Here is a 55,448-nt window from a genome sequence, read left to right as displayed (position 1 = left end):
GCTGATCAACAATGCCGCCATGTTCCAGGCCGGCTACTTCGAGGAGATCTCGGACGCCCAGCTGAAGGTCATCGCCTCGGACGAACCGCCGCTGCGGTTCGTCGCCGGGGACGACGCCATTCCCACCGCCGAGGCCAAGGGCAAGGAGATCACCGCTCAGGCGACGGCCTCCCGCGCCCTGGGCAGCGACCTCGCCCACGCCGACGCCGCCTGACACCCGCCGCATCACCGAACGAGCAAGGAAACAAGGAGCACCATGGAATTCGTCAAGCCGAAGCCCACCGGCAAGGGCCCGCAGGACTGGTTCAACGGAGATGTCTGGTTCGACGTCATCCACGCCGGCCAGGAACCCTCCCGCGTCCGCGCCAACATGGTCCGCTTCGCCCCGGGCGCCCGCACCGCCTGGCACCACCACGCCGTCGGCCAGACCCTGCACGTCGTCGCCGGTATCGCCCTGGTCGGCACGCGTGACGGCACCGTCTTCGAGGCCCACCCCGGCGAGACCGTCACCTGCCCGCCCGGCGAAGAGCACTGGCACGGCGCCACCGAGGACCGCTTCATGCAGCACCTGGCGCTGTGGGACGGCACCGCGCCCGATGACGAGCGGCCCGAGACCACCTGGCTTGAGCACGTCACCGACGAGCAGTACGCCGCCCCCCGCACCCCCGGCCACTGACCGCACAGCCTCCCCCCCCCTGAAGGCCCTAAAGGCTAAAGGTCCTGAAGGAAGACAGAGACAGAGACACATGACTTCGACCATGACCGCACTGTTCGGCGGAACCGGCCCCACCTGGGAGCTCCGGCAGGTCCCCGTACCGCGACCCGGCCCCGGACAGATCCTCGTACGCGCCCGCGCCGTGGCGTTGAACAACGCCGACGCCTCCATGGTCGCGGACGCCGACCCGACGAACGGCGGCACCGGCAAGGAGTACCAGGCGGGCTACGAGTTCGCCGGTGAGATCGCGACCGTCGGCGGCGGCGTGGACACGGTCACGGTGGGCGAGCGCGTCATGGGCACCAGCCCCGCGAGCTTCGCCCAGTACGTCATCGCCGACCACCGGCATGTCGTCGCCGTACCCGGTGAACTCCCGTACGAGGAGGCGTGCGCGCTGCCCACCGGTCTGCTCACCGAGCACGGGGCCCTCATGGCCAGTGGCTTCCGGCCGGGCCAGTCGGTACTGATCACCGGGGCCTCATCGAGCATCGGCCTGATCGGCATCCAGATCGCCAAGGCCCTGGACGCCGGGCAGGCCATCGCCACCACCCGCACGGCCGCCAAAGCGGACCTGCTCGTCCGCACCGGCGCGGACACCGTGGTGGCGACCGGCGAGGAGGACCTCACGAGTGCGGTGCTGCACGCGACCGGTGGTGAAGGCGCCGACGTGGTCCTCGACCACGTCGGCGGAGCCGTCTTCGCCGCCTCCCTGCCCGCGACCCGCGTCGACGGATCGGTCGTCAACATCGGACGTCTGGACACCGCAGCCACCACCATCGACCTCGATGCCCTGTCCTACCGGCACCTGCGTCTGCGCGGCGTCTCCTTCGGCTTCACCCGAGCTGCGGAGCTAGGTGAGGTCATCTCCGCCGCCGGCCGACAGCTCCTGCCCGCGGTCGCCGACGGCCGTGTGCGCCCCCTCATCGACAGCAGCCACACGTTCGCCACCGCCACCGAAGCCCTCGACCGCCTGCGCTCCCACCAGGCCCACGGCAAGCTCGTCCTGGCGGTCCCCTGAGGGGTTGACCGATACACCTGTTTCCTGTCGTTCTGGCGGCGTCAGAGGTTGCCCGCCGCGCGCGGCCCCGGAAAGGTGGGCGCATGCGCCGACTCCTGCTGCTCGCCCCGCTGTTGCTGTTCACCGCCGCCTGCTCGGCCGCGCAGGCCTCCGAGGATGACGCGGCGGACGCCGCACGGGATGTGGCGAAGAAGGCGGGCGAGCGGCTCTACGGTCAGCGTCAGCGCACGGCGGAGGAGGTGGGGCGCTCCGCCTCCGGCATCGACGGGGTGGAGGTACTGCGCGTGACGGGCACCTCGACGCATGACGGGGACGGCATCGACGTGGTCGTCCGCACGTCCGGCTCCGCGTACAACAGATGGCGCGACTCCGATGTCGTCGCCGTGCAGCGCTGTTTCGCGGTGCGCGTGTCACCCAAGTCGGAGTGGCGCGAGGATCCCCGTGACGTGGACTGCCCGGACGGGCCTGCACTGACCTTCTCTCCGCCACCCGAACCGCCCCGACTGCCGTCCGAGGAGCTCCGCGCGCATCTTCCCCGGGTGCCGAAGAGCGGCCGGGTGGACGAAGCCGAGGTGCGCCACAGGCTCGCCGCGCTGGATCTCCATCCGGCGATCCGTACCGAAGTGAAGGCGGACGGCGGCCGGGTCGGCGTTCTCCTGTCCGTAAAGGGAAACGGCTTTGACGCGCAGGACTGCCTTCTTGCCCGCGTGAGCCCCGGCGCCACCGAGGTGTGGGTGCCGCCCCGGATCCAGCGGATGCCCGGAGAAGGCGGCTGCACCGTCGGCAACGCCCTGGACCCGCAACCATTGCCGCACTGAACGAGGTGCCTGGCTCCCACGGGCCACAGGCCTGCGTGCCCCACCGACGGCCGGAGCGTACGCAGGCGAGTCAACTCGACCTCGACAGAAGCCGTCCGGGACTTCGCGTGAGCTCCGTTCGACGGAGCCCGCCGAACCAGGCCCGGTTCGTCGATGATCACCCCGCTGACCGTCTCCTGGAGTATCGACCGGTACCTGCCGATGATCGACAAGGCCCTCACAAAGACCGACCGCTGAGCTCGCGCACTATGACGACCACCGCACGGGCCGTACTGGGTGGGGCGGGTCCGGGTGCTTTTGCCCGCACCACCCGGCCCCGCCCCACCCGATGGGCTCTGTCCCTCTTCATCGGAATCGTCGTACTGGCCTTCGCCCTGTTCGCGAGCGTCATGTTCGGCAGCCGCGTCACCTCCTTCCGCGTGAACCGGCTGCGCGGCCCGCGGCTCGCGGTCGCTGTCGGGACCGGCGCGCCCGATACCGTTCCGGTCTCTCTCAGCGCGCTCCTCGGCGCGATACTCGCCATGACGCTGGTGTACGTCTCCACCGGCACCGGATTCCGCAATGCGGGCCGTCTCGTCGTCGCGGGCATCGGCACCGCCGCCATGGCCACCGCCGTCACCCAGTACGTCGTCTACGCCGTGGAACGTGACAAGGCCACCGCGCTGACCGCGTACGTCAACGGCAGCCTGGCTGCGCGTGATTGGGGGCACGCCACCACCATCTGGGTCGTCCTCCTCGTCGTGGTGCCCCTCACGCTGCTCATCGCGCGTCGCCTGGGCATGGCGGAGATGGGTGACGACCTCGCCGAGGGACTCGGGTCGGCGCCGAGGGCCGCGAGGGCCAGCGCGGTCCTCCTCTCGATCGTGCTCTCGGCGGGCACCGTCAGCGTGGCGGGACCGATCGCCGTCATCGCCCTGACCTCGCCACGGAACGCCAAGCGCCTCACCCGGGGAACCGGCCCGCATCTGACGCTGTCCGCACGCACCAGGGAGGAATTACCGGGGTCCGACGCGGCAACCCTTTCGGGCCCGGCGCCGACTACGGGGCGAGCCGCTCATCGGAAACTCCCCGAAGGAGACGTTCCCATGAACCTTCCTCGAGCCCGTCGCTCCCCCAAGCTTGTCCCCGTCAGATCCCGCTTACGCGACTCGACGCGTGCCAGGCGTCTGGCCTCCCTCGTCGGCGCCACGGGCATCGCCGCCGCAGCCGTGCTGGCCGTACCGGGCACGGCCGCCGCACACGGCGTGGCCATGATGCCCGGGTCGCGCACCTACCTGTGCTACAAGGACCTGCTCGCCAACTCCTCCACCCAGATGCCGACCAACCCCGCCTGCAAGGCAGCGGTGCAGGACGCGGGCACCACGCCGCTGTACAACTGGTTCGCGGTACTCGACTCCAACGCGGGCGGCCGCGGCGAGGGTTACGTCGAGGACGGCACGCTGTGCAGCGCGGGCGACCGCAGCCCCTACGATTTCTCCCCGTACAACGCCGCCCGCACCGACTGGCCCGTCACCCATCTCACCGCCGGCGCCGACATCGAGATGAACTACAGCAACTGGGCCCACCATCCGGGCACGTTCAAGGTGTACGTCACCAAGGAGGGCTTCGACCCGACGCAACCACTGGGCTGGTCGGACCTGGAGAACGTACAGACCGTCCAGAACCCGCCGCAGCAGGGCGGCCCCGGCAGCGAGGCGGGCCACTACTACTGGGATCTGCGACTGCCCGAACGTACTGGTCAGCACCTTCTGTTCGTCCAGTGGATCCGCTCCGACAGCCAGGAGAACTTCTTCTCCTGCTCGGACGTGGTCTTCGACGGAGGCAACGGCGAGGTCACCGGATTGACGGGCGGCGAACGGTCCGGTGCGGCGGTGGCCGCGCTCGGCGCGGGCGAGAAGAACGCCGAGGCGAAAGCGGTACACGAGGGGCACGGAGGTGACGCGTCGGCAGCATCCCGCTCGGCTGCGGACATCACCCCGGCCATCGAGAGCACCGCCTCAGACTCGCCCATGGGCTCCCCCGCCCTCGGCCTGGTCGGCCCCCTCGCGGGTGCCGGCGCCGTCGTCCTGGCCGGGGCGACCGTCCTGCGCCTGCGCCACCGCAGGTCGGCTCCTGATTCCGATCAGTGAGCAGGCTGCGGGAGAGGTGACGTAGCTGCGCTTCCCTCACACCCCGCCCGCCGACCGTCGCGGCGGCGGGTGGGGCGGCCGAGCACAGCGTCGTACGAGAAGAATGCGTACGGCGATACCGGCGAGGGAAGTTCGACCATTCCGCCCTCATGAATTTCCGCCGAACCACGCCTTACGGGGAATTGTCGCGCTGCGGATGAGCGGCCAAACACCGCTGGCCAGCGGGTACTTATGCCGCCCGTATCGCGAATCCCCGCTCACATACCCTCGCGAGACGTATTACAACCAACCGCAAACCCCGGCAGTCACACGTAATTGCAAGCACCACGTACGCCTCATGGAGGTTATGCAATGCCCTCTCAACTCGTCAGCCGCCGGGTATTTCGTACTGCGTCCGCGATGACACTCGCCCTCGGTACGGCGTTGGCCGCTCCGCTCTTCCTGGCGGGCACAGCCGGTGCCGCGGTGCCGGAGGCCACCGCCGCGTTCAGCCCGAGCGATCACGGGATTCTCTACACCGCCGCCTCCGGCCAGACCAACAAGGTGGCCGTCACCGCGTCGATATCCGAAGGCTCCGAAGAGATCACCTACGTGATCGACGACGCCGTTCCGGTCAGCGCGGGAGGCGGTTGCTCCTACCCCGACGGCGCGGACCGCACCAAGGTCTCCTGCAAGGTCGCCACTCTGGAGACCCAGGACCCTTACGCCACTTTGAAGTTGGCCCTCGGCGACCGCGATGACACCGTCGCCTACGACAACGCCACCGACCAGACGTACTACTTCGCCTCGGCGGACCTGGGTGAGGGCAAGGACACCTGGACCCGGACGGGCTCCGTCGACGGCAACTCCGTCAAGGGCGGGGCGGGCGACGACAACCTCACGGTGGGCGTGGCCGGGGTGGCGATCGGCGGTGACGGCAAGGACACCATCCACGCCGGCGCCGGCAGCATCGCGCAGGGCGGCAACGACAACGACACGATCTACTCTGACGGCGACGACAGTGCCGCCGACGGCGGCGCGGGCGACGACGTGATCAAGGGCGGCGCCGGTGGGCAGAACCTGTCCGGCGGCGACGGCAACGACACGATCCGCGGCGCGGCAGGCGACGACTACATCTACGGCGGCAAGGGCAACGACGTCCTGTACGGCAACAGCGGTAACGACACGATCTACGGAAACAGCGGCGACGACGAGCTGTACGGCGGCGCAGGCACGGACACCCTCTCCGGCGGTCCCGGCAGGAACGTCGTCCACCAGGACTGACGCTCCACACCGCCCGGGGCACCGCGCGATCAGCCGCGCGGTGCCCCGGGTGCCGACAGCGATCCCCGACTCATCGACCTTCGGCTCAGCGGACTCGGTCGTAGACGAGAGCCAACGTGCCGTGCTCGCCTGCGGTCTGGCTGGCGAGCTCCCACTTCCCGGCGGGCAGGCCGTCGTCGAAGAGGCGCGGACCGCCGCCGAGGAAGAGCGGAAAGATCGTCAGCGCCAGCCGGTCGACCTTGTCGGCCGCAAGCAGCGCTTTGATGACACTCGCGCTGGAGAGCACGAGAATGTCGCCGCCTTCGGTCGCCTTCAGGTCATCGACCGCCTCGGCCGTCGGCTTGTCGACGATCGTCGTCCGCTCCCACAGCGCCTTGCCGAGGGTGGACGAGAGAACCACCTTGTCGGTTTCCACGAGCCACTTCGCGAAGGCCTCGTCGCGCGGGTCCGCTCCCTCCATACCGATGACGGTGGGCCAGAAACCGAGGAACCCTTCGGCGTTGACCCGCCCGAGCAGGGCCGTCGTCGCCGGCTCCCAGAGGCTGGTGAGGAGGTCACGGGCGACATCGGTGTGGGCGTACGGCATCACCCAGCTCATGTTCTGCGGGTTGTCCGGCGCCGCGTAGTGGCCGTCCAGGGAGAGGCTCATGTTGGTGACGACTCGGCGGCCTGCGGTCTGCTTCTGCTCCGTCATGTCGCGCTCCTAGTGTCGGTGTCACTGTCGGTGTCGGTGTCGGTGCATGTGTCGCGCATGCCCGTTGTGCCCGTCGTGTCCGTGACGAGTGCCGCCGCGAGCTTGTCGAGGCTCTGGCCGAAGCCGATCTCGATGCCCGCGATGAAGTCGGCGGAGTCGACTGTGCTGTCCGCGATCAGCCAGTGGACGTCGAGGTCCGCGCCTGTGCCGGTGGGATTCAGGCCGAGATCGACGTGGGCGGTGAAGGCGAGCGAGCCATCGGGAAGGAGCGGGGAGAGCCGGTAGGAGAGGCGCTCAGCAGGGCGAACGTCGTCGACAACACCCTGCGCGCGGCCGACGACCAGGTCGGATCCGTCGGCGTCCTCGGCATCGCGGTACTCGTGGACAATCCGTCCGCCCGATCGCGCCTCGAAGACGAGCTCGGAGACGCGGAGGCCGTCGGGGGTCCACCACCGGGCGAGCAGGGTGGCCTCGGTCAAGTGGCGCCAGACCAGCTCGGGGCGGGCCGCCAGTGACCGGCGGAACCTGAACGAACGGCCGTCGGCCCACCCCGAATCCCCCGCGGCGAGCCGCTCCGCCTGGAGCCTTGCCCCGTAGCTGTCGAAGGTCGCACGCGGGCCACCGCCCTGCTCGGCGGTGTCCGCGGCGTCAGCGAACCGGTTGAGTGCGGCTGCCAGGTCCCGCAGGGAGGCGGACCGGAGCGCATAGACGCGGCGCTGGCCGGTGCGCTGGGAGGTGACGACACCGGCGCGCTCCAGGACCTGCAAGTGCTTGGTCGTCTGCGGCTGGCGTGCCTCGGCGAGCTGGGCGAGGACCCCGACCGAGCGGGGCCGCTCGGCCAGCAGGCTCACGAGCCGCCATCGCGCCGGGTCCGCCAGTGCGGAGAGGAGTGCGTCCATGAGGTAAGTATTCGCGACGGAGAATATTCGTGTCAAGGAATATGCACGGACGAGCTCACACCCGTGGGTGCGCGGCGCCCAATCTGCGCATCTGCGCACCCACAGGCTGTTCGGCGGCCGCTGCCGCTGCTACGCGGTGACGGTGGCGGTGATGCGTCTGACCGAGTTCAGTGCAGTTCGTTCGGTTCAGTGCAGTTCGTTCGCTTCGGTGCGATGGCTCAGGCGACGGGGTCGCCGACGACTCCGCCGGTCGCCGCGCGGATCGCGTGGGCGTACCGCCGGGATACGGCTGCCACGTCGTTGAAATCCGTGAGATCGGCGCCGGTGAGGACGGCGGCGCCGATGTGTTCGTCAAAGAGCCTCACGACCGCGGCTGCGGCCGCGGCGTGCACCCGCACATCCAGATCATCGGCAGGCAGCCCCAGACGCCCGCCGACGATCACACTCATCTGCTGTTCCGTCTGGTCACAGGCCATGAGCCATGCCGTACGGAGCGCCGGCTCGGTGTCGGCGAGCCGAATCATCTTCATCGCCAGCATCTCGTCGGCGAGATCGACGGGCGGCTCCTCCTCGCGGAACCTGCTCAGTGCCGTGGCCAGGTGGTCCTCGACGGAGCTCTGCCGGGGCCATGTGCGCAGCACGCTCAGCAGGGTGACGACCCCTTGCATGACGATCGGCTCGGCGCAGCTCTCCTTGCTGCGGAAGTGCCGCCAGATGGTCCGCGTGGACAGGCCGACGGCCTCCGCGATCTGATCGCCGCTCGTGGCGGCCACTCCCTGCTCCCAGAACAGGCGCGCCGCCTCCCGGGAGATCTCGAGCCGCAGCCGCACACGCCGCTGCTCGCTCATCCCTCCTCCGCCGCTGCGCTTCTCCGTCGCCATGACGCCTCGTCGCCTTTCCCTCTCAATGTCCTCAAACGACAGTATGTCACTAAGTGACTATCGATGCGAGTAGGCGGCCCTGGAGATTTCACTTCCGGGACAATCGCCTCATGACGCACTCTGCACAGGAGTCCCGGGACGACGGCGGCTACCTCCTCGACAATGCGCGGTCCGAGGCGGGCATCCGTTTTGACGCGCTCAGCGAGCTCTTCGACCCCACCACCTTCCGGCACATCGAGGCCCTGGGGATCGCCTCGGGTTGGCAGTGCTGGGAGGTCGGGGCGGGCGGCCCCTCGGTGATGACCTGGCTGGCCGACCGGGTCGGGCCGACCGGCCGGGTGCTGGCTACCGACATCGACACTTCCTGGGCCTCCCGGGCGGCGGGCGGGGTCATCGAGGTGCTGCACCACGACGTGGGCCGGGACGAACCACCGGTGAGCGGCTTCGACTTCGTTCACGCCCGGTTGGTCCTTGTGCATGTGGCCGACAGGGAGCGGGCCCTGCGCGCGATGGTCGGCGCGCTGCGCCCTGGCGGGTGGCTGCTGGTGGAAGACGCCGATCCGGCGTCGCAGCCGCTGATCTGCCTGGACGAGTACGGGCCCGAGCAGGCACTGGCCAACAAGTTGCGCGCCGGATTCCGCTCGCTCCTCGCGGCTCGCGGTGCAGACCTGGCCTACGGACGCAAAGTCCCCAGGCTGCTGCGGGAGGCAGGGCTGACCGATGTCACCGCGGACGCCTACTTCCCGATCACGTCCGCGGCCTGCGACGTCCTGGAGGCGGCGACGGTCCGGCAAGTGCGGGACAGACTGATCGCGGCAGGGCTCGCGACCGACGAGGAGATCGACCGGCATCTCGCGAGCGTCACGTCGGGCCGTCTCGACCTCACCACCTCCCCGATGATCTCCGCGTGGGGCCGCCGTCCGTGACGGCCATCGGCTCGCGCTGTGCCCGCGTTCCGGGTCCGGCCAGGCGTCACCCACGCCCGCGATCACGAACTCCGTCAGGCTGATCCCGAGCCCGCCCGCCCTGTTGGATATTCACGCAAACGTCGAACGTCGCAGCGTTCACCCCGGCGGAAAATCACGTGCTCCAAAGATCTGCTCACGCTACTGTCGGCCCCATGAACGTCCATGGCCCAGTCACCACCGCGACCGCGCGAGCGACCAGCTCGCCGGTTGCCGCCGCCTGACGTACATCCCCATTCCCACCGGCGACCGGACACGGTCCGCCGGTGGTTTCCGTGGTGTTCACATCTCGGTTCCGGTGTGCGGACCCTCTGTCCGGTGCCTCCCCGCCGCGTACGCGAAGGAGCCACCCCATGAACACCGAAAAGCCCATCGAGATGAGTACCGAAGACGTCGTCCGCACGTTCGTCGAGTACTTCGAGGAGCGCGGCCACCGAAGGATCGCCGAATCGACGCTGCTGCCACCGCCCGGTGACCGGGTCCTCTTCACCACCTCGGGCATGCACCCGCTCACCCCGTACCTGGAGGGGCAGCCTCATCCGCTCGGCAGGCGTCTCGTCAATGTCCAGCGCTGTCTGCGCACCACCGACCTGGAGGAGGTCGGCGACTCCACCCATCTGACCGTCTTCGAGATGCTCGGCACCTGGTCGCTCGGCGACTACGGGGGACGCCAGAGCCTCGACTGGGGCCATGGGCTGCTCACCGACGGGTTCGGCATCGACCCGGGTCTGCTGCACGCCACCGTCTTCGGTGGCGACGACCAGGTCGGGCCCGACACCGCTTCCCTGGAGCTGTGGCAGGAGCGCGGGGTGCCGGTGGAACTGACCGTCGAGGACAACTGGTGGCCCAACAGGACGACGACCGGACCCTGCGGACCCGACTCGGAGATCTTTCTGTGGACCGGCGACACCCCGCCCGAGTCGACGCCGACGGGTGACGACCGCTGGGTGGAGGTGTGGAACCACGTGATGATGCGTCAGCGTCGGCTCGACGACGGCTCCCTCGTGCCGCTCCCCCAGCGCAACGTCGACACCGGGCTCGGACTTGAGCGCCTTGCCTCGCTGCTCCAGGGGCGGACGTCGGTCTTCGAGTGCGACCTCTTCGATCCCTGGCGGCGCCTCGTGCCGGGCCTGTGGCAGCTGGACGAGCCGTCGCTGCGGCTTGTCTGTGACCATCTCCGCTCGGCCATGGTGGTGATCGGCGACGGGGTGCGCCCGGCCAACACCGGCCGCGGCTACGTGCTGCGCCGACTCGTACGACGGATGCTCACCGTCCTGTGGCGGGAGGACCCCTCGCGCGAACTGGTCGACCTTCCGGGCGAGTTGGCCCGGCACACCGTGGACCACTTCCGTCAGGACGTGGATCCGGACGGTGTGCGCCGAGTGCTGCTCGATGAGGAACGGCGGTTCAGGCGGCTCCTGGAGCGGGGTCGGCAGGTACTGGCCAGGCCCCGGTTCCAGGGCCCGCTGGACGAGGAGGACCTGCACTATCTCCATGACACCCACGGCCTGCCGCGCGATCTGGTCCTGGCCTTGCGTCAGGGGTGACACCGGGGGCACCACAGTCCCGTACGCCGCCGTCGCACACGTCCGCCCAATGACCCATGTCGCATGACCCCGGACCCATGGTCGGATGCCTCTTGTCCCATGTCCGACAGTTCGAAAGGCAGACTTCCCATGATCAGCCAGTGGCAGCTGCGGGCCGCCTTCGCCGCACGGCTCTCGGAGATGTACGGGCGTGAAGTCCCCGCTTACACCACGCTCGTGGACGTCTCGCACGAGGTCAACAAGGACACGCTGCGCGCGCAGGGCGCCGACGCCGAACGGCTCGGGTCCATCAGCCGGGTCACCGCCGAGCGGCACGGCGCCATCCGCGTGGGCACCCCGGCCGAACTGCGCCACGTCGCGCGGATCTTCGGCGCGCTCGGCATGCGTCCGGTCGGCTTCTACGATCTTCGAGAGGCCGCCGCGAGCGCGGTGCCGGTCGTGTCGACGGCCTTCCGGCCGGTGGACACCGAGGAGTTGGCGCGCAATCCCTTCCGTGTCTTCACCTCGCTCCTCACACCCGCGGACCCGCGCTTCTTCGACGCCGATCTGCGCTCGCGCCTGGAGACGTTCCTGGCCGGGCGCGAGCTGTTCCCGCCGGAGCTGCTCGCCCTGGCCGACCGGGCCGAGGCCGAGCGCGAACTGCCCGAGGCGTACGCCGAGCGCTTCCTCCATCTCGCCGTCCAGGCCTTCGAGTTGTCCGCCGAGCCGATCGACCAGGCCTGGTACGAGGAGCTGGAGAGGGTTTCCGCCGTCGCCGCGGACATCGGCGGCGTCCGCTCCACCCACATCAACCACCTCACCCCGCGCGTCCTGGACATCGACGAGCTGTACCGGCGGATGACCGACCGCGGCATCGAGATGATCGACACCATCCAGGGGCCGCCCGATTGGAAGGGCCCCGACCTGCTGCTGCGCCAGACATCCTTCAGCGCCCTGGCCGAGCCGCGCGCCCTGCACCGCCCGGACGGCAGCGTCACCCGCGGTGCACTGCGGGTGCGATTCGGCGAGGTCGAGGCCCGCGGCATCGCCCTCACCCCCGAGGGCCGCGCGCTCTACGACCGCCTGCTCACCCTCGTCGACGACCAGGCCGCCCCGCACCCCGCAGCCGACCGCGCAGAACTAGCCCGCGCCCTGTGGGCCGCACACGTTCCCGCCACCGAGCGCGAACTGGCCGCGCGGGAGCTGGCCTACTTCACCTACCGCGCCGCACCCGACCGTCCGCGCGACGGCACCGAACCTCCCCGCACGGTGGCCGAGTTGGAGCGCCGAGGCTGGGTACGGGCCGAACCCGTCGTCTACGAGGATTTCCTGCCGCGCTCCGCCGCCGGCATCTTCCAGTCCAACCTCAGCGGCGAGGGTTCCCGGAACGCCGAGCAGGAAGGCGCCGCGTACGACAGCGACTGGCTGTCCGGTGCCATCGAGCGCGAAGTCCTCGACCCGTACGCCCTGTACGAGCACCAGCAGAGCCTCTCGCTCACTCAGGTGGGCCGCGAACTGGGCGTAGAAATCGACGGCACACACCACTGACGCTCTTCTCTCCACTCCACCCGCTCACCTCACCCAAGGAGCACCATGACCGGCACCACCGCCCTGCCCACCACCGGCGACCTGCGCAGCCGTGCCCGCACCAGTCTGCGGCGTGTCGGCGTGAGCGTTCCGGAGGGCAGCGACTTCCAGGCGCGTACGCCCATCACCGGCGAGGATCTGTTCGGCCTGGCCGGGGCGAGGCCCGCCGACTCCGAGGACGCCGTCGCCGCCGCACACGAGGCATTCCTCACCTGGCGCACCACACCGGCCCCGCGTCGGGGTGAACTCGTGCGCCGTCTGGGCGAGTTGCTGCGGGAGCACAAGAGCGACCTGGCCGACCTGATCACCATAGAGGCGGGCAAGATCCGCTCGGAGGCGCTCGGCGAGGTCCAGGAGATGATCGACATCTGTGACTTCGCGGTCGGCCTGTCGCGCCAGCTCTACGGCCGCACCATCGCCTCCGAACGTCCCGGGCACCGTCTCGCCGAGACCTGGCACCCGTTGGGCGTGGTCGGGGTCATCTCCGCGTTCAACTTCCCCGCCGCGGTGTGGTCGTGGAACACCGCGGTGGCGCTGGTCTGCGGCGACACCGTGGTCTGGAAGCCGTCCGAGCTGACCCCGCTGATCTCGCTGGCCTGCGACCGGCTCCTTGCCCGGGCCGCGGCGGAGGTCGGCGCCCCCGACGACGTGCACCGTCTCCTGCTCGGCGACCGCTCGGTGGGCGAGCGGCTTGTGGACGACCCGCGCGTCGCGCTCCTCAGCGCCACCGGATCGACCCGCATGGGTCGCGAGGTCGGCCCGCGCGTGGCGGCCCGGTTCGGGCGCAGCCTGCTCGAACTCGGCGGCAACAACGCCGCGATCGTGACGCCCTCCGCCGACCTGGACCTCGCGGTACAGGGCATCGTCTTCGCCGCCGCGGGTACGGCGGGCCAGCGCTGCACCACGCTGCGCCGCCTGATCGTCCACCGCGACGTCGCCGACACCCTTGTGGCGCGCCTGACGGCCGCGTACACCAAGCTCCCCATAGGGGACCCGTTCGACGAGAACACCCTCGTCGGACCGCTCATCTCCCCCGCCGCCCTCGACGGCATGCGGGACGCACTGGCCCGCGTACAGGCACAGGGCGGCAAGATCCTCGCCGGCGGCAACCGACGCCTGGCGGACACGGCGCCGCGGGCCGCGTACGCCGAACCGGTCGTCGTCCGTGTCGAGGAGCAGACCGACGTCGTACGCCAGGAGACCTTCGCCCCCATCCTGTACGTCCTCACGTACGAGACCCTGGAGGAGGCCATCGCGCTGCACAACGGCGTCCCGCAAGGTCTTTCCTCCAGCATCTTCACCCGCGACCAGCAGGAGGCCGAGCTCTTCCTGTCGTCCGAGGGCTCCGACTGCGGCATCGCCAACGTCAACATCGGCACGTCCGGCGCGGAGATCGGGGGCGCGTTCGGGGGCGAGAAGGAGACCGGCGGCGGCCGGGAGTCCGGCTCCGACGCCTGGCGCGCGTACATGCGCCCGGCCACCAACACCATCAACTACTCGGGCCGCCTGGCACTGGCCCAGAACGTGAGCTTCCTCTAGGGCTGCCCCGGGACGGCCCCCTCAGGCGTCCCGGTACCGGTCCAAGGTGGCCTGAGCCTTCGCGCGGGCTTCGGCCGTGAAGCAATCGGGGTTCTGCTTGATGAGGTAGGAGTGCGCGCGCAGGCTGAGAAGCCAGTCCTCCTCATCCTCGACGGTTTCGAGACGTTGGGTCTCCCCGCGCATCTTCTCGGCGGCCTTCTGAACCTTGGAACAGCCCTCTCCGCCCTTTTCCTCGACGTCAGTTGCGGCGGCCCGACCCGTGACGAACCCCCCGAGGGCGAGAACCACTGAGGCCAGTACGAGGCAGAGGATCATCCAAGGGACGGGACCTCGTCGTTTCGCGGACGAGTCGGGCGTCTGCGCTGTGCTGTTTTCCATGATCCCCCCACCGTGATGTGGCGGGGATCCTACAGCGGAACCCGCAGGCCTCCGACCGGAGTTCGATCACGGTCGGGTGCTCCGCAGTACTCAGCAGTACTCCGCAGTACTCAGCAGCGACTTTTGTCAGATGCGTTGACGAACCAACTACCGGCTCCTAGCTTCGTGTTCGCCGCGCTTCGTATGTCATATACGAGACGCGGTATGTCATACGCGGTGTACGCACGCCTCGCGTCGGCGTGTCGAGCCATAGTTCAGAGGAGAGAGAACCCATGAGTTCCCGCATCCGCAGGGGTCCCCGTCGAGCGGCCCCAGCAGCCATAGCCCTGTCCCTCCTCCTCGGCATCACCGCCACGGCGTGCGGGGACGACGGATCCGGTATCGCGGGCGACGCGGGCAGCGAGGGCTCCGGTAAGGGGACCATCACCTTCTGGGACAACAACACGGCCGTCCGTCGCGACATCTGGATGGAGATCATCAAGGACTTCGAGAAGAAGTACCCCGACATCAAGGTCGATTACGTCGGAGTCCCCGCCGAGAATGCCCAGTCGAAGTACGACAACTCGATCCAGGGCGGCGGTCTGCCGGATGTCGGCGGCGTGGGTGCCGCCATGCTCGCCGCGATCGCGGCCCAGGGCGCGCTCGAGCCGCTGCAGGACCGGCTGGCCGACAGTCCGCTGGACGGCGAGCTCAGCAAGAACCTGCTCGATTCGACGACTTCGGCGGGCGGGACGTCGCAGTTGCTCATGGTCCCGACGTCCGCGAACAACGGTGTCCTGTACTACCGCACCGACCTCTTCAAGGCCGCCGGTCTGGGCGCCCCGACCACGTGGAGCAAGTTCTACGAGGCGGCGGACCAGCTCACCGCCAAGGACAGCAACCAGTTCGGCTACACCATCCGCGGCGGTGTCGGGTCGATCGCCCAGGCCCTGGACGCGGTGTACGGGCAGAGTGGCATCAAGTCCTTCTGGAACGCCGACGAGACGAAGACCACGGTCAACGATCCCAAGAACGTCGCCGCCCTGGAGAGGTACACGGCCCTCTACAAGAAGACGACCCCGGCCGCCGACCTCAACAACAACTTCACACAGATGGTCGCCCAATGGGACGGCGGCCGGATCGGCATGCTGAACCACAACCTGGGCTCCTACCAGGACCATGTGAAGGCCCTCGGCCCCGGAAAGTTCCGCGGTCTGCCGAACCCGAAGACGACCGGCGGCAAGCGCGTCCAGGTGTCCAATCCGATCGACGGGCTCTCGATCTTCAAGACCAGCGCCAAGAAGAAGGCCGCCTGGAAGTTCATCGAGTTTGCCTCGTCCCACGAGGCCAGCTCCAAGTTCAATGAGTCCGCCGGTCTGATCCCGGCCAACAAGAAGGCGGTCAAGGACGCCTGGGTCGAGAAGTCGGAGCCGACACGCCTTGCCGCCGAAGCACTCAACTCCCCTGCCACCACGATCGTTCAGCTGCCGTACTACCTGCCCGACTGGAACACGATCTCGAAGGCCGACAACGAACCCGCCTTCCAGAAGGTCATGCTCGGCAAGACCAGCGCCAAGGATTTCCTCGACGACCTCGCCGACCAGCTGAACACCGCTCAGGCCGACTGGAAGCAGCTCAACTCCTGATCAGCGGAGATCAGGGGTCCAGCATGATGCCGGCGGCGACCGGTAGGTGGTCGCTGCCGGTGGCACCGTGCTGTTGAGATCGCCGAGCAGGATCACCCGGTCCAGTTTCCCGGCGGCGAGCGCCGCGCCCAGGAGACCCGCGCTCTCGTCCCGCCGCCCGGAACTGAAGTCGTGCCCCTGCACGCGGCCCGAGGGCAAGTGGTCTACGTACACAGCGATATCGCCCCATGGAGTACGGGCCTTCGCCCGCATCCCGCGGTTCCGGCCCTCCCTGACCCCCTCCGGTCTGACGTCCACGGCCCGGACGTCCGTCGGAGACAGTCTTTGGACCTGCGTGTGTCGGGTCGGATAGTGTCCCGGCATGCCAACTGAGGGCCCCCGCGATCTCACCGCTGTCTGCGCCGCGGCGCAGAGCGGCTACGTGCTGCAGGTCATACGTGACGGCGATTCCCAGCCGCTCGCCGAGAAGGAACTGCTCGACTGGCCGGACTGGCCGGAGTTCCCGCCTGCCGCTGCCCATGCGGCGGGGTGTGAGCTTGTCATGCTCGGCTACATGATCTGGCCTGACACGGTCACGCCCGACTCACTGATCGGGTGGCGCCGTGTCCCGGACGAGCAGGCATGGTCGGCGACGATCGGAAGCTTCCAAGACCTCCAGACCCTCGGATACTGAGGTTCAGGGACGGCTTCTCAGCGCAGGCTGGGGTGGAGTTCAGGGGGGCCGCCCAGGGTGTAGCGCAGGGAGAGCGGGGCGCTCCCGTCGATGTCGGTGATACCGAGGTGTGCTCCCAGCTCAGCGCCGATCAACGCCCTGCCGGAGAGCTGCATGAGATCGTCGGCCGCGTAGAGAGCCGAGATCACCCGGCCGGTGAACTGCGGGGATTCGCGCCTGGTGGTCGGCCGGGCTTCAACGGGCAGTGTTGCGAAGTGCGCGCGTGCGCGCTCGGTGTCCAGCCCGCCCATCCAGATCGAGACGGCGGCAACGTTGTGGGGGCGCAGTTCCTTGGCCATGTCGGCCGCCATCTTGTCGGCGCCTGCCTTCTGGGCCCCGTAGGCGGGGCCCAGGTGGTAGGACACAGCACCGTAGTAGCCCGTATTTACGATCAGTCCTCCGCCATTGGCGATCAGCAGGGGTGCGGCGTGGAAGCTTGCGACGTAGTGCGAGCGCAGGTCGACCGTGATGAGATCGGCTGTTTCCAGCGGCTGTTCCCAGAACCTCCCGGGGGGCGGAGCGTTGAGTGCCTGGGCCGCATTGTTGACCAGGATGTCGAGTCGGCCGTGATCGCGTTCTACCCGGGCGAACAGTTCCGCCACGGCCTCATCGTCGGCGTGGTCGACTGCCACCGCGACGCCTTTGCCGCCGGCTTCGTCGATGAGCGCCGCGGTCTCCGCGACTGTGCCGCCGTAGGGCGAGTCGGACGGTTGCCGACTGCGTCCGGTCACGTAGACGGTCGCGCCCGTCTGTCCGAGGGCGAGGGCAATTCCCTTGCCGGCTCCTCGGCTGGCTCCGGTGACCACCGCCACCTGCGGCCTGCTGTTGATCGACGCTGACATGGCACGCCTCAATGAGTTAGATGCGGATCGAACACTTTCGACTGTACGATGAGGATCGAACATGTCAAGTCGAGGGAGGATCCGCCATGGCCGAGCCGGTCGCGCGCCGCGTCAGGAACCTGGTCCACGCCGACCCGGAAGAGGTGAGCCTGCAGGCCGCACTCGATGCCCTCTCTGACCCGGTACGGCGTTCGATCCTGCGCGAATGCGCCGGTGAACCGGACTTCAGCCGGGCATGCGGCACATTTGACCTGCCGGTCTCCAAGGCGACGGCAAGCCACCACTTCGCGGTACTGCGTGCCGCCGGACTCCTGGAGCAGGTGGACAAGGGATCACGCAGGCTCAACCGGCTTCGCCAGCCCGAGTTCGACGCACGGTTTCCTGGACTGCTGGCACTCGTTCTCACAGAAGGTGCGCAGCCCCGACCACCCCAGGCTTGAGAGGCTGCCGACAGCGGGCGCGGACCAGACCGTCTCAACGAACCCAGTCCGCGTGTCTCGCCCAGTCCAGCCCATGCAGGTCTGCGACACAGGGGCGACCAACTTCGTTGAGACAGGACGCCGGAGCAAGAAGACCTGGCCTCTTCCGGTGGACCCGCACCGGCCGCCCGCGCTCCGGTCCGGGCCTTCGCCCTCTGCCACCGCGCGATACGGCCCCCTCCCGGCAGCGGCAATCCCGCGCGGCAGAAGGCTCACCCGGCGCTACGAGGTTCACGGCGCCGGTACGGCACCGATCTGCTGCATCACCCCGAGGAGATCAGGCTGGCCCCGTTCGCCGACGATCCGGCCGTCGGCCAGGTAGTAGAAGTTCATGGCCTGCACCGAGATCTTGTTGCCGCTCGCCGGGATCCCGAAGAATTCACCGTCGTGGGTTCCCCGCATGGTGAACCGCGCGGCCACGGTGTCGCCTTCGGTGACCGCCTCCTCCAGCGTCCACTGGACGTCGGGGAAGGCGCTGCGCATCATCCCGATGACTTCCAAGTACCCATCAGGCCCCCGCAGTGGTTCCGGGTGGCTTGGCGCGTGGAACACCGCGTCCGGAGAAATGACCTCGCGGGCGAGATCCTCGTTGCCCGTGTTGATGAACTCGACGAAACGGTTCATCACTGACTCGGTGGACTGCGATGGCATCTTGCTGCGCCTCTCCAGAGACGACGTTTGGGCGGGTACCTGCGAGCGTAACATCGAATCGATGTTCACATCGATTCGATGTTCGCGTGCGATGATGGACTCATGCTGGAACTCGCGATACTCGGCTTCCTCGCCGAGGGCCCCCTGCCAGGACACGAGCTGCGCCGCCGCGTCTCACAGCTGACCGGCTATACGCGGCCGGTCAGTGACGGCAGCCTGTATCCGGCGATCAATCGTCTGACCAGGGCGGGCTTGATCGAGCGGCGCGCCGACCCGGCCGCGGGGGCGGCCCGGTACGTGCTCAGCCTGACCGCGGCCGGGCGGGCCGACATGCTTCAGCGCCTGCGCAAGCCCGCCGACCACGAGATCACCGACTTCACCCGGTTCTACGTCGTCCTGGCATTCCTCTCCCACCTGCCCGACGTGGCCGAACGGCACGCGGTGCTGCGCAGACGGCTGGAGTTCCTGGAAGAACCGGCGAGCTTCTTCTACGACAACGAGCGGCCCCTGCGTGCCGAGGAGGTCGCCGACCCCTATCGGCGGGGCATGCTGCTCACCGCCCGCGCCACCAGTCGCGCCGAACGGACCTGGCTGCGCGAGACCCTCGGGGAGGAACCGCCCGTATTCGACACCGGATGCACCGACCGCGATCCGCATGCGCCCGCCGCTCCCGCGAGCTGACTGTCCACGGAGGTACCCCCATGCTTGCATCCTGGTACGACGACCAGGGACCCGCCGCCGATGTCCTGCACGTCGGTGAACTCCCTGATCCCGTCCCCGGCCCGGGCGAGGTCCGCGTCCGCGTCACCGTCTCGGGCGTCAACCCCGGCGACACCAAGAAACGGCGCGGCTGGCTCGGCTCGTCCATGCCCTTCCCCCGGGTGATCCCGCACAGCGACAGCGCCGGAGTCATCGACGCCGTGGGCGCCGGAGTCGACGTCCACCGCGTCGGACAACGGGTCTGGGTATACGGCGCCCAGTCCTACCGCCCCTTCGGCACCGCCGCCCAGTACACCGTCGTACCCGATCACCAGGCCGCACCCCTGCCTGACCACCTCAGTGACGAGCTGGGCGCGAGCCTCGGCATCCCCGGCATCACCGCCCACCGCACCGTCTTCGCCGACGGCCCGGTCGACGGCCAACTGGTCCTGGTCCACGGAGTTCTCGGCGGCGTCGGCTCCCTGGCCGCCCAGCTCGCCCACTGGGCCGGCGCCACCGTGATCGCCACCGTCCGCCGGACCGTGGACCTCGACCGCGTCGACCCGGCCGTCGCCCACGCCATCGCCCTGGACGCCGGCGAGCCCGCCGCTGCCATCCGCTCGTACGCGCCGCGGGGCGTCGACCGGATCATCGAGGTCGCGCTGTCCGACAACGCCGATCTCGACAACGCCGTCGCCGCCCAGGGGGCCGTCATCGCCGCCTACGCCACCCGCGCGGACCGCACTGAGATCCCCTTCTGGCCTCTGCTGTTCAACAACGTCACCCTGCGGCTGCTCGGCAGCGACGACTTCCCCACCGAGGCCAAGCGCCAGGCCGCCCGCGACCTCACCTCCGCCGCCGCCGTCGGCGCCCTTACTGTCGCCGTCGGCGACTGTTACCCGCTGGACGACATCGCCAAGGCCCACGACCACGTCGACGCCGGCGGTGGCCACGGCCGCATCCTGGTCACCATCCCCCAATAGCGCAGACTCGGAACACTGCCCTGCTCAACTGCCTGGCCCTGCGGGGCGGCGCCGTGCCGCCGTCCACCACCCGCTCCACCCAGTCCCGCGTCTTCCCCGCTCCCCCGCTCCCCCGGTCGTGAGCGCGACGCGCCTGGTAGGACGCCGCCATCGGGTGATCAGGTTGCGGCTGCCGGATGCGGCCCGCGCGGGCGACGGGAACACTGAGGGACGCAGGCCCGTACGCACGCGCCCACTCTTCGCCGAAGGGACATACCGTGGCCGATCTCTACGCCCTTGTCGCAGAGCACCTCGAGAAGGCCCGCACCGCCGCACACGGGCGCAGCGCCGAGCTGCTCCTGCACGACGGTCCACTGCGGCAGAGCCTCATCGTGCTCACCACCGGAACCGAGCTCGGTGAGCACGAGACGCCCACGGCCGCGACCCTTTTCGTCCTGCGCGGGCGGGTCGAGCTCAGCACGGCGAGCGAACCGCTCGAACTGGGCGAGGGCGAGTTCGCGCCCGTCCCGCACGAGCGCCACAGCCTGACCGCCCTGGACGACTCGGCCGTCGTACTGACCGCGGTCACCGGCATCTGAGCCGGGGCGCCACCGCGGCGCGACGGCTTCAACTCCGCGCGGCGGCCGTGAGCCACTCCTCGACCGTGACGACCTCCGCCCACTGCGGGAACAGCTTCCCGGTCAGGAGTTCGTGCACCTCGGGGTCCAGGTCGAGGCAGGCGTCCGACAGGACGGTGAGTCCGAGGTCCCGGTCGTTGGCGTGACACGCGGTGTGCAGCACCACGCCGCTGGTGGCGATGCCGGTCAGGACCAGGCTGTTGATGTCGCGCGCCCTGAGCACCAGGTCGAGGTCGCTGCCCGAGAACGCGCTCCCGCGCCGCTTGGTGACCACGGTGTCGCCCGGCCTGGGCGCGATGTCCGGGTGGATCTCGGTGCCGGGCTCGCCCTCGATGTGCAGGCCTGCCCGTGTCACGGCGGTGAGTGCCTTGTTTCGGGTGCTGACGTCCGGATAGCCCGGCCGTAACGCGATGACCACGTAGATCACGGGAATGTCCGCCGCGCGGGCACCGTCGATAGCCCGGCGCAGCCGCGGGAGATACCCCGAGCCGTCGTCGGCGAGGTCCACGATGTCCCGCTGCACGTCCATCACGAGGAGGGCGTTGTCCGCCATGTCCGTCGTCCCTTCTGCTCTTCGCCGGAGAGGGGCATGAGGCGGAGGCAGTTCCCCGCCGGTGCGATCATGGCGCGTGATGAACGCCGATGAGGAGTGTGCCGGGAGCGAGCCCGCGACGGAAGGGTGGCCGGACGTACCGGGTGACACCGCGCTCACCATCAAGGTCCCCGAGGCCGACCCGTTGGTCCGGGCGGGGTTCCCGGCCCATGTGACGGTGCTCTACCCCTTCGTGCACGAGAGCCGCCTCGACGCCGCCGCCCACCGCGAACTGTCCGCTCTCTTCGCCGGGCACGATGCCTTCACCCTCACCTTCGCGGAGTTCGCCCGCTATCCCGGCGTCCTCTACCTCGACCCGTGGCCGCACGCCCCGGTCACGGCCCTGGCCAAGGACCTCACCCGGCGCTGGCCCGATGCCGTGCCCTACCGGGGGATCTTCGACCCTCCGCTCGCCCCGCATCTGACGGTGGCGAACAACGAGGGCCCCGCGACCCAGGACGCAGCGTACGACGCGTTGCAGGCCGAACTGGAGCCCCTGTTGCCGCTGAGCTGTCGTGTCCGGGCGGTACACCTCATCGTCCGGGACGGCGCACGCTGGCAGGATCGCGCCGAGTACCGCCTCGCGGAGCACCCACGCTCACCGTGACCACCGTCGGCCGGTTACGGCCGCGGGGCGCCCAGGCGCACGGGAAGCTTCTGCACGCTGTTCCCCACGAAGGAGGCGTGCCGGGGAAGTTCGGGCTCCGGCATGGTGAGGTCGAGGTCGGGGAAGCGCGTGAACAGCTGCTCAAGGGCGATGGTGGCCTCCATGCGGGCCAGCGGGGCTCCCATGCAGAAGTGCGCGCCGTGGCCCAGGGACAGATGCCGGGTCGTCGTGTTGTCGCGGGTGATGTCGAACCGGTCGGCGTCGGGCCCGTGGGCCTGTTTGTCGCGGCCCGCCGCGGAGTAGCCGGCCATTACGGGGGTGCCCTGGGGGATGACGGTGCCGTCGAGCGTGAGGTCGCGGGTCGGGTACCGGAAGGGGAAGTAGCTGACGGGGCTGTCCCAGCGCAGGGTCTCCTCCACCACGTCGGCCCACGTCACCTTGCCGGACAGAGCAAGGGCGAGCTGATCGCGGTGGGTGCACAGGGCGCGTACGGCGTTCGTGATCAGGTTGAGGGTGGTCTCGTGCCCGGCGATGATCGTGAGCATCAGGGTGCCGATCAGCTCCTGCGGGCTGAGCCGGTCGCCGTTCTCCTCCCTGGCCGCGATCAGGGCGCTGGTGAGGTCGTCCCCCGGGTTCGCGGTACGGCCTGCGGCGACCGCGCTGAGGACCTCGATCATCTCCCGGTTGGCCGCCATCGCCTCTGCGGGGCCGATGTCGGTGGCGACGATCTGGTTCGACAGGTGGTGCAGGCGGTCCTGGTATTCGGCGTCCACGCCCAGGAGTTCGCAGATGACCCCCATCGGCAGCGGCATCGCGAAGTGCCTGCGCAGGTCCGCGACGCCGTCACCCGTGGCGGCCGCCTGGTCCAGGTCCTCCAGGAGCCCGGTCGTCAGGGCCGTGATCCGCGGCTCCAGTTCGGCCACCCGGCGCGGGGTGAACGCCTTGCCCATCAGCGAGCGCAGCCTGCGGTGGTCCGTGCCGTCGGCGGTGGTCATGCCCTGCACCGTCGCGAACGTCTTCAGCGGCCAGCCGTCGGCTATCTCGCCGGCCTGCAGCGCGGCGAAGTGCTGTGCGTTCTTGGCGACGTCGGGGTGCGAGAGGAACTCCTTGAGCGCGTCATGGCCGAGGACCGCCATGCCCTCTACGTCACCGGGCAGGACCACCGGCGTGACGGCGCCCTGGGCGAGGAGCCGGGCGTTGTCGGCGTGCGGACAGCCGCCCGCCGGGTCGAAGCGGTGCGGCTGGCTGGCTTCGGTGTTCACCTGGGGCGTGTTCAACGGGCTCTCCTGGTCGAGGGGCGGGTCGGCTGCGGCTCGGGGCTGCGGGGGCTGACGGTGTGTCCGGTCACAGCACGGGCTGGGGCTCCGGCGAGTGGGCGGGGTGCTGGGGCAGGACAGGGGCGGTGAAGCGGACCGGCAGCGCGGCAAGGCCCTTGCTCCAGGGCGACTTCATCCACTGCAGTTCGCTCTGCGGGATGGCCAGCTCCAGGTCGGGCAGCCGGTGGCGGATCGTGTCCACGGCGGTACGGGTGATGAGCCTGGCCGGGTCCTGGGCCGGGCAGATGTGCGGGCCCGCGCCGAAGGCCAGGTGGGAGCGGTTGCCCACGACCGGTGAGCCGTCGTCGGGGAGGATCTGCGGGTCCGCGTTGGCTCCGGCCAGACCGAGGATGAGCATGTCGCCGGTGCGGATGTGCTGTCCGCCGAAGGTCATGTCGCGGGTGGCGTAGCGGGCGGGGAAGTTCTGCGTGGGCGGGAAGCGCCACAGGACCAGGTCGAGCGCGTCGTCCACGCTGAGGTGGCCGCCGGTCAGTGAAGAGCGGAACTGCGGGTCGCAGAGCAGGATGCGCAGGGTGGTGGCGATCCAGTTGACGGAGGTCTGGTTGCCCGCGACGAACATGACCACGAGGTTGTGCAGGACCTCTTCGTCGGTGAGTTGGGCGGGGTGGTGCAGCAGTGCGGAGGTGACATCGTTGCCGCGGTGGCGCCGCTTCTCCTCGATCAGCTGGAGCAGGATCGCGCCCATCCGCTTGCTGGCGTCCGCGGAGCCGCCGGTGGCGGCGGCCGTTCCGGCGAGGGCCTCCACCAGATGGCGGCCGGTCTCGTCGTCGAGGCCGAGCAGCGTGGTGATGACGCGCATCGGCAGCTTGCGCGCGTAGTCGGCCACCAGGTCGGCCTCGCTGCGTCCGGCGAACGAGACGATCACCTCCTCGGCCGTGGCCCGCACGGAGCGCCGCAGTTCGTGGCCGTTGATCCCGGCGAGGGCGGCGGAGACGGCGGCGCGCATCCGGCGGTGCTGCTGTCCGTCGGCGAACAGCAGGGCGGGCCGCCAGCCGACCATGGGCAGGATCGGCGAGTCGGCGGGCACCCGGCCCTCCCGCAGCAGGCTCCAGCGGCGCGGGTCGTGCGAGAAGTCCTGCTCGTCGCGGGTCAGTTGCAGCATCTCACGGTGGCCGATGACCAGCCAGGCGTCGACGCCCGGGGCGATGGAGACGGGTGCCACCGGTCCGTGGTCGCCGCGCAGTTGCTCGTACAGGGCGGGCAACGCGTCGCCGTCGAGGTCGGGTCCGTACAGCGCGGTGACCGGGGCCGCGGCTCCGGTGACCGGGCAGCGGTCGGGCGGCCCGTCCGCCGCGTAGGGCGAGGTCATGAGGTCTCCGTGGCGATGTGGATGAGGTGGCTGACGAGGGCGATCAGGGCCCGCACCGAGGACGCGGGGTCGCGTGCGTCGCAGGTCACCACGGGGGTGCCGGGGAGCAGGTCGAGGGCGGCGCGCAGGTCGTCCACGCTGTGCAGGGGGCTTCCGGGAAAGACGTTGACGGCCACCGCGAAGGGCAGTCCGAGGTCCTCCAGGTTGCCCAGCGCGTCGAAGGACGCCTCCAGGTCACGCGTGTCCACCAGGGCAAGGGCTCCGAGCGAGCCCTTGGCCAGGTCCCGCCACGCGGGCAGGAACCGCTGCTGGCCGGGGGTGCCGAACAGGTAGAGGACCAGATCACCGTCGATGGTCATCCGGCCGAAGTCCAGGGCGACGGTCGTGGTCGTCTTGCCGCCGGTCACGACGGTGTCGACCCGGGCGCCCGCCTGGGTCATGACGGCCTCGGTGGACAGGGGTTTGATCTCCGAGACGGTGCCGATCAGGGTGGTCTTGCCGACCCCGAGCGGTCCGACGACCAGGATCTTGGCGGCGCCCACGACGCTGGAGGTGAGGTACTTCCCGGAGCCGGCTGGCTGCGGGGCCTCGGACGGCGCGTCAGAGGCGGCTTTCGAGACCATGGAGGACCTTTCTGAGCATGGTCACATCGGTGTGTTCGGCCGGAGGCACGGGCGGGCGCGTCACGATGAGTCCCCATTCGAGGAGATCGCAGAGCAACGCCTGCACGACCGAGGGGGGCTGGCCGATGTGGGCGGCCACCTCGGCCACCGAGAGGAGTCCCTGACAGTGCGCCAGGATGACCTGGTGCTCGGGCTGGAGCGACGCGGGGAACGCCGCGTCCGTCGCCATCACCAGGGACTCCCAGGCCAGGGCCTCGGTGTCGGATGCCGCCCGTCCGCGAGTGATCACGTACGGGCGGATCGCCGAGGCCGTCGGCTCCTCCGGCCGCGGGGTCGTCATGACGCCGAAGCGGCCGGATCCCGCGGCAGGCTGCTCAGGTGCGAGCCGATCTTCACCACGAGCAGCTGCATCTGCTGGGCCACCAGGCCGACATCGGCGTTCAGGTCAGTGGCGACTCCCAGGTGCGCGCCCACACCGGCGTGGGTGAACAGCACGAACCCGTGGTCGGTCTCCAGCATCAACTGTCGTACGTCGGCGCCCGGACCGTAGAGCAGCGCGGTCGTGGACCTGCCGGTCATGGTCATCGCCGCGCAGGCCGCGGAGAGGGACTCGGCTTCGGCGACGCTCAGGTCGGCCACGGGGCCGGAGAGGTTCTCCGCGGACGCGTGCCCGAGTCGCAGCCCGTCCTCGGAGACCACCACGCTGTGCCGGACCCCGGGGATCTCGATCAGCGGGCGGAGCATCCAGCCCAGGTCGGGAAGGGGGTTGATTATTCCGGTCACTGCCGGCCTCCGTCATGCTCGTCAGGGGTGGGAGATTGGGACGGTGCAGCGGTCGGCGGTGGCTCCGCCTGCCTGTTCGCCTCCTGCGCCGCGGACTGGTCCGCGTTCAGGGCCGCGCGACCGCGCAGCGAACCGGACACCACGCTGGCGATCGACGCGCGCGCCGCCTCCGGCGTCCAGGGGGTCGCGAGTGCGGACGTGGGTGCCTGCCGGCGCTCCGGCGTCGGCGGGCGGGTCGCTCCCGGGGCGGCGTGGCGGCGGTTGCGCCGCCGGGGCAGGCCTACCGCCGTCTCGCTCTCGGGCGGCGCGCTCGGAGCGGCTGCGGCCCGGATGTGCAACTCGTCGTGCTCGGCGGGGTCGTGCCGCTCAAGCTGCTCGTGCGATTGCGCGGGAGCGGGCTCGGCGATCCGCTGCGGCGGCGCCACCTGGGCGCTCACCCGATGGGATCCCGTGAGGCGCGAGGGAGGTTCGGTCAGCAGCCGGAACGGTACGAACGTCACCGCACGCGTGCCGCCGTAGGCCGAGGCACCGCTCAGCTCCACGTTGAAACCGAGCTCCCGGCTCCAGCGGCCCACGCAGGCGAGGCCGAGGCGGGGCACCGCGCCCAGGCGGGCCAGATCCTGGTCGTCGCGGAGCTGGCCCATCGCGCGGTGCAGCACGTCCGGCGGCATTCCGAGTCCGGCGTCGTCGATCTCCAGGACCGCTCCGGCGCCCACCTCGCGGATGGTGACGACGACGTGGGAGCGTGAGGGCGAGAACACCGTGGCGTTCTCCAGGAGTTCGGCGATGGCGTGCATCAGCCCCTCCACCGCGGGCGGCACGGCGTACAGCGTCTGTCCGCCGTGCACCTCGATCCGGCTGTACTCCACGATCCGCGACTGTGCGCCACGTACGCAGTCGTACAGCGAGACCGGCCGGGTCTCCCTGCGTGCGGGCCAGATCCCGCACATGACAAGGAGCGTCTGGGCCTTGCGGGTCATCTGTGCGGCCGCGTGGTCGGCCTTCATCACCTCGGCCATGAGGTGCGGGTCGTCGATGGAGCGCTCGACCCGGTCGAGGACCTGCTGCTGCACGGTGGCCATCGCGTGCATGGTGCGTGCGACGGACTCGAAGGCGGCCTGCACCGAGTCCCGCAGGCCGCGTTCGCGGCGCACCGCCTCGTCCGATCCGAGGGCCGCGGACACGGCGGCAAGCGCCCGCGCGAATTCCTCACCGGTGTCCCCCGGCGGCGCCAACGGGCCCGGCACACCCTCCAGGCGCTGCCCGGCGCGCACCCGCTCCGCGATGGCCGGGAGTCTCACACCGGCCAGGTGCTCCACTTCGGCCTGGCGGACCGCGGCAAGACGCTCCTGCCCGGCCCGGTCGGCCCGCTCCGCGGACAACTGCCGGATCAGCACGAACACCCAGGCGAGCAGCAGCACCGCGACCGCGGCGCCGCCTCCGGCCAGGACCCGCCGCCACTCGGCCGCCGCGTCCAGTGCGGCGAGCACCGCACCCGCGGCCGCCAGGACCACCGCCATCAGCCAGACCACGGCCTCGCGGCCCACGGAACCGCGCTTGAGACGGCTCACCACGGCGCACGCGCCCCGGCGACCCTGCACACCTTCAGCACAACGAACGAATCCTCCCCGAGCGCACCGAACTCCCTTACGAATGGGGAGCGTGGCGATCTTAGGTTAACTCGTGCCTTTTGGCTTCCCGTCGCGGAAGCCGACCTTCCGGCACGCATCGCCCTGCCGGGACTTGTTCGAAATCGCTGTCCGAACTCACCGTCCGGAAAGGGGGCACCGGGCGAGCAGCGCCGCCGGGTCGGCCACGTCCGGACGCGGCACGGTGCGGCTTGGCGGCGGCCGTTCACCCCGGTCGAGCCAGGTCTCCAGCGCCGCGCACCAGGTACCCGCCGTTGGACATGCCGGTGGCCAGCGTGCGCGCGGGAGCCCGGTGGTATCGCTGCGCTACCACTGTCCGGGCGGCGCGGGTGAGTTGAGTGACGCGTTCGTTCCATTCGGCGATCGCGTCGCCCGGCCCGTCCAGCCAGGAGCTCTCCTGACGTTCGGCGCCGGGGACCTTCAGCCTCGCCGACGACGCGCCGTGCCACCCTGACCCGCGCCGGGCTGTTCGGCTGCCGCCGGGACCGTGATCAGCGTGACGAGCAGCGCCGTCAGGGCGAGGGTGCTGCGGAGTGACCGAGTGGGGCGGACTCCGCGGGGCCGGGGCCGGGGCGGATCTGTGGCGGGCGCGGGTGGTACCTCCGGTGGATGTGAACGCGTACGGCGGCTGCGTGGAGGAGCGGCGGTGGCGGGGCCAGGGTCCGGCGCCACCGCTGTCAGGTGCTGTGGGGATTCGTCAGGGGCAGGTGCCGTCGGCAATGACGTAGTGGCCGATTGGCGACTCCTTGAGGGTGTGCGTGACGGCGGTGTTGTAGAGGCCCATGTGCTGGTTCGAGCCCTTGGCGTAAGCATGGCCGCCGCTGGTGGTGGCCCGGCCCGCCTGGACCTGCTGGTAGTTGTTCGCGGTCCAGCACCTGGCGGCGGAGCCCGTGGTGGAGGCGGTGACCTGGGCCGACCGCATGCCTTCCGTGCCGACCGTGTCGCGGGCGGCCACGCTGTACGTGTGGCTGCCGCCGGAGCTGAGGCCGCTGTCCGTGAACGGAGGGCCTGGCGGCGTGGCGACACGGGTGCCGTCCCTGTACACGGCGTACGACGCGGCGCCGTCGACGCTGTTCCAGTTCAGGGTGACGGACGTGTCGGTCGCGCCGATCGCGGTCAGGCCCTTGGGGGCGGGCAGGCCGCCGGGGTCGGGGTCGGAACCGTCCAGGCCGAAGAAGCCGGTGATCCAGTAGCTGGAGCAGATGGAGTCGATGAAGTTCGCCGTTCCGGTGGCGCCGCACTCCTGTGCGCCTGTTCCCGGGTCGACGGGGGTTCCGTGGCCGATGGAGGGAACGCGGTCGACTTCTACGGCGACGGACCCGTCCGTCCCGAGGTACTGCTCCCTGCGGGTCGAGTCGGGGCCGATGGTGGAGGTGCGGTCCGGACTCTGGTCCAGGCCGTTGACGGCCGTCCACTGGTCGCGCAGTTCGTCGGCGTTCCTCTTGGCGACGGTGGGGTCGTTGTCGCCCTGCCAGATCGCCACCCGCGGCCAGGGGCCGCCGTAGCCGGGGTTGGCCTCACGGACGCCCTGCGCCCAGGCCGATGGGGTGCGGTCGACGCCGGGACTCATGCAGCTGTACGCCGAGAGGACGTCGTCCGCGCAGTCGTACGGGAGGCCCGCGACCACGGCGCCCGCCTTGAACACGTCCGGGTAGGCGGCGAGCATCACCGACGTCATGGCGCCACCGGCCGACAGACCGGTGACGTATGCCCGTTCCGGATCGGCACCGTACGCGGAACCGGCGTGCGCCACCATCTGACGGATCGACGCGGCCTCGCCCTGCCCGCGCCGGGTGTCGCCCGGCTGGAACCAGTTGAAGCACTTGCTGCTGTTGTTGGCGGACGTCTGCTCCGGGAAGACGAGCAGGAATCCGTGCTGGTCGGCGAATTTCACCAGGCCCGCGTTGTCGGCGTACAGCTGCGCGCTCTGGCTGCAGCCGTGCATGGCCACCACCACCGCGGGGCGGGCCGACAGGGTGGTCGGCCGGTACACGTACATGTTCAGGCTGCCCGGATCGGCACCGAAGTCGGCGACCTTCTCCAGGGCGAGGGCTTTCGGCGCCGCCTGTGCGGCGGTCGACGGCGCGATCACCGCTCCGGCCACGACCAGGCCCACGACGGCGGTCACACGCCCCAGGGCCCGGCGCCAGCGCCCTCTTCCCTTCGCCTTCACCTTCGCCTTCGCCCGGGAAGGCGGCCCTTCGGACTCCTGCGGACTCAAACGTCTCTCGTACGACGGCATGGCGGCTCCCGACGGAGGGCGACGCGGTCTCCGGGGCGGATCACGCGACCCCGGAGGCCGTCCACTCCTGCTGCGGGCCGGGACGCCGGGGTGCCGGCAACCGTAGGAGCCACCACAACCTGGACAGAATGGCGACGAGCGCCACAACTCCGTCAACTGCCGCTGGTGTCAGACCTGTTGTCGCGCGGCCCTGTCCGTGCTACTAGCGGCGTCCTGGCCCGGCAGCCGTGCAGGTTCTGGTTGAGTTCCCGCAGAACGGCCTCCAACAGGCTGCGCGTGCCGCCCAGGGAGGGATCCGCGAGCTCGCCGTGTCCCGTGGATCCGGGCGAGCCCGGTCGTCCGCGCCGACCTGCCGTGTTCCGCGGGGTCACCGGCCGGTGTCGGAGGCGTCGGCGCTGGCGAGCCCCTTGTGGATGCGCTCCGCCCAGTTGTCGACGGCCTTCCAGTCCCGGTGGTCTCCGTACCGTCCGCCGCGTGCCCGGAAGGCCAGGTGCCGCCACCCCGGGACGTGATCGCGGTAGACCGCTCCGGCCAGCATCTGGTGCTCCCAGGGGCGGATGAGAGAGCGGATCCCGGCCAGTTGACGGGGCTCGACGCTGCGGCGGACGGGCCAGTGTCCCGCGTGGGGCGGCACGCTGACGCTGTACAGCCAGGTCGGATGCGTGGCCAAGGTACTGGGGTGGCTGCGGATGAAGTCGGTGGCCTGCCCGAGCCAGGCCCCGTGATGCACCGCGCTGCCGAGCACAAAAGCGTCGTAGCCCCCCGTCTTCTGCTCCGCGGCCAACGGGACGACGACCGTGACGTGCCCGCCCTCCGCGAGCCGGGTCGCGAGGCGCTCCGCGATGCCATGGGTAGAGCCGTGCACCCCGGTGTAGCCGACCAGGATGTTCATTCCATAGCTCCTCTTCGGTGACGTGGGCACGCGCCAGTTCCAGGGCGGTGACTTGGGACGGTGGTACGGCCTTTCCCGGGAGCCGCACGGGGATTTCGGAACATCCAGGATGCTCTCCGGACCGGGAAAGGCCGCCGTCCTCGCACCGGCGGGCAGACGCCATGGGCGCGTGCCGGGCGAGGCGTTGTGGCCGCGACGTGAGGCATGGACGCCGGGCCGGACGGTCTGCTGCCGCCCGCGGCTGTCCGCAGGTGCTCCCCAGGACGCGACACCCCGGCTCCCCCACTGTCGGTTGAAATCGACATGAAACGGTAGAACGCCGAGGTCTAGGGCATCCGCCACCATAGAGGGGGTCGACAACGTCGAACAGGCGTCTGTCGGCCACTGTGGCCACTCTCCACGAGCGGACGCCGACGGGGTGTGGGCGGCGATGCGCCGGGTACCTCGGTATGCCGGTACGGCGACACGCTCCGCCTCCACCCACCGCGGCCGGTTCGCCCCTCCCCGGCCGGCCTCCTCGGTGGAACCGTCCGAAGCACGTCCCCCGCCGGGACACGGCCCCGCCCGTGCGCGCCGGACCGCTCACGCAACACCTCCGAACACCCTGACGCAGGAGGCACCGTGGCACTCGTACGAACGGCAGCCCTCGACGCCCACTGGCGCGCGGCGAACTATCTGGCCGCCGGTCAGATCTACCTGATGAGCAATCCTCTGCTGACCGAACCGCTGCGACCCGAACACATCAAGCCGCGCCTCCTCGGCCACTGGGGCACCTCGCCCGGCCTCAACCTCATCCACACGCATCTCAACCGCGTCGTCAAAGAGCACGACCTGGACGCGCTGTGCGTGTGGGGCCCTGGGCACGGCGGTCCTGCCGTGCTCGCCAACTCCTGGCTGGAGGGCTCGTACAGCGAGACGTATCCCGACGTCACCAGGGACGCGGCGGGCATGGCGAAGCTCTTCCGCCAGTTCTCGTTCCCCGGCGGCGTGCCGAGCCATGTGTCACCGGAGACGCCCGGCTCGATCCACGAGGGCGGCGAGCTCGGCTACTCCCTCGCGCACGCCTACGGAGCCGCTTTCGACCACCCCGGCCTGCTCGTCGCGTGTGTCATCGGCGACGGCGAGGCGGAGACGGGACCGCTGGCGGCCTCCTGGCACTCCAACAAGTTCCTCGATCCCGCCCACGACGGCGCGGTCCTGCCGATCCTCCACCTCAACGGTTACAAGATCGCCAACCCGACCGTGCTCTCCCGGATTCCGGAGGCCGAGCTGGACTCCCTGCTCAAGGGGTACGGCCACGAGCCGCTGCACGTGAGCGGCGACGACCCGCGCAAGGTGCACCAGTCGCTGGCCAAGGCCATGGACCAGGCCCTGGAGCGCATCTCCGCGATCCAGCGCGCCGCCCGTGGCGGCAGCGCGCACGGCCGGGCGCGCTGGCCCGTGATCGTGCTGCGCACCCCCAAGGGCTGGACCGGTCCTGCGACGGTGGAGGGGGAGCCGGTCGAGGGCACCTGGCGTTCGCACCAGGTGCCGCTCGCTCGCGTACGTGAAGACCCCCACCACCTGGCGCAGTTGGAGGCCTGGCTGCGCTCCTACCGGCCCCAGGAGCTCTTCGACGAGCACGGCCGCCCCTGCGCGCAGGTCCTCGACTGCGTCCCCAAGGGCCTTCGGCGGCTCGGCGCGAACCCGCACGCCAACGGCGGGCTCCTCACGCGTGATCTGCCCATGGAGCCCCTCGAACACTTCGCCGTCCCCGTCGACAAGCCGGGCACGACCCTGCACGAGCCCACGCGGGTCCTGGGCGGTCTGCTCGCCCGGATCATGGCGGACACGTCCGAGCGCAGGGACTTCCGGGTCGTGGGCCCGGACGAGACCGCGTCCAACCGCCTCGACGCGCTGTACGGCGTCACGGGCAAGGCCTGGCAGGCACAGATCCTCGATACCGACGAGCACCTCTCCAGGGACGGGCGGGTCACGGAAGTCCTCTCCGAACATCTCTGCCAGGGCTGGCTGGAGGGTTACACCCTCACCGGCCGCCACGGCCTGTTCTCCAGCTACGAGGCGTTCGTCCACATCGTCGACTCGATGGTCAACCAGCACATCAAGTGGCTGGGGACCTCGCGATCGCTGCCGTGGCGCGCACCCGTGCCGTCCCTCAACTATCTGCTCACCTCGCACGTCTGGCGCCAGGACAACAACGGTTTCTCGCACCAGGACCCCGGGTTCGTGGATCACGTACTGAACAAGAGCCCGGAGGTCGTCCGCGTCTATCTGCCGCCGGACGCCAACACCCTGCTCTCCGTGGCCGAGCACGTCCTGCACAGCCGCGACTACGTGAACGTCGTCGTCGCCGGCAAGCAGCCCTGCTTCGACTGGCTCTCCCTGGACGAGGCGCGCGTCCACTGCGCGCGCGGCGCCGGTATCTGGCAGTGGGCCGGATCCGAGGACGGCGGGCGCGAGCCCGACGTGGTGCTCGCCTGCGCGGGCGATGTGCCCACGCAGGAAGTCCTGGCCGCGGCCGGTCTGTTGCGCGAGCAGCTGCCCGAACTCGCCGTCCGTGTGGTCAACGTCGTCGACATGACCCGGCTGCTCCCCCACGAGGAGCATCCGCACGGCATGCCCGATGCCGAGTACGACGCTCTCTTCACCACCGACAAACCGGTGATCTTCGCGTACCACGGCTATCCCTGGCTGATCCACCGCCTCGCGTACCGCCGCACCGGGCACGGCAATCTGCACGTACGCGGCTACAAGGAGTCGGGCACCACCACCACGCCGTTCGACATGGTCGTACGCAACGACCTCGACCGGTACCGCCTCGTGATGGACGTCATCGACCAGGTCCCCCATCTCGCCGTCCGCGCCGCTTCCGTCCGCCAGGCCATGGCCGACACCCGCTCCCGCCACCACACTTGGATCCGCGCCCACGGCACCGACCTCCCCGAGGTCACCGACTGGACCTGGACCGGCTGATGCCCCGACCACACCACGGAGGTGGGCGCCATGCCCACGCAACAGACCATCACCGCCGGCGTCGACGGCTCACACGAGAGCCTGGACGCCGCCGCCTGGGCGGCCCACGAAGCACTGCGACGTGACCTGCCCCTCCACCTCGTCCACGCCGGCGACCCGCCCGCTGACCGCACCCGGCTGCCGGAGATCGACGTCCCGTCCGGGCGCGAGAGCGGCGCACTCGGCCGTGCCGTCCTGCAGCTCTCGCGCGAACACCCCACCCTGGGGATCCTCGACGAACAGGTCACCGGATCACCGGTGGGGGCGCTGTTGGCGGCGGCCGGACATTCGGCTCTGCTCGTCCTCGGCTCACGCGGCTCCGGCGCCATCACCAGCGCCCTGGTCGGCTCGGTCGCACTGGCCGTCGCCGCGCGCGCCTCCTGTCCCGTCGCTCTCGTACGGGCGTCGGGCCACCCCGAGGACCGGGGCCCGACGGTGGGCCCGGATCATCCGGTCGTGCTCGGTCTCGACCTCGCCCATGGTGGCGACGAACTTCTTGAGTACGCCTTCGACGCGGCGGCGTCCCGCCAGGCACCGCTCCATGTCGTGCACATCTGGACCGCCCCGCTGATCCCTTCCGCCGACGCCATCGACCCCATGCCGGAGAAGACGCAACGCCTCACGGCCGAACTCGCCCCCTGGCGGCGCAAGTTCCCCGGTACGCAGGTATCCGACCAGCTCGTACACGGTCTCGCGGGCCACCACCTGGTCAAGGCGGCCTCGACCGCCAGCCTGCTGGTCATCGGCCGTCGTGTGCCTGTGGGGCCACGCCTCGGGAGGACCACGCACGCAGTGATCCACCAAGCGAAATGCCCGGTCGTCGTCGTCCCGCACTACTGAGGGATCACCCCGCCGCGGGCGACTCACCCGCGGCGGAGGATGCCAGGACGGCCGGTTACCGCTGCGCTCACCAGATGGCTGATGAAAAGGTGTGGAGCCCGGTGGCATTCGTCACCCGCCGGGCGCGGGGTGTGCTCGGCATCGTGGATGAGGCGGCGGGCGCGGTGATCCGTACGCTGACCGCAGTGGTTCTCGACCGCATCGATCTGGACGACATCGTGTCCCGCGTCGACGTGAACCGCATCGCGGATCGGGTCGATGTACAGCGGGTGGCCGACCGGGTGGACGTGGAGACGATCGCCGACCGCGTCGACGTGAACCGCGTCGCCGAACGCATCGACATACGACGGGTCACCGACCGGGTGGACGTGGAGACCGTCGCCGACCGCGTCGACGTGAACCGCGTCGCCGAGCGGGTGGACGTCAACCGGGTCGCCGACCGGATCGACGTCAATCAGGTCGCCAACCGGGTCGACACCGACGCGGTGATCGTGCGGATCGATCTGGTGGGCATCACCCGTGACGTGCTGTCCGAGATCGATGTCGGGCGGATCGTGCGCGACACCGGGGGCGGGATGGCGGCGGAGACCGCCGACGCGGTCCGCCGCCTCGGGAAGCGCGGGGACCGGAGCGTCAACCGGTTCAGCGACCGGCTCCTCAGGCGTGCGGCGCCGTCTCAGGACAACGGGGCCGGTCCGCCGCCCGGGCGTGCCCGGTGACCGTGCCGGAGGGCGGTCCCGCGCCCGAGACTGCCGGGATCGTCTCGCGCGGCATCGCGGCGCTGCTCGACGCCCTGATCCTGACGGTCATCGGCTTCACGGTCCAGGTCAGCGCCGGAATCGCGCGACTGCTCGTCGTGGGGCCCCCGTTCCGGTTCCCCGAACTCTCCGGCTGGCTCTCCGGCACCTTGGCATGGACTCTCGCCGTCCTGTACCTCGGCGGTTCCTGGGCCGTGGTCGGGGGCACGGCGGGAGACTGGCTGATGGGGCTGCGCGTCACCGACCACGCGGGCCGACTTCTCGGGCTGCCGCGCTCATTGGTGCGTGCCGCCCTGAGCGTGACGGTCCCGCTGGGCCTGTTCTGGATACCGCTCAGCAAACACCGCGCGTCGGTCCAGGACCTGGTGGTCGTCAGTACCGTGCGGTACGACCGGCGTTGACCCCGTCCAGCGATGCCGTCCACGCGTTCCCCCCTCCCTCGCGCCGTTTTCACCCGTGCCGGGTGGGGGCCGGGACCCGGCGGGGCAGCTTCGCGGCGGCACCGAGCCCGCCGAGCCCGATGACGCCGAGCACCACCAGCGCCACCGCGTACGGTCCCACCGCCGGGTTCGCGACAAGGATGGTGCCGGCGATCGCGGTGCCCAACGAGGAACCGAGGTTCGACACGCTGCGCGACAGACCGGATATCTCGCCCTGCTGGTCCTCGGAGAAGCTCGACTGCACCACGTTGACCGAGGGTGTCAGCATCACTCCCATGCCAAGGCCGATCAGCAGCAGCCCTGGGACGAAGGTCCAGACGTTCGGTGAACCGTGAGCCAGGGCGAGCAGCACACCGATGCCGCAGACCGTCGCGGCGAACCCGGCCATCACGAGCGTGCGTTGCTCACGCCGCTTCGCGAAGCGCTGGGCGCCGAGCGAGGACACGAGCAGGCCCAGCGTGGACGCGCTGAAGATCAGGCCGGTGTCGATCGCGTCGTACCCGCGGACGACCTGCAGATACGCGGCCACCACGAACGACACCCCCATGAGTATCAGCCACTGGACGTGCTGGGTGATCATGCCCAGGTTGGACGTGCGGTTGTGGAACAGCTCGGTTCGCAGCAGCGGTTGGGCCCCGGCCCGTTCCTTCGCCCTCACCCAGCGGAAGAAGCCCACCAGCACCAGGACACCGGCCAGCAGGAGACCGCCCATCAGCCAGAGGTTGTTGTCGGCTGCGAGGATCCCCATGACGACGAGGATCAGTCCGGTCGCGGACAGCACCGCGCCACCGGTGTCGAAGTCACGGGAGGGGTCCGGCGGGAGCGGGTCGTCGATGCGGCGGGTCAGCACGATGATCACCGCGATCACCAGGGCCTGGAAGACGAAGGACGCCCGCCAGCTGATGGCCGACGTGATGAGCCCTCCGATCAGCGGCCCCGCGGCGGCGCCGATGCCGCCCATCGCCATGATCGCCCCGAAGGCGCGGGCGCGGTCGGCCATGCTCGTGAACAGGAGGGTGGTGAGGATGTAGACGGGCGGGATGAGCAGCGCCGTACCGATGCCTTCGAGAATCGAGTTGCCCAGGATGAGAACGCCGAGGCCGGGTGCCGCCGCACTGATCAGGGCGCCGATCCCGTACACGGTCAGACCGATGAGGAGGCAGCGTTTGCGGCCGTAACGGTCGGTCAGGATGCCGCCCGGAATCATCAGCGCCGCCATGACAAGCAGGAAAATCGTGATCGCGGTCTGCACGCCCTGGACCGTGGTGTCCAGGTCATTGCTGATGTCCTTGATCATCACATTCATGTTCGAGCCCGCGAAACTGCAGATGAACTGGGCGAGGGCCAGCGGCGCGAGCACCTGACGCTGCCAAGGGCGCTTCACCTGCCGGGCGTCTGTTCCGTCTGGGGTGGATGGCACGGTCATTGCCTCGCCTCCGTTCGCGGGTCACGGCCCGGACGACGCTCGGTTCGCGGGCCGGACGACGGCCAGCCTCCTGGGCGATCTGTCCTGCGGCGTCACCCTCGGAGGGTGACGACCGGGGGTACCGGTCGGGGGCAACACTCAGGGCACAGCGGTGCAACCGGCACCCTCGTCGAGTACGGAGGTCCTGTCATGGCCACCTCGACCACCCAGCACCACACCCCAGGCGCCAGGCAGACGGCGGCCTCCGGGCTGACCATCTTCGCGGCGGTGCTGTTGTTCCTCTCCGGATCCATGGACTTCTGCCGGGGTCTCATGGCCGTCCTCAACGACAACATCTTCGTCAACACGCCCAACTACGTCTTCCAGTTCGACCTGACGAGCTGGGGCTGGATCCACATCGTCATCGGCACGATCGCGGTGGCCGTCAGTTTCGGCCTGTTCGTCGCCGCGAAGTGGGCCAGGATCACGGGTGTCGTCATCACCTCGCTGATGATCATCGCCAGCTTCCTGTCCCTCCCGTACCACCCCGTCTGGTCCATCACCCTGATCGCCATGGACGGGTTCATCATCTGGGCCCTGTGCGTGGTGGAGAAGGACTCCGTCTACTAGCCGAGGTGCCCCATGAAGGACAAACGGGCGCACACGGCAGACGATCGGGCGGAACGGATCGCTGAGTTCATCGCGCCGCTGCGGGTCAAACCCGGATCAAAAGTGGATCTGTCCAAGGATTTCGATCCCACTCACAAGAAAGGCATCAAGAAGAAGAAAGACGGACAGGAACTGCTCCGCAGCGGCGTCACCCTGCTGGCCGACTACCAGCGGCGGCTGGCAGCCGAGGGCACTCATGGGGTCCTGCTCTGCCTCCAGGCGCTGGACGCCGGGGGCAAGGACGGCACGATCCGCCACGTGATGAGCGGGGTGAATCCCCAGGGCGTGCGCGTGGCCGGCTTCAAGGTGCCCTCGGCCGCGGAACTCAGCCACGACTACCTCTGGCGCTACTCCCGCGACCTGCCGCGCCGCGGGGAGATCGGCATCTTCAACCGGTCCCACTACGAGGAGGTCCTGGTAGTGCGGGTGCATCCCGAACACCTCACCCGTCAGCGGCTGCCGGGGAAGGTCGACGGCAGGAAGGTCTGGCGCCGACGCTATCGGGAGATCAACGACTGGGAGCGGTATCTGACGGACAACGGCTTCAGGATCGTCAAGCTGTTCCTGAACCTGTCCAAGGAGGAGCAGCGCATCCGCTTCCTCAAACGGATCGACGTCCCGGAGCGCAACTGGAAGTTCTCGGCGGCCGACGCCCGTGAACGCACCATGTGGGACGACTACCAGACGGCGTTCTCCGAGATGCTGTCCGCGACCAGCACGCCCTGGGCACCTTGGTACGTCGTGCCCGCGGACCGCAAATGGTTCGCGCGCACCTGCGCGGCGGCCGTGCTCGTCCACACCCTGATGGACATCGACCCGCAGTATCCCGAGATCGACGACAAGAGCCGGCGCGCGCTGGATCTCGAGAAGCAGAAGTTGGAGGACGAGGCGCCCGCCGGGGCGCCCGCGGACCCGTACGTGTCGCCGGCCGCCTCGGGAGCCCGGCACCAGGGCGGCGACCGGAGGCGGGCGCGATGACGGCACAGGCACCCGACCACGGCCACCTCACACGGCCTGACGCCTGGTACGCCCGCACAGCCCTCTCGGTGACCGCGGAACTCGATGTCGACCCGGCCGTGGGCCTCGGCGCCGCGCGGGTGGCCGCGCGGCTCGCCCAGGACGGGCCCAACTCCCTGCCGGAGGAGCGGACGCCCAGCGGCTGGATCCGGTTTCTCGGTCAGTACACCTCGTACATGCAGATCATTCTCGTCGCCTCCGCCGCGGTGTCGCTCGCCATTCAGGAGTGGGGCACCGCGGTGGTGCTGCTCAGCCTGACCGTCCTGAACGCGGTCATCGGGATACGACAGGAGGGCAAGGCCGAGAGCGCCATGAACGCTCTCAAGGAGATGACGAAGGCCACCGCGCGGGTGCGGCGCGACAGAGCGGAGGCCGAGATTCCGGCGGAGGAGGTGGTCGTCGGGGACGTCGTCCTGCTCGCCGCGGGGGACGAGGTGCCCGCGGACGGACGGCTCGTCTCCACGAGCGCGTTGCAGATCGACGAGTCCGCGCTCACCGGGGAGAGCGTTCCCGCCGCGAAGGACTGCGCACCGGTACGGGTCAGCGGTCTGGGACCGGCCGACCAGACGAGCATGGCCTTCATGAACACCCCGGTCACGCACGGCAGCGGCGTTCTGGTGGTCACGGCCACCGGTGTCTCCACCGAACTGGGCAAGATCTCGGGGATGTTGTCGGACACCCGGCGTGAGGAATCGCCGCTCACCCGGGAGTTGAACCGCCTGACGCTGTGGATCGTCGGGGCGGCCGGCGTCACCATGGTCCTGATGTTCGCCCTGGGGCGCGGGCGTGACGTGCCGTGGGACGTGCTCTTCGTCAGCGCCGTGTCGCTCGCGATCGCCGCCGTCCCCGAGGCCCTGCCCACGGTGACGCAGGCGATCCTCTCGCGCGGCGGTCTCGACCTGGCCCGACGGAACGCGATCGTCAAGGACCTGCCCTCGGTGGAGACACTGGGCTTCACCTCGGCCGTCAACTCCGACAAGACCGGCACGCTGACGATGAACCAGATGACCGTGGTCGAAGTGGTGGATCCCTTCGACCGCTACACAGTCTCGGGAACCGGCTACGCCCTGGAGGGCCGGATCCACCATGCCGCGGGCAGCTCCCCCGGCATCGAGGACGCGATCCTGCCGTATCTCGTCGCCAGTGACGCCTCACTCGTGGACGGACGGGTGGTGGGCGACCCCACCGAGGGCGCGCTGCTCGTGCTCGGTCACAAGGCGGGCCTCGACGTCGACTCCACGCGTCTGCGGCTCCCCCGGCTCGCCACTCTGCCGTTCGACCCGGCGTACAAACTCATGGCCACCTTCCATACGGCTCACGACGCGAAGGGCGTTCCGGTCGTGCGCTGCTTCGTCAAGGGAGCGGCGCCTGCCGTACTCGCCCTCACCACCACCGCCCTGTCGCACGGTTCGGCCATCCCCTTCGACACCGCGCTGCGGACCCGGGCCCAGAGCGAACTCGAACGGATGGAGCAGGCGGGCCGCCGTGTGATGGCGGCCGCGACGCGTGACCTCGCCCCGATCGGGTTCACACCGGACGGGGATCTCCTCGCCCAGGTCACGGAGTTGTGCGTGACGAGCCTTGTCGGCATGGCCGATCCGCCGCGCGACGAGTCCCGGAAGGCCGTGGCCGCCGCCCAAGCCGCCCATATCCGCGTACGGATGGTGACCGGGGACGACGTCATCACCGGTGCCGCCATCGCCGCACAGGTCGGCATCGAGGGCGAGGCGATCCTCGGCGCCGACTTCGCGGCCCTGTCGCAGGACGAACGCCTTGCCCGCATCGACGACATCGGCGTGGTCGGCCGGGTGGCCCCCGAGCACAAGGTGCTCCTTGCCGAGACTCTGAAGCAGAAGGGTGATGTGGTCGCCATGACGGGCGACGGCGTCAACGACGCCCCGGCCATCAAGGCCGCCGACATCGGCATCGCCATGGGGTCCGGCACGGAGGTCGCCAAGAACGCCGGGCGGATGATCCTGTCCGACGACAACTTCGCCACGATCGTCCACGCGGTGGAACAGGGCCGCAAGATCTACGACAACCTCACCAAGTACATCCGCTTCGTGCTGGTGCTGCTCATCGTGTTCGTCCTGACGTTCCTCGGCGCGGCGCTCTTCGACATCGCCGACGGTGAGCCGTTCACCCCCGCCCAGGTGCTGTGGATCCACTTCGTCGTCAACGCCGCCTTCGGCTTCTCCCTCGGGTTCGACCGGGTCAGCCCCGGGCTCATGTCCCGCCGCCCGCGGCCTCGCGGCCGGCCCGTGATGACCGGTGCTCTGATGCTGACGGTCGGGCTCGCGGGGACGGCGGTGGCGATCGGTCTTCTGACCATGATCCAGCTCGGCGCGACCCGCTACGACAGCGTGCGCATCGGCAACTCCATCGCCCTCACCTCGTTCGCGCTGTGTCTGATCGTGGCCGCCCTCGAATGCCGCAACCAGACCGCCACGGTCCTTACGGCCGACACGTTCGACAGCAAGCAGCTGAACTGGACGGTGCTCGGGGAGTTCGTGCTCGCCGTCCTGGTCACCCAGATGGATGCCTTCAACCGACTGCTCGACACCACGCCGCTGGGCATCGGCCAGTTCGGGTGGGCCCTGCTCCCCGCCCTCGCGCTCCTCGCGCTGTGGGAACTGGGCAAGCTCGTCACCCGCCGCCGTCAGCTGCCGTCCAGCGCCGGGCAGAGGTGAGAGGCCGGTGGGCTGGACGCCGCCAGGGGTCAGAACACTGCGCACCTACCGACGTGAGTGGCTGCTCAAGGACCTGATCGCGGGTGTCGTCCTGAGCACGCTGCTCGTGCCGCAGGGCATGGCGTACGCCGAACTGGCCGGACTGCCGCCGATCACCGGTCTCTACACCTCCGTGCTGTGTCTGCTCGCGTACGCCGTGGCGGGACCCTCGCGCGTCCTGGTGCTCGGCCCCGACTCCTCGCTCGGCCCGATGATCGCCGCGACGGTCCTGCCGCTGCTCGCCGCGGACGGGGACAGCTCACGCGCGATCGCGCTCGCCTCGGTGCTCGCCCTGATGGTCGGTGCGATCACGCTCCTGGCGGGGGTGGCGCGGCTCGGTTTCGTCGCCGACCTCATCTCCAAGCCCACCATGATCGGCTACATGAACGGCCTGGCCCTGACCATTCTCATCGGGCAGTTGCCGAAGCTGTTCGGTTTCTCGACCGACGCCGACGGGCTGCTCGGTGAGGTGGACGCCTTCGTCCGGGGGGTGGCGGAGGGGCGGACAGTGGCTGCCGCCGTCGCGGTCGGCGGTGGCTGCATCCTCCTGATTCTGCTGCTGCAACGTCTGATGCCGAAGGTCCCGGCCGTCCTGGTCATGGTGGTCCTCGCGATCGCGGCGTCCGTCGTTCTCGATCTGGACGAGCACGGGGTGAAGACCGTCGGGCGGCTCCCCGAAGGGCTTCCGCCGTTCACGGTCCCGCACATCACCCTGGACGATCTGGGTCCGCTGTTCGTCGGCGCCCTGGGAATCGCCCTGGTGTCCCTGGCCGACACCATCTCCAACGCCTCCGCCTTCGCGGCCCGCACCGGGCAGGAGGTCCGCGGGAACGACGAGATGATCGCGATCGGCACGGCGAACATGGCCGCCGGTCTGTTCCAGGGCTTCCCCGTGAGCACCAGCGGGTCACGCACGGCCGTGGCCGAGCGGGCCGGGGCCAAGACCCAGCTCACCGGGGTCGTCGGCGCGGCGCTCATCGTCCTCATGCTCGTCCTGCTGCCGGGCCTGTTCCGCGATCTGCCGCAGCCCGCGCTCGCCGCGGTGGTCCTGACGGCTTCCCTGTCCCTTGCCGACATCGCGGGCACGACGCGGCTGTGGCGCCAGCGCAAGGCGGAGTTCTGGCTGTCCATCGCCGCCTTCCTCGGGGTGGCGCTGCTCGGTGTGCTGCCGGGGATCGCCGTCGCGGTGGGCCTGTCCATCCTGAACGTCTTCCGGCGCGCGTGGTGGCCCTACAGCACGATCCTCGGTCGCGTGGCCGGCCTGGAGGGCTACCACGACGTGCGGTCGCACCCGGCTGCCCACCGCCTTCCGGGCCTGGTGATCTTCCGGTTCGACGGGCCGCTGTTCTTCGCCAACGCCACGTCGTTCCGCGAGGAAGTCCTGCGCTACACCCACGCCGAACAGTCACCACGGCGTGTGCTGATCGCGGCGGAACCGGTGACCGACGTCGACACGACCGCCGCGGACGTCCTTGAGGAGTTGGACGCGGCGCTCCGGGAGCTGGGTGTGGACCTGGTCTTCGCCGAGCTCAAGGACCCGGTGCGGCGCAAGGTCGAGCGCTACGGCCTCGCCCGCACCTTCGACGCGCGCCGCTTCTACCCCACCGTGGAAGCCGCCGTGGACGCGTTCCGGTCGGACAGTGGCACGGACTGGGGCCCTGGTACACCGGGCGACCGGTGACCAGGGCCCCAGGGCTGGGAGGCTAGGTCCTGGACCCGCCCGCAGCGGAGACCGAGAGCAGGTGCGTGCCCCACGGCGGCAGATCGACGTAGAGCCCGCTCGCCGTCAGCTCCGTACCCGGGCGTTCGTACCGCTCGACGTCGAGGAGGCTCGCCAACTCCCATACGCCGTCGCCCAGTTCGTTCCAGGGGAGGCGGATGCGTGCCTGCGCGTGATGATCGGAGAGGTTCACCACGGTCAGGAACCGGCCCGCCTCGCCGGACCAGCACGAGGCGACCAGGTCACGCCCCGAGTCGTTGTCGGGCCAACCATCGCAGTCGAGGAGCTGCCACCGCCCCGTCCGCATTCCGCTGCGGCGCACGGCCGACAACAGCCGCTCGTGGAACGCCCTCAGGGAGGGGTCCGGCGGTTCGTCCGGACGGCGGTCGAGGAAGACCGGCAGGTGGACGCGGCGCCCGGTGAACTGGCCCTCGTGCCACAGGGTGGCGCCCGGCAGCGTGGCGATCAGTGCGGCCGCGGCCCGCTCCTTGGCCGGAGGCATCGTCTGGGCGGCCCGCGGCTCGTCGTGGTTCTCCAGGAACCGGACCAGTCCACGCTGGTACTGCTCCTCGGCCCGCAGGTGCCCCCGGACCGACTCGACGCTCTCGTTCAGGACCCGGTCGTAGAGACGCTTGTCGTAGCAGAAGTCGAACCCTTGCTGCTGCAGGTCCCATTCGAGATCCCAGTACGCCTCCGCGGCGAAGACCATGTGGGGGTGGCGACGGCGGACGGCGGTCATGACCTCGGGCCAGAAGTCCGCCTGCGGCCGGGCCCCCGCCCTCTCGCCCCACGTCCGCGCGAAGACGTCGTTCATCATCAGCATCGCCATGTCGCAGCGCACACCGTCGCAGACCTCGCCGATGCCCTTGAGCACTTCCTCGGTCGCCCGCCGCAGGGCCGGGGCGAAGGCGTTCAGCTGCACCACGTCCGGCCAGGGCGGGAAGAACGGGTCGCGGCCTCGCGCCAGCACGGCGCTCCCGGTGTCGAGGAACCCGGCCGGATCACGCCGTGCGTCCTCGGCGTCACCCTGCACGAAGTACTCGGGGTGCGCGGTCACCCAGGGGCTGTCCGGTGCCACGTGGTTGGGCACGTAGTCGAGCAGCAGACCGACTCCCCTGCGGTCGAGTTCGGCCCGGGCGGCGGCCAGGCCCGCCGCGCCGCCGAGCGCCGCGTCGACCTCGTAACGGCGGATGCAGTACGGCGATCCGGCGATGTCCTCCTCGCCGATGTCCGGGACGGCTGCGGCGAAGGCGTCGCGCAGCGCCGGGTTCTCCAGGGCGATGGCGCGCCCCTGCGGACTGCGCTCCCACACCCCCATCAGCCAGACGGCGTCGACCCCGGAGGGGGTGATCTCGTCCCACACGTCCTTGGGTACGTCCGCCAGGCCGGCCGGGCCACCGGTACGGAGGGCCGTCTCCCTCAGCCATACGCGGGTGTTCACCTCGTGCACGACAGGTTGCGCGGGCAACTCGGTCATCGTTTCGACCTCCTCGGGGTACCGGAGCGGAAGTCGTCCGCATCGAACGTGCCGAAGATCTTCATCAGGGCCGCGACGAGACCGGTCCAGCCGGTCTGGTGCGAGGCTCCGATACCAGCGCCGTTGTCTCCGTGGAAGTACTCGTAGAAGGAGACCAGGTCACGCCAGTGCGGGTCGTCCTTGAACTTCGCCTGGCCTCCGTACACGGGCCGCCCGCCGTCCTCGCCGCGCAGGAAGATCCCGGTGAGGCGGGAACTGATCTCCTCGGCGACCTCGTACAGGTTCTTCTGCACCCCCGAGCCGGTCGGGCACTCGACGGTGAAGTCGTCACCGTAGAAGCCGTACAGGTTGAGCAGTCCGCGGATGACGAGAGCGTTCATCGGCATCCAGATCGGTCCGCGCCAGTTGGAGTTGCCGCCGAACATGCCGGTGTCCGACTCGGCGGGCAGATAGGAGACCTTGAACTCCTCACCATGTACCCAGAACGTGTACGGGTGGTCCTCGTGCACCTTGGAGAGCGCCCTGATCCCGTAGGGGCTCAGGAACTCGTCCTCGGACAGGAGCCGGGCGAGTACGCGCACCAGCTTCTTCTCGTCAAGGACGGACAGCAGCCGCGGACCGCCCGCCACCCCGGTCTGCGCCGCGGTCAGCGACACGGAGAGCGAGGGGTGACGCTCGGCGAACCGCCGCATCCGATCGCCGAGACCGGACAGTCGCTCCAGCTGGTCCGGCCGGAAGACGGTCGACGCGCACAGCGGGAGCAGCCCCACCATGGACCGGACCTTCAGCCGCACCGCCTGCCCGTCAGGCAGACGCAGCACGTCGTAGAAGAACCCGTCCTCCTCGTCCCACAGCTCGTCGTGAAGGTCTCCGACCCGGTCCATCGAGGCGGAGATCCAGAGATAGTGCTCGACGAACTTCAGGACCAGTTCGTCGTAGGCCGGGTTCTGTTCGGCGAGTTCCATCGCGATCTGGATCATCGACTGGCAGTACAGCGCCATCCAGGCGGTGCCGTCCGCCTGCTCCAGGGTGCCTCCGGTGGGCAGGGGGGCGCTGCGGTCGAAGACGCCGATGTTGTCGAGGCCGAGGAAACCACCCTGGAAGATGTTCCGGCCGCCGGGGTCCTTGCGGTTGACCCACCAGGTGAAGTTCGTGAGCAGTTTCTGGAAGGTGCGCTCCAGGAACGCGTGGTCGGTGTGGCCGGTCGTGCCTTTCTCCACCGTGTACACGAAGTACGCGGCCCAGGCGTGCACGGGTGGATTGACGTCGCCGAAGTTCCACTCGTACGCCGGTATCTGACCGTTGGGGTGCAGGAAGTTGTCCCGCAGCAGCAGTTCGAGCTGCTCCTTGGCGAAGTCGACGTCGACGACCGCCAGGCCCACGGCATGGAACGCCAGGTCCCAGGCGGCGAACCAGGGGTACTCCCACTTGTCCGGCATGGAGACGATGTCGTCGCTCACCATGTGGAACCACTCGCCGTTGCGCAGTCCCGGCCGCGGCGGGCTCCACGGGGTCATGTCGTGTTCGCTCAGCCACTTCTCCAGGTCGAAGCCGTAGTACTGCTTGGACCAGAGCATGCCGGCCAGGGCCTGGCGCAGGACGCGTGCCTCGTCCTCACTGGCGTGCTCGGGAGTCAACTCCCGGTAGAACTCGTCCGCTTCGGCGATGCGGTCCTTGAAGACCGTGTCGAATCCCCGGGACAGGGAGAGCTGCTCCCCCGCCGGGCCAAGGCGCAGCCGCAGAGTCTGTGACCCTCCCGCGGGGACGGTGAGCGTGTGATGGGCGGCCGCCTTGGTGCCCTCCCGCGCCGGGTTGACGGCGCTCTCCTCCCCCGCGACGACGTACCGGTCCAGGGCGTTCTTGACATAGGGAGTGGCGTTGGGCGAGCCGAACAGCCGCTCGTTGTCGGTCTCGTTCTCCGTGAAGAGCAGCGGAACGGCGTCGGCGCACCGCAGGTCGTAGCTGCCGAGCTCGGGGTGGTCGGCCCGGATCGTGACGGTCGAGTCCGGCCCGTCGACCGCTCGCATCCGCGGCCTGGACTCCTCGCCGTTCTGCTCGTCCCAGGACCAGGTGTTGCGGAACCACAGCGTCGGCAGCACGTGCAGGGTCGCCTCTTCGGGACCCCGGTTGTCGACGGTGACCCGCATCAGGATGTCGTCGTGGTCCGCCTTGGCGTACTCCACCGTCACGTCGAAGTACCGGTCCTCGTCGAACACTCCGGTGTCCATGAGCTCGTACTCGAACTCCTGGCGCGTGCGGTCCCGGTTGACGGACACGAGATCGTTGTACGGGAACGCGGCCTGCGGGTACTTGTACAGGTACCGCAGGTAGGAGTGGCTGGGCGTGCTGTCGAGGTAGAAGTAGTACTCCTTGACGTCCTCACCATGGTTGCCCTCACCGTTGGTCAGGCCGAAGGCGCGCTCCTTGAGGATCGGGTCGCGGCCGTTCCACAGCGCGAGGGCCAGACACAGGCGCTGCTTCTCGTCGCAGATGCCGCCGAGGCCGTCCTCGCCCCACCGATAGGCACGCGACCGCGCGTGATCGTGCGGGAAGTAGGACCAGGCGTCGCCGCCGGGGCTGTAGTCCTCCCGGACCGTGCCCCACTGCCTTTCGCTCAGATACGGGCCCCACAGGCGCGAACGCCCGCTCCCGTCGCCCTTCGGTCCGACACGTCCGGCGTGCGTCCGCGTCTTCATGCGCGTCTCCCTGCCCTAGGTCAACCGGATGCGCCAGTCTTGGCGGGGGCCTGCCGACCCGCCTCACCTTCCGGGGGTGAGCCCTCCGCCCGGGCGACGAGGGTGAGCGCGATCTCGTACGCGGCCAGCAGTGCGCCGACCACGAAGAGGCCGGTCCACGACGACAGGAGCAACGCGACAACGGCCGCGACGACCACACCCGCCACCCGCAGCGCATCGGCGTGCTGCGCCAGCCACGGCCGCACCCGCGCGCCCTCCACCCGGTCCCCGGCCTTGGCCATGACATGGCCGGTGGCCCGCGCACCTTGTGTCACGTACCTGCGGAGCGCCTTCGGCAGGCGTCCGGGTCCCACCAGATACGCCAGGACGGCGATGGCGACACCCAGCCACAGCAGCTGGTCGCCCCGATCGCGCAGAGTCGTGAACACCGTCCGTATCGCGGCTTGTGCGCCGTCGCGGTAGACGCCCGACGGCACCTCGCCGAGCAGTTGGTCCCGGACCGCCCGCAGCACGGTCGAGAGCGCGGTGACGGTCACGACCAGCCACAGGCCGAGCTGGAGGATGGTGCGTCGCCGCTGAGGCGAGATCCACAGGGCGAGCCCGAGCAGCACCGGCACGGCGATCACGAGGCCGACCACGGCGCGCTTGAACAGCAGCACCGTCTCCTGCAGTTGACCCAGCTCGTGCCGGTTGTAGATCCGGATCTGAGCGAAGTTCGCGGGCAGCGATACGCCGAGCGCCTTCTCGATGCGGTCATGCAGGCCGGGCGGGAGCTCGCCGGAGGAGACGGCGGGCAGATCGAGCTTCTTGCCGAACATGGTGGGCAGCTGCTCCTCCAGGGACCGCAGCACGTTGTTGACCATCGGAAGCAGGTTGAGGGTGACCGTGTCACCGCTCACCCGTACGTTCTCGTTCTCCTTCTCGAGCACCGCGACGATCCGCTCGTGGGCGCGGCGGTTCGTCGCACGCCACAACTCCTGGAACCTGTCGTTGGCGATGAGCTTGGAGATCGAGTCCCGCACATAGTCCTGGACCGCCCCGGTGACGGGCGCCGCCAGGAAGGAGGCGCGCGGCGGCAGCACGTCGGTGAGCCGCTGCTTGACGTCGACCCGGTCGAGGATCTCGCGCGTCAGATAGGTGGAGACGGCGGCGTTCACGTCGGGATCCTCGGGCAGCGGCCCCACCGTGGCGACCCAACGGTCCGTGTTGAGGGTGGTCCGCGAGCCCCACACCCCCACGACCGAGGTGACCGCGAGGACGGCGACCAGAGCGATCAGCACGGCCGCGGCAACACGCCGGACGGACAGCAGACGGGCCCGGCGCCGTCGCTGGGTACCGGCCCGGTCACGCAGCTCACCGACCTCCGCACGCAGCCGCTTGAGTTCGGCCTCGTCGGCGCCGGCACCGGTGGACCCGGCGGCGTCACGGGCGGGCTCGGCGCCATCCCCTTGCGGTGTCTCTTGATGCGTCATGGGCGTCGCACCTCCGCCTCCTACCGTCCCGGCGCCCGCGCCAGGTTCCTTCACCTGCGGCGGGTGACGCGCCATCCCCGGTGCCGACGCTGTGATGACGGCCATGAACGGCGGCACTTTCCCGAGAGGAGACACGATGACTGGGATCGGACCGGTACAACTCCTGACGGTCGAGTTCGGACCCGACGCCAAGTTCGAAGGACGGATCATCGAGGAACTGGGGATCCTCGAGGCGAACGGACAGATCCGTGTCCTGGACATGCTCTTCGTGCGCAAGGAGCCCGGCGGAGATCTGTTCGCTCTCGACTTCCAGGCCGAAGGCATGGGCGAGACGGTCGCCGCGCTGCTCGGAATCTCGAACGAGCAGACCCGGGCGGCACAGGAGGCGTACCCGAGTCTGGCCGAGGGCAACGCATTCGGCCTGACCTCCGGCGAGATCAGGGAGATGGCCGAGTCCCTCGACCCGGGGGCCGCGGCGGCCTTCATCCTGCTGGAACACGTGTGGGCCAAGTACTTGCGCAAAGCCCTCCGTGACGCCGGTGCCGTCCCTGTCGCCGAGGGCTTCCTCACCGATGAGGCACTGGCTCCCGTCCTCGCCGAACTCACGGCGATGGCACAGAAGTTGGGTGACCCGGTCCGACCTGAGGTCCGGCCGGACCAGAAGCCCCGCAACCCCCGGAGGAGGGCCTGATGGCCGATCTCGTCGTACTCGGATTCTCGGACAAGGAGAAGGCGGAGGGAGTTCTGCGCCTCGCCAAGGAACTGTCCCGCCAGGAACTGCTCGACCTGGAGGACGCGGCGATCGCCTGGCGGACCATGGACGGCAAGCTCCATGTGCACCAGACGTTCAACACCACGGCCACCGGCGCGGCCGGCGGCGCCCTGTGGGGCTCGCTGTTCGGAATGCTCTTCCTGATGCCGGTGTTCGGTGCCGCGGTGGGCGCCGCCACCGGAGCCATCGCCGGGAAGCTCTCCGACATCGGCATCAACGACGCCTTCGTCAAGGAGACCGCGAGCACCCTCGAACCGGGACGCGCGGCTCTCTTCGCTCTCGTCCGGCGCTCGACACCCGACCGCGTACGTGACGCGGTACGTCCCTTCAACCCCACCGTGATCCGCACGTCTCTCACCAAGGACCGGGAAGAGGAACTGATCGAGGCCCTCCAGAAGAAGTGACCGAAGGCGGCCCGCCCGCTCCGGACCCGGGCCGCCTCGGCAAGCGCCATCTCCCACCGGAAATTCACCCGGGTGAGATGGCGCTTGCCGTGCGCTCCCGCTGTCCTGGCAACCCCATACTTGCCGCAGCCGCACCACTGTGCTCCGAGAGCGAGGTGCCGCCCATGGCAGAGTGCTCAAGCCCTTCACAGGACAGCGACCCGAACCAGGAGTCCACCTGCACAGCACCCCCGGTGCCCACCTGGCTCGTGCCCAGGCCCCGCCTGACCGACCGTCTCGCGAGAGGCGTTCTCGGGCCCCTGACCGTGATCGTGGGCCCTGTGGGCGCCGGCAAGACGGCCCTCGCCCTGGAGTGGGCGCACACCCGGCGCCTGCCGGGACCGCTCGCCTGGGTCGCCTGCGACGGCCGGACCGAGCAGTCCCGCGTCTTCTGGCCGCGCGTGATCGGCGCGCTGCGCGAGGCCGGCGTGGACGTGCCGGAGCCCGACACCTCGGAGGCGGAATCGCTGCTCGTGGCGACGCTCGCCGCCGGTCTGAGCAAGCGCGGTGAGCCGGTGGTACTGGTCCTCGACGACTTCCAGCCCGCTCCCGGATCCCCGATCGCGGAAGGGGTCAGCAGCCTCCTGCGGCACCTGCCGGGGGTGCTGCGCCTGGTGGTGCTGGCCCGCCGGGATCCTCCCCTGCATCTGCACCGCGGCCGCCTCACCAGCGAGGTCACCGAGCTGCGGACCGGAGACCTCGCCTTCGACGACCGGGAGACGACGGCGCTCCTCGCCCAGCACGGGATCGACGTGCCGAAGCAGACGGTGAGCGCGCTGCGGCGGCGCACGGACGGGTGGGCGGCGGGACTGCGCCTTGCCGCGATGTCCATGGAGAAGCAGAGCGATCCGGAACGGTTCGTGGCCCAGTTCGCCGGCGACGACGAGGCCATCGCCAGCTACCTCGTCGAGGAGGTCCTCGACATTCAGCCCGACGGCATGCGCCGACTGCTCCTGACGACGAGTGTGCTCGACCATGTGAACGCCGAACTGGCCATCGAGCTCTCCGGCGAGGACGCGGGCAGGCACTTCGCCGCTCTCGTCCGGGAGAACTCGTTCCTGCAACCCGTCGGCCAGGGCTGGTACCGGTGCCACCAGATGTTCGCCGACGTGCTGCGGATGTGCCTGCGCCATGAGAAGCCCGGCCTGATCGCCCCGTTGCACCGCCGCGCGGCGACCTGGCTCGGCGAACACGGTCTGCTGGCCGACGCCGTGCGGCACTTGCTCGCCGCGGGCGACTGGGACCAGGCAGGACGACTGATCGTGGACCACCTCGCGATCGGTCAGGTGCTCGGTCTGACCAAACTGCGGCTGTCGAACGAACTGACCCGGAAGATGCCCGAGCAGCCGCCGTCAGAGAGCCCCGAACCCGTCCTGCTCGCCGCGGCGGTCGCCCGGGGCCGCGACGACGATCCGGGGTGCTGCCGGTACCTCGAACTTTCCGAGCGGCTGATCGCGGAACTGACGGCGGACGAGGACCGCGCCACCCGGTGCCGCCTGGCCCATGCCGTGATCCGCATGGATCAGTTGCGCTCCCGGGACCCTCATCAGGCCCGTGCCGCCGCGGCCGACGCGGAGTCGGCCCTGACACGCCTACCGCAGGCGGTCCTGGCGCAGCACCCCGAGATCCTCGCGCTCACTCTGGCGATCCGGGGCAGCGGAGAGTTGCGGGCCGGTGGCCTCAAGGCCGCTGAGGCCACCCTCACCGGGGGGCTCAAGGCCGCGGGTGTCGCAGGGAACGGTGCGCTGCGCCGGGACTGCCTCGTCGAACTGGCGCTTCTTGAGGCGCTCCGCGGCCGCTTCCGGGGTGCCGACGAACTCGCCGCCCAGGCCGTCCAGCCGCCCCTGCCCTCCTGGACCGTCGCGGAGCGCTCGCAGGCGTCCCTGCACCTCGTGCGCGCCTGGGTCGAGCTGGCGCGTGGCGAGCCCGGCCGGGCCCGGCACGAACTCACCCGGGTCAGGGCCGTGCTGGACGGCCTGCCGGACGAGTTCCTCTCCGAGGTCGGCTCCCTGGTGGCGGGGCTTGCCACTGCGGTGGAGCGAGGTGGTTCGGCCCCTGCCCCGATCGGGGATGTGGCGGCCACGTCGCGGCTGCCACGTCCCGTGCTGCGGGCAGTGATGCCGGCGTGCGCCTCCCTGCTCGACTCCGCCCGTCGCAGGTTCACCGTCACCTCCCTACCGCAGCACACGGCCACGCGGCCGACCCTCGCCCTCATCGCCGCCCCGTCGGCCCCCACCGAACGGCTCAGCGCGCGCGAGCGCGACGTTCTGGGCCGGCTGGCTCAGATGATGACCACCGAGGAGATCGCCGAGGAGCTGTACCTCTCGGTGAACACGGTGAAGACACATCTCAAGAGCGTCTACCGCAAGCTCGCCGTGACCCGGCGCTCGGCCGCTGTCCGGCGAGCCCGCGAACTCCAGCTCCTGTAGCCGGAACTGATCCCGGTACTGGAACTGAAATGGGAACTGGAAAGGTAGCGGTGACTCCCCGGCCGCCCTATACGAGCCTCAGCGCGCGACCGCGCTCCACCGCCTCGGCCCGGGAGTTCACACCCAGCTTCCGGTAGACGGCGCGAACGTGGCTCTTGACCGTGTTGACCGAGACATACAAGTCGTCGGCGATCTGCCGCAGCGGCACCTCGTGCTCCAGTCGGCACAGCACCGCCAGCTGACACAGTGTCAACGGCTCCGTCGGCTGCGGTACGGGCCGCTCCGACCGCGCGGGCACCAGCGCGAGCACAGCCGCTGCTTCCCCCATCAGTACACCCGCGCTGCGTACATCACCCACGTCCCCCGCGATCCTGACCAGGGTTCCTGCGAACCAGACCAGACAGGTCGTCACGGTCGAATCGGCCGCCTGGGCCTCTGCGCTGAGCACATGCAACCGCCCGTTCAGGACGGAGACCTCGCCCGCCACTCCCCGCGAGCCTTTCCCCGGATCCGCGCACAGTGTCACGGACATGCCCCTCACCTCCCCATGTGCTGGGCATTACCCCTACACCCTGGGGCGGTCGGCACGGTTACGGAAGATGCCCGTCGGCTCTTTTCGACGCGACTCGGCCCTCCCCGTGAGCTGCGCCCGTGCCACGCTCTAGGTGCTGGGGTCGGGCAGCCGACGCACCTCAAGAAGTTCGAGCCCCAACGCCTGGATGCGGTCGAGGATCCCGTACAGCGCGGCCTGGTCGAGCCCCGCTCCCACCAGCACTGTCTCCGCGGGACGCAGCACGACCGTCAGCTCTCCGAACGCCGACCGGAAGGCCTCGCCGATCCTGCCCCGGACGCGGATCTCGAAGTCGGCGCCGCCGGGTGGTGTCCCGGCCGGTCCGGGCCCCGATTCCTCCTGTGCCCCGCCCATGGCGACACCTCCTGTACGACGGCCTGGCCATCGGCCGCCATCCTCGCCGCGGCGTGGCCGGACGGCATCACCTTGCGCGGGTGACGGTGCCCCACCTGGGCTCCCGGGCTCATCCGCTGCGGGTGAACCGGCGAGGTGACACCGGGCGGATGCTCCGGGTTCACCGAGAGGGAGGTTCGACATGGCGGAGCAGATCTCGGGGGACAAGGCGCGTACCAGTGCGCCCGAACCGCAGCCCCACATCAGTCCGGTCGCGCTCGGCGGAGTCGTCTTCGCCGTGTGCGTCCTTGGCATCGTCGGCGCGTTCAACGTGATCGCGGGACTCTCCGCGATCCTCGGCGACAACTATGACCAGTCGCAGGGCGACTACGCTTTCGACTTCGACGTCAACATCCGTGGCTGGGTCCAGATGCTCTCGGGTGTCGTCATTGTCGCGGCCGCGCTCAACATCTTCACCGGCCGTACCTGGGCCCGCGTCGTCGGGATCGTCGTCGCGGCGCTCAGCGCCCTGGAGAACTTCTTCTTCACCCCGTACCAGCCGGTGTGGTCGGCCATCCTCATCGCGCTCGACATCCTGGTGATCTGGTCGCTGACCATGTACGGCCACCCCGAGGCACACAAGGTCTACGGGGCGCCTCTGTAGCCGGCGGTCGGCCAGTCACCCTCAGCGCCTGGAGGTCAGGCCGAGCCTGCTGATCAGACGCCAGTCGAGCCGCGGCCGCTCCCGGTACGTACCCGGCCGGAGCCGGGGCACGATCACCCGCAGAGCCCCGGGCCGCACCTCGCAGTGCACGGGTACGCCCAGACGCACCGCCTCGCCGTCGATACCGACCGGGATCTCCTCCTGATCGGCATCGACGACCACGGAGGTGGCGGTCGCCCTGGTCAGTCCGGTGGCCTGCCCTCCTCGCAGGAGTCCCGCCGCCTGTGCGGCACTCGTGACCCGCACGCCGACGCAGCCCAGGACCCCGGCGTCCAACCGCGTCCGGCGGCCGAGCCCGGCGACGTCGTTGCTGCCGTAGGGGTTGTTGCTCACCAGCAGGGCCTGCGGGTCCGAGAACTCGTGGTCCCCGGCGTGCGCCGTCAGCCGCGCGCCCCCTTGGCCCACCAGGAGATCCGGCAGCAGCTTGAGCGTGGTGCGCCTCTTGTCGTCCCGGTAGGCCGGACTCTGCACCACCTCGGCGTACGCGCCGAACGACACGTTGTTGACGAAGGGCCGCCCGCCTGCCCGACCGAGATCCACCCGCAGCTCCACCCCGTCGTGCAACGCGTCCAGAGCCTTCGACGGATCCTCGCGGTCCAGGCCCAGATCGAGGGCGAAGTGGTTGCGGGTGCCCGCCGGTATCACCAGGAAGGGCAAGTCGAGGGCGGCAGCGACCTCGGCGACAAGCGCCTGCGTGCCGTCGCCACCGGCGACCCCGAGCAGATCGGCGCCCTCGGCCGCGCACTTGCGGGCGAGGGCCGCCACATCGGTCTCGCCGCGCCACTCCAGGAGCACCACTTCGGCCCCCAGCTCGCCCGCCCGCTCGCGCAGCGCGAAGCGGCGCACCTTGCCTCCACCGGAACGCGGATTCATGATCAGCACCGGGT

51 protein-coding genes and 3 pseudogenes (2 of these 54 only partly in view) are annotated in these 55,448 nt (G+C 69.9%); 30 read left to right on the top strand and 24 right to left on the bottom strand.

Annotation, left to right across the window (positions count from 1 at the left end):
* The 7 genes and pseudogenes from ACZ5CR_RS01295 to ACZ5CR_RS01265 all read left to right on the top strand — a co-directional run.
* Nucleotides 1-67, top strand: a pseudogene (locus ACZ5CR_RS01295) (SDR family NAD(P)-dependent oxidoreductase); its annotated part reaches 236 nt to the left of the window's first position; the annotation flags it as partial.
* 189 nt (nt 68-256) lie between these two features.
* On the top strand, nt 257-676 hold the full coding sequence (locus ACZ5CR_RS01290) for a (R)-mandelonitrile lyase (protein WP_468852376.1): 420 nt from the start codon (nt 257-259) through the stop codon (nt 674-676).
* Nucleotides 677-746: 70 nt separating this feature from the next.
* Nucleotides 747-1,733, top strand: a complete 987-nt coding sequence (locus ACZ5CR_RS01285; protein WP_468852374.1) for a quinone oxidoreductase family protein — start codon at nt 747-749, stop codon at nt 1,731-1,733.
* An 83-nt stretch (nt 1,734-1,816) separates the two neighbouring features.
* Nucleotides 1,817-2,551 (top strand): translation initiation factor IF-2, encoded by a 735-nt coding sequence (locus ACZ5CR_RS01280; RefSeq protein ID WP_468852372.1) that lies wholly within the window; start codon nt 1,817-1,819, stop codon nt 2,549-2,551.
* A 248-nt stretch (nt 2,552-2,799) separates the two neighbouring features.
* A pseudogene (locus ACZ5CR_RS01275) lies at nt 2,800-3,537 on the top strand (iron chelate uptake ABC transporter family permease subunit); the annotation flags it as partial.
* 99 nt (nt 3,538-3,636) lie between these two features.
* Nucleotides 3,637-4,680, top strand: a complete 1,044-nt coding sequence (locus ACZ5CR_RS01270; RefSeq protein WP_468852968.1) for a lytic polysaccharide monooxygenase auxiliary activity family 9 protein — start codon at nt 3,637-3,639, stop codon at nt 4,678-4,680.
* Nucleotides 4,681-5,079: 399 nt separating this feature from the next.
* Nucleotides 5,080-5,943 carry a calcium-binding protein gene (locus ACZ5CR_RS01265; RefSeq protein ID WP_468852370.1) on the top strand — a complete coding sequence of 288 codons (864 nt, stop codon included), beginning with the start codon at nt 5,080-5,082 and terminating at the stop codon, nt 5,941-5,943.
* Nucleotides 5,944-6,028: 85 nt separating this feature from the next.
* Here ACZ5CR_RS01265 and ACZ5CR_RS01260 read toward each other — a convergent pair whose 3' ends face one another.
* The 3 genes from ACZ5CR_RS01260 to ACZ5CR_RS01250 form a co-directional block, all read right to left on the bottom strand.
* Nucleotides 6,029-6,637: a dihydrofolate reductase family protein gene (locus ACZ5CR_RS01260; RefSeq protein WP_468852369.1), complete on the bottom strand. Its 609-nt coding sequence runs from the start codon at nt 6,635-6,637 to the stop codon at nt 6,029-6,031.
* On the bottom strand, nt 6,634-7,536 hold the full coding sequence (locus ACZ5CR_RS01255) for a metalloregulator ArsR/SmtB family transcription factor (protein WP_468852367.1): 903 nt from the start codon (nt 7,534-7,536) through the stop codon (nt 6,634-6,636). Before ACZ5CR_RS01255 ends, ACZ5CR_RS01260 begins: the two co-directional genes overlap by 4 nt.
* A 218-nt stretch (nt 7,537-7,754) precedes the next feature.
* Nucleotides 7,755-8,417, bottom strand: coding sequence for a TetR/AcrR family transcriptional regulator (locus ACZ5CR_RS01250; protein WP_468852365.1), 663 nt, complete (start codon nt 8,415-8,417; stop codon nt 7,755-7,757).
* A gap of 110 nt (nt 8,418-8,527) precedes the next feature.
* Here ACZ5CR_RS01250 and ACZ5CR_RS01245 point away from each other — a divergent pair, with 110 nt between their 5' ends.
* From ACZ5CR_RS01245 to amaB, 4 genes are all read left to right on the top strand, one after another.
* Entirely contained in the window at nt 8,528-9,343 is an 816-nt protein-coding gene (locus ACZ5CR_RS01245) for a methyltransferase domain-containing protein (protein ID WP_468852363.1), read from the top strand.
* A gap of 416 nt (nt 9,344-9,759) precedes the next feature.
* The gene (locus tag ACZ5CR_RS01240) at nt 9,760-10,929 is read left to right on the top strand and encodes an alanine--tRNA ligase-related protein (RefSeq protein ID WP_468852966.1); all 1,170 of its coding nucleotides are present in this window, start codon (nt 9,760-9,762) and stop codon (nt 10,927-10,929) included.
* Between the two features lie 129 nt (nt 10,930-11,058).
* Complete coding sequence (gene hglS / locus ACZ5CR_RS01235) at nt 11,059-12,456, top strand: 2-oxoadipate dioxygenase/decarboxylase (RefSeq protein ID WP_468852362.1); 1,398 nt, start codon at nt 11,059-11,061, stop codon at nt 12,454-12,456.
* A gap of 45 nt (nt 12,457-12,501) precedes the next feature.
* On the top strand, nt 12,502-14,034 hold the full coding sequence (amaB, locus tag ACZ5CR_RS01230; RefSeq protein WP_468852359.1) for an L-piperidine-6-carboxylate dehydrogenase: 1,533 nt from the start codon (nt 12,502-12,504) through the stop codon (nt 14,032-14,034).
* A gap of 21 nt (nt 14,035-14,055) precedes the next feature.
* On the opposite strand, the gene ACZ5CR_RS01225 is transcribed toward amaB, so the two are convergent.
* Complete coding sequence (locus tag ACZ5CR_RS01225; RefSeq protein WP_468852357.1) at nt 14,056-14,349, bottom strand: hypothetical protein; 294 nt, start codon at nt 14,347-14,349, stop codon at nt 14,056-14,058.
* Between the two features lie 335 nt (nt 14,350-14,684).
* Between ACZ5CR_RS01225 and ACZ5CR_RS01220 the strand changes: the two genes are divergently transcribed.
* Entirely contained in the window at nt 14,685-16,037 is a 1,353-nt protein-coding gene (locus ACZ5CR_RS01220) for an ABC transporter substrate-binding protein (protein ID WP_468852355.1), read from the top strand.
* On the opposite strand, the gene ACZ5CR_RS01215 is transcribed toward ACZ5CR_RS01220, so the two are convergent.
* On the bottom strand, nt 16,038-16,250 hold the full coding sequence (locus ACZ5CR_RS01215; RefSeq protein WP_468852354.1) for a hypothetical protein: 213 nt from the start codon (nt 16,248-16,250) through the stop codon (nt 16,038-16,040).
* 148 nt (nt 16,251-16,398) lie between these two features.
* On the opposite strand from ACZ5CR_RS01215, the gene ACZ5CR_RS01210 reads away from it, so the two are divergent.
* The gene (locus ACZ5CR_RS01210) at nt 16,399-16,710 is read left to right on the top strand and encodes a hypothetical protein (protein ID WP_468852352.1); all 312 of its coding nucleotides are present in this window, start codon (nt 16,399-16,401) and stop codon (nt 16,708-16,710) included.
* Between the two features lie 17 nt (nt 16,711-16,727).
* Here the strand turns inward: ACZ5CR_RS01210 and ACZ5CR_RS01205 are convergent, their stop codons facing one another.
* Nucleotides 16,728-17,591: an SDR family NAD(P)-dependent oxidoreductase gene (locus ACZ5CR_RS01205; protein WP_468852350.1), complete on the bottom strand. Its 864-nt coding sequence runs from the start codon at nt 17,589-17,591 to the stop codon at nt 16,728-16,730.
* An 86-nt stretch (nt 17,592-17,677) separates the two neighbouring features.
* On the opposite strand from ACZ5CR_RS01205, the gene ACZ5CR_RS01200 reads away from it, so the two are divergent.
* Nucleotides 17,678-18,031 carry an ArsR/SmtB family transcription factor gene (locus tag ACZ5CR_RS01200; RefSeq protein WP_468852348.1) on the top strand — a complete coding sequence of 118 codons (354 nt, stop codon included), beginning with the start codon at nt 17,678-17,680 and terminating at the stop codon, nt 18,029-18,031.
* 270 nt (nt 18,032-18,301) lie between these two features.
* Here ACZ5CR_RS01200 and ACZ5CR_RS01195 read toward each other — a convergent pair whose 3' ends face one another.
* A complete protein-coding gene (locus tag ACZ5CR_RS01195; protein WP_468852346.1) occupies nt 18,302-18,694 on the bottom strand; it encodes an ester cyclase in 393 nt (130 codons plus the stop codon).
* Nucleotides 18,695-18,823: 129 nt separating this feature from the next.
* On the opposite strand from ACZ5CR_RS01195, the gene ACZ5CR_RS01190 reads away from it, so the two are divergent.
* From ACZ5CR_RS01190 to ACZ5CR_RS01180, 3 genes are all read left to right on the top strand, one after another.
* A complete protein-coding gene (locus ACZ5CR_RS01190) occupies nt 18,824-19,402 on the top strand; it encodes a PadR family transcriptional regulator (RefSeq protein WP_468852345.1) in 579 nt (192 codons plus the stop codon).
* A gap of 20 nt (nt 19,403-19,422) precedes the next feature.
* Nucleotides 19,423-20,403 carry an NADPH:quinone reductase gene (locus ACZ5CR_RS01185; RefSeq protein ID WP_468852343.1) on the top strand — a complete coding sequence of 327 codons (981 nt, stop codon included), beginning with the start codon at nt 19,423-19,425 and terminating at the stop codon, nt 20,401-20,403.
* A 257-nt stretch (nt 20,404-20,660) separates the two neighbouring features.
* Nucleotides 20,661-20,981, top strand: a complete 321-nt coding sequence (locus ACZ5CR_RS01180) for a cupin domain-containing protein (protein ID WP_468852342.1) — start codon at nt 20,661-20,663, stop codon at nt 20,979-20,981.
* A 28-nt stretch (nt 20,982-21,009) separates the two neighbouring features.
* Here ACZ5CR_RS01180 and ACZ5CR_RS01175 read toward each other — a convergent pair whose 3' ends face one another.
* Nucleotides 21,010-21,573: a cysteine hydrolase family protein gene (locus ACZ5CR_RS01175; RefSeq protein WP_468852340.1), complete on the bottom strand. Its 564-nt coding sequence runs from the start codon at nt 21,571-21,573 to the stop codon at nt 21,010-21,012.
* A gap of 79 nt (nt 21,574-21,652) precedes the next feature.
* Here ACZ5CR_RS01175 and ACZ5CR_RS01170 point away from each other — a divergent pair, with 79 nt between their 5' ends.
* Nucleotides 21,653-22,219 carry a 2'-5' RNA ligase family protein gene (locus ACZ5CR_RS01170; RefSeq protein WP_468852339.1) on the top strand — a complete coding sequence of 189 codons (567 nt, stop codon included), beginning with the start codon at nt 21,653-21,655 and terminating at the stop codon, nt 22,217-22,219.
* 14 nt (nt 22,220-22,233) lie between these two features.
* Here ACZ5CR_RS01170 and ACZ5CR_RS01165 read toward each other — a convergent pair whose 3' ends face one another.
* The 9 genes and pseudogenes from ACZ5CR_RS01165 to ACZ5CR_RS01125 all read right to left on the bottom strand — a co-directional run bounded on the left by ACZ5CR_RS01165 (nt 22,234) and on the right by ACZ5CR_RS01125 (nt 31,054).
* Complete coding sequence (locus tag ACZ5CR_RS01165) at nt 22,234-23,496, bottom strand: cytochrome P450 family protein (RefSeq protein ID WP_468852337.1); 1,263 nt, start codon at nt 23,494-23,496, stop codon at nt 22,234-22,236.
* 67 nt (nt 23,497-23,563) lie between these two features.
* Nucleotides 23,564-24,865, bottom strand: a complete 1,302-nt coding sequence (locus ACZ5CR_RS01160) for a cytochrome P450 (protein ID WP_468852335.1) — start codon at nt 24,863-24,865, stop codon at nt 23,564-23,566.
* A complete protein-coding gene (locus ACZ5CR_RS01155; protein WP_468852333.1) occupies nt 24,862-25,488 on the bottom strand; it encodes a GTP-binding protein in 627 nt (208 codons plus the stop codon). Before ACZ5CR_RS01155 ends, ACZ5CR_RS01160 begins: the two co-directional genes overlap by 4 nt.
* Nucleotides 25,466-25,828: a DUF742 domain-containing protein gene (locus ACZ5CR_RS01150; protein ID WP_389906032.1), complete on the bottom strand. Its 363-nt coding sequence runs from the start codon at nt 25,826-25,828 to the stop codon at nt 25,466-25,468. Before ACZ5CR_RS01150 ends, ACZ5CR_RS01155 begins: the two co-directional genes overlap by 23 nt.
* Entirely contained in the window at nt 25,825-26,271 is a 447-nt protein-coding gene (locus tag ACZ5CR_RS01145; protein WP_468852330.1) for a roadblock/LC7 domain-containing protein, read from the bottom strand. Before ACZ5CR_RS01145 ends, ACZ5CR_RS01150 begins: the two co-directional genes overlap by 4 nt.
* Nucleotides 26,268-27,791, bottom strand: coding sequence for an ATP-binding protein (locus ACZ5CR_RS01140; protein ID WP_468852964.1), 1,524 nt, complete (start codon nt 27,789-27,791; stop codon nt 26,268-26,270). The genes ACZ5CR_RS01145 and ACZ5CR_RS01140 overlap by 4 nt, the downstream gene beginning before the upstream one ends.
* Nucleotides 27,792-28,155: 364 nt before the next feature.
* Nucleotides 28,156-28,296 (bottom strand): annotated as a pseudogene (locus tag ACZ5CR_RS01135) (tannase/feruloyl esterase family alpha/beta hydrolase); the annotation flags it as partial.
* Nucleotides 28,297-28,617: 321 nt separating this feature from the next.
* Nucleotides 28,618-30,048, bottom strand: coding sequence for an extracellular catalytic domain type 1 short-chain-length polyhydroxyalkanoate depolymerase (locus ACZ5CR_RS01130; RefSeq protein WP_468852328.1), 1,431 nt, complete (start codon nt 30,046-30,048; stop codon nt 28,618-28,620).
* Between the two features lie 481 nt (nt 30,049-30,529).
* On the bottom strand, nt 30,530-31,054 hold the full coding sequence (locus ACZ5CR_RS01125) for a flavodoxin domain-containing protein (protein WP_468852326.1): 525 nt from the start codon (nt 31,052-31,054) through the stop codon (nt 30,530-30,532).
* 621 nt (nt 31,055-31,675) lie between these two features.
* Between ACZ5CR_RS01125 and ACZ5CR_RS01120 the strand changes: the two genes are divergently transcribed.
* The 4 genes from ACZ5CR_RS01120 (at nt 31,676) to ACZ5CR_RS01105 (ending at nt 36,065) form a co-directional block, all read left to right on the top strand.
* Nucleotides 31,676-34,027 carry a phosphoketolase family protein gene (locus ACZ5CR_RS01120; protein WP_468852324.1) on the top strand — a complete coding sequence of 784 codons (2,352 nt, stop codon included), beginning with the start codon at nt 31,676-31,678 and terminating at the stop codon, nt 34,025-34,027.
* 30 nt (nt 34,028-34,057) lie between these two features.
* The gene (locus tag ACZ5CR_RS01115; RefSeq protein ID WP_468852322.1) at nt 34,058-34,906 is read left to right on the top strand and encodes a universal stress protein; all 849 of its coding nucleotides are present in this window, start codon (nt 34,058-34,060) and stop codon (nt 34,904-34,906) included.
* A gap of 74 nt (nt 34,907-34,980) precedes the next feature.
* Complete coding sequence (locus ACZ5CR_RS01110; RefSeq protein ID WP_468852320.1) at nt 34,981-35,625, top strand: hypothetical protein; 645 nt, start codon at nt 34,981-34,983, stop codon at nt 35,623-35,625.
* A complete protein-coding gene (locus tag ACZ5CR_RS01105) occupies nt 35,622-36,065 on the top strand; it encodes an RDD family protein (RefSeq protein WP_468852319.1) in 444 nt (147 codons plus the stop codon). The genes ACZ5CR_RS01110 and ACZ5CR_RS01105 overlap by 4 nt, the downstream gene beginning before the upstream one ends.
* 49 nt (nt 36,066-36,114) lie before the next feature.
* Here the strand turns inward: ACZ5CR_RS01105 and ACZ5CR_RS01100 are convergent, their stop codons facing one another.
* Nucleotides 36,115-37,530 (bottom strand): MFS transporter, encoded by a 1,416-nt coding sequence (locus ACZ5CR_RS01100; RefSeq protein ID WP_468852317.1) that lies wholly within the window; start codon nt 37,528-37,530, stop codon nt 36,115-36,117.
* Nucleotides 37,531-37,719: 189 nt separating this feature from the next.
* Here ACZ5CR_RS01100 and ACZ5CR_RS01095 point away from each other — a divergent pair, with 189 nt between their 5' ends.
* From ACZ5CR_RS01095 to ACZ5CR_RS01080, 4 genes are read left to right on the top strand one after another with little or no spacing between them, the layout of a single operon-like run.
* Nucleotides 37,720-38,139, top strand: coding sequence for a DUF7144 family membrane protein (locus ACZ5CR_RS01095; protein ID WP_468852316.1), 420 nt, complete (start codon nt 37,720-37,722; stop codon nt 38,137-38,139).
* Nucleotides 38,140-38,151: 12 nt separating this feature from the next.
* Complete coding sequence (locus ACZ5CR_RS01090) at nt 38,152-39,156, top strand: polyphosphate kinase 2 family protein (RefSeq protein WP_468852314.1); 1,005 nt, start codon at nt 38,152-38,154, stop codon at nt 39,154-39,156.
* Complete coding sequence (locus tag ACZ5CR_RS01085; RefSeq protein WP_468852312.1) at nt 39,153-41,885, top strand: cation-translocating P-type ATPase; 2,733 nt, start codon at nt 39,153-39,155, stop codon at nt 41,883-41,885. Before ACZ5CR_RS01090 ends, ACZ5CR_RS01085 begins: the two co-directional genes overlap by 4 nt.
* A 7-nt stretch (nt 41,886-41,892) precedes the next feature.
* Nucleotides 41,893-43,605, top strand: a complete 1,713-nt coding sequence (locus ACZ5CR_RS01080; RefSeq protein ID WP_468852310.1) for a SulP family inorganic anion transporter — start codon at nt 41,893-41,895, stop codon at nt 43,603-43,605.
* A gap of 22 nt (nt 43,606-43,627) precedes the next feature.
* On the opposite strand, the gene ACZ5CR_RS01075 is transcribed toward ACZ5CR_RS01080, so the two are convergent.
* The 3 genes from ACZ5CR_RS01075 to ACZ5CR_RS01065 are packed head-to-tail and all read right to left on the bottom strand — an operon-like array spanning nt 43,628 to nt 49,289.
* On the bottom strand, nt 43,628-45,121 hold the full coding sequence (locus tag ACZ5CR_RS01075; RefSeq protein WP_468852308.1) for an alpha-amylase: 1,494 nt from the start codon (nt 45,119-45,121) through the stop codon (nt 43,628-43,630).
* Nucleotides 45,118-47,817 (bottom strand): MGH1-like glycoside hydrolase domain-containing protein, encoded by a 2,700-nt coding sequence (locus tag ACZ5CR_RS01070; protein WP_468852306.1) that lies wholly within the window; start codon nt 47,815-47,817, stop codon nt 45,118-45,120. Before ACZ5CR_RS01070 ends, ACZ5CR_RS01075 begins: the two co-directional genes overlap by 4 nt.
* A 20-nt stretch (nt 47,818-47,837) precedes the next feature.
* Nucleotides 47,838-49,289 carry a hypothetical protein gene (locus tag ACZ5CR_RS01065; protein WP_468852305.1) on the bottom strand — a complete coding sequence of 484 codons (1,452 nt, stop codon included), beginning with the start codon at nt 49,287-49,289 and terminating at the stop codon, nt 47,838-47,840.
* Between the two features lie 136 nt (nt 49,290-49,425).
* Here ACZ5CR_RS01065 and ACZ5CR_RS01060 point away from each other — a divergent pair, with 136 nt between their 5' ends.
* The 3 genes from ACZ5CR_RS01060 to ACZ5CR_RS01050 all read left to right on the top strand — a co-directional run bounded on the left by ACZ5CR_RS01060 (nt 49,426) and on the right by ACZ5CR_RS01050 (nt 52,933).
* A complete protein-coding gene (locus ACZ5CR_RS01060) occupies nt 49,426-49,980 on the top strand; it encodes a DUF1269 domain-containing protein (protein ID WP_468852303.1) in 555 nt (184 codons plus the stop codon).
* On the top strand, nt 49,980-50,465 hold the full coding sequence (locus ACZ5CR_RS01055) for a DUF1269 domain-containing protein (protein WP_468852301.1): 486 nt from the start codon (nt 49,980-49,982) through the stop codon (nt 50,463-50,465). The genes ACZ5CR_RS01060 and ACZ5CR_RS01055 overlap by 1 nt, the downstream gene beginning before the upstream one ends.
* A gap of 164 nt (nt 50,466-50,629) precedes the next feature.
* Nucleotides 50,630-52,933: a winged helix-turn-helix domain-containing protein gene (locus ACZ5CR_RS01050; RefSeq protein ID WP_468852299.1), complete on the top strand. Its 2,304-nt coding sequence runs from the start codon at nt 50,630-50,632 to the stop codon at nt 52,931-52,933.
* 67 nt (nt 52,934-53,000) lie between these two features.
* Here ACZ5CR_RS01050 and ACZ5CR_RS01045 read toward each other — a convergent pair whose 3' ends face one another.
* Both ACZ5CR_RS01045 and ACZ5CR_RS01040 read right to left on the bottom strand, forming a co-directional pair.
* Nucleotides 53,001-53,465, bottom strand: coding sequence for a LuxR C-terminal-related transcriptional regulator (locus ACZ5CR_RS01045; RefSeq protein WP_468852298.1), 465 nt, complete (start codon nt 53,463-53,465; stop codon nt 53,001-53,003).
* A 129-nt stretch (nt 53,466-53,594) separates the two neighbouring features.
* Complete coding sequence (locus ACZ5CR_RS01040) at nt 53,595-53,858, bottom strand: hypothetical protein (protein WP_468852297.1); 264 nt, start codon at nt 53,856-53,858, stop codon at nt 53,595-53,597.
* Nucleotides 53,859-54,039: 181 nt separating this feature from the next.
* On the opposite strand from ACZ5CR_RS01040, the gene ACZ5CR_RS01035 reads away from it, so the two are divergent.
* Nucleotides 54,040-54,501 (top strand): DUF7144 family membrane protein, encoded by a 462-nt coding sequence (locus ACZ5CR_RS01035; protein ID WP_468852296.1) that lies wholly within the window; start codon nt 54,040-54,042, stop codon nt 54,499-54,501.
* 21 nt (nt 54,502-54,522) lie between these two features.
* Here ACZ5CR_RS01035 and ACZ5CR_RS01030 read toward each other — a convergent pair whose 3' ends face one another.
* On the bottom strand, nt 54,523-55,448 hold the 3' portion of the coding sequence (locus ACZ5CR_RS01030; protein ID WP_468852294.1) for a diacylglycerol/lipid kinase family protein. Its footprint extends 379 nt past the window's final position; 926 of the gene's 1,305 nt are visible here — the last part of the coding sequence; the start codon falls outside the window, past its right edge; its stop codon occupies nt 54,523-54,525.

Source organism: Streptomyces sp. NPDC031274 (assembly GCF_055570235.1).
The sequence above is the reverse complement of the archived record's forward strand: the minus strand, read 5'-3'. Positions and strand labels throughout refer to the sequence as shown.

Excerpts from the sequence above, each read along its gene's own strand:
- ACZ5CR_RS01185 (WP_468852343.1), top strand. The coding sequence starts at position 19,423 with ATGCTTGCATCCTGGTACGACGACCAGGGACCCGCCGCCGATGTCCTG.
- ACZ5CR_RS01210 (WP_468852352.1), top strand. The coding sequence starts at position 16,399 with ATGCCAACTGAGGGCCCCCGCGATCTCACCGCTGTCTGCGCCGCGGCG.
- ACZ5CR_RS01160 (WP_468852335.1), bottom strand. The coding sequence starts at position 24,865 with ATGACCTCGCCCTACGCGGCGGACGGGCCGCCCGACCGCTGCCCGGTC.
- ACZ5CR_RS01285 (WP_468852374.1), top strand. The coding sequence starts at position 747 with ATGACTTCGACCATGACCGCACTGTTCGGCGGAACCGGCCCCACCTGG.
- ACZ5CR_RS01140 (WP_468852964.1), bottom strand. The coding sequence starts at position 27,791 with ATGGCGGTGGTCCTGGCGGCCGCGGGTGCGGTGCTCGCCGCACTGGAC.
- ACZ5CR_RS01205 (WP_468852350.1), bottom strand. The coding sequence starts at position 17,591 with ATGTCAGCGTCGATCAACAGCAGGCCGCAGGTGGCGGTGGTCACCGGA.
- amaB (WP_468852359.1), top strand. The coding sequence starts at position 12,502 with ATGACCGGCACCACCGCCCTGCCCACCACCGGCGACCTGCGCAGCCGT.
- ACZ5CR_RS01290 (WP_468852376.1), top strand. The coding sequence starts at position 257 with ATGGAATTCGTCAAGCCGAAGCCCACCGGCAAGGGCCCGCAGGACTGG.
- ACZ5CR_RS01195 (WP_468852346.1), bottom strand. The coding sequence starts at position 18,694 with ATGAACCGTTTCGTCGAGTTCATCAACACGGGCAACGAGGATCTCGCC.
- ACZ5CR_RS01280 (WP_468852372.1), top strand. The coding sequence starts at position 1,817 with ATGCGCCGACTCCTGCTGCTCGCCCCGCTGTTGCTGTTCACCGCCGCC.
- ACZ5CR_RS01175 (WP_468852340.1), bottom strand. The coding sequence starts at position 21,573 with ATGGCGGACAACGCCCTCCTCGTGATGGACGTGCAGCGGGACATCGTG.
- ACZ5CR_RS01255 (WP_468852367.1), bottom strand. The coding sequence starts at position 7,536 with ATGGACGCACTCCTCTCCGCACTGGCGGACCCGGCGCGATGGCGGCTC.
- ACZ5CR_RS01095 (WP_468852316.1), top strand. The coding sequence starts at position 37,720 with ATGGCCACCTCGACCACCCAGCACCACACCCCAGGCGCCAGGCAGACG.
- ACZ5CR_RS01125 (WP_468852326.1), bottom strand. The coding sequence starts at position 31,054 with ATGAACATCCTGGTCGGCTACACCGGGGTGCACGGCTCTACCCATGGC.
- ACZ5CR_RS01050 (WP_468852299.1), top strand. The coding sequence starts at position 50,630 with ATGGCAGAGTGCTCAAGCCCTTCACAGGACAGCGACCCGAACCAGGAG.
- ACZ5CR_RS01250 (WP_468852365.1), bottom strand. The coding sequence starts at position 8,417 with ATGGCGACGGAGAAGCGCAGCGGCGGAGGAGGGATGAGCGAGCAGCGG.
- ACZ5CR_RS01110 (WP_468852320.1), top strand. The coding sequence starts at position 34,981 with ATGGCTGATGAAAAGGTGTGGAGCCCGGTGGCATTCGTCACCCGCCGG.
- ACZ5CR_RS01220 (WP_468852355.1), top strand. The coding sequence starts at position 14,685 with ATGAGTTCCCGCATCCGCAGGGGTCCCCGTCGAGCGGCCCCAGCAGCC.
- ACZ5CR_RS01100 (WP_468852317.1), bottom strand. The coding sequence starts at position 37,530 with ATGACCGTGCCATCCACCCCAGACGGAACAGACGCCCGGCAGGTGAAG.
- ACZ5CR_RS01170 (WP_468852339.1), top strand. The coding sequence starts at position 21,653 with ATGAACGCCGATGAGGAGTGTGCCGGGAGCGAGCCCGCGACGGAAGGG.
- hglS (WP_468852362.1), top strand. The coding sequence starts at position 11,059 with ATGATCAGCCAGTGGCAGCTGCGGGCCGCCTTCGCCGCACGGCTCTCG.
- ACZ5CR_RS01115 (WP_468852322.1), top strand. The coding sequence starts at position 34,058 with ATGCCCACGCAACAGACCATCACCGCCGGCGTCGACGGCTCACACGAG.
- ACZ5CR_RS01075 (WP_468852308.1), bottom strand. The coding sequence starts at position 45,121 with ATGACCGAGTTGCCCGCGCAACCTGTCGTGCACGAGGTGAACACCCGC.
- ACZ5CR_RS01225 (WP_468852357.1), bottom strand. The coding sequence starts at position 14,349 with ATGATCCTCTGCCTCGTACTGGCCTCAGTGGTTCTCGCCCTCGGGGGG.
- ACZ5CR_RS01190 (WP_468852345.1), top strand. The coding sequence starts at position 18,824 with ATGCTGGAACTCGCGATACTCGGCTTCCTCGCCGAGGGCCCCCTGCCA.
- ACZ5CR_RS01090 (WP_468852314.1), top strand. The coding sequence starts at position 38,152 with ATGAAGGACAAACGGGCGCACACGGCAGACGATCGGGCGGAACGGATC.
- ACZ5CR_RS01245 (WP_468852363.1), top strand. The coding sequence starts at position 8,528 with ATGACGCACTCTGCACAGGAGTCCCGGGACGACGGCGGCTACCTCCTC.
- ACZ5CR_RS01155 (WP_468852333.1), bottom strand. The coding sequence starts at position 25,488 with ATGGTCTCGAAAGCCGCCTCTGACGCGCCGTCCGAGGCCCCGCAGCCA.
- ACZ5CR_RS01070 (WP_468852306.1), bottom strand. The coding sequence starts at position 47,817 with ATGAAGACGCGGACGCACGCCGGACGTGTCGGACCGAAGGGCGACGGG.
- ACZ5CR_RS01085 (WP_468852312.1), top strand. The coding sequence starts at position 39,153 with ATGACGGCACAGGCACCCGACCACGGCCACCTCACACGGCCTGACGCC.
- ACZ5CR_RS01060 (WP_468852303.1), top strand. The coding sequence starts at position 49,426 with ATGACTGGGATCGGACCGGTACAACTCCTGACGGTCGAGTTCGGACCC.
- ACZ5CR_RS01065 (WP_468852305.1), bottom strand. The coding sequence starts at position 49,289 with ATGACGCATCAAGAGACACCGCAAGGGGATGGCGCCGAGCCCGCCCGT.
- ACZ5CR_RS01200 (WP_468852348.1), top strand. The coding sequence starts at position 17,678 with ATGGCCGAGCCGGTCGCGCGCCGCGTCAGGAACCTGGTCCACGCCGAC.
- ACZ5CR_RS01270 (WP_468852968.1), top strand. The coding sequence starts at position 3,637 with ATGAACCTTCCTCGAGCCCGTCGCTCCCCCAAGCTTGTCCCCGTCAGA.
- ACZ5CR_RS01035 (WP_468852296.1), top strand. The coding sequence starts at position 54,040 with ATGGCGGAGCAGATCTCGGGGGACAAGGCGCGTACCAGTGCGCCCGAA.
- ACZ5CR_RS01265 (WP_468852370.1), top strand. The coding sequence starts at position 5,080 with ATGACACTCGCCCTCGGTACGGCGTTGGCCGCTCCGCTCTTCCTGGCG.
- ACZ5CR_RS01240 (WP_468852966.1), top strand. The coding sequence starts at position 9,760 with ATGAGTACCGAAGACGTCGTCCGCACGTTCGTCGAGTACTTCGAGGAG.
- ACZ5CR_RS01150 (WP_389906032.1), bottom strand. The coding sequence starts at position 25,828 with ATGACGACCCCGCGGCCGGAGGAGCCGACGGCCTCGGCGATCCGCCCG.
- ACZ5CR_RS01040 (WP_468852297.1), bottom strand. The coding sequence starts at position 53,858 with ATGGGCGGGGCACAGGAGGAATCGGGGCCCGGACCGGCCGGGACACCA.
- ACZ5CR_RS01045 (WP_468852298.1), bottom strand. The coding sequence starts at position 53,465 with ATGTCCGTGACACTGTGCGCGGATCCGGGGAAAGGCTCGCGGGGAGTG.
- ACZ5CR_RS01055 (WP_468852301.1), top strand. The coding sequence starts at position 49,980 with ATGGCCGATCTCGTCGTACTCGGATTCTCGGACAAGGAGAAGGCGGAG.
- ACZ5CR_RS01260 (WP_468852369.1), bottom strand. The coding sequence starts at position 6,637 with ATGACGGAGCAGAAGCAGACCGCAGGCCGCCGAGTCGTCACCAACATG.